This window comes from Roseateles sp. P5_E4 (assembly GCF_054049255.1).
Genome location: NZ_JBFUMS010000001.1, coordinates 339,421 through 395,070 on the forward strand (window position 1 = coordinate 339,421; position 55,650 = coordinate 395,070).

Annotated in this window: 53 protein-coding genes and 1 tRNA gene (2 of these 54 cut by a window edge); 44 read left to right on the forward strand and 10 right to left on the reverse strand. The window is 66.2% G+C overall.

Annotated features, from left to right (window positions below):
• The 7 genes from ACXJLH_RS01440 to tsaD form a co-directional block, all read left to right on the forward strand.
• On the forward strand, positions 1–135 hold the 3' end of the coding sequence (locus tag ACXJLH_RS01440) for an IscS subfamily cysteine desulfurase (protein ID WP_056196895.1). The gene continues 1,086 nt to the left of window position 1, outside the view; only the last 135 of its 1,221 coding nucleotides appear in the window; the start codon falls outside the window, past its left edge; the stop codon is at positions 133–135.
• A gap of 86 nt (positions 136–221) precedes the next feature.
• Positions 222–608 carry a Fe-S cluster assembly scaffold IscU gene (iscU, locus tag ACXJLH_RS01445; protein WP_056196896.1) on the forward strand — a complete coding sequence of 129 codons (387 nt, stop codon included), beginning with the start codon at positions 222–224 and terminating at the stop codon, positions 606–608.
• A 1-nt stretch (position 609) separates the two neighbouring features.
• A complete protein-coding gene (iscA, locus tag ACXJLH_RS01450; RefSeq protein WP_056196898.1) occupies positions 610–933 on the forward strand; it encodes an iron-sulfur cluster assembly protein IscA in 324 nt (107 codons plus the stop codon).
• Positions 934–993: 60 nt separating this feature from the next.
• A complete protein-coding gene (gene hscB, locus ACXJLH_RS01455; protein ID WP_056196900.1) occupies positions 994–1,512 on the forward strand; it encodes a Fe-S protein assembly co-chaperone HscB in 519 nt (172 codons plus the stop codon).
• A 5-nt stretch (positions 1,513–1,517) separates the two neighbouring features.
• Positions 1,518–3,362 (forward strand): Fe-S protein assembly chaperone HscA, encoded by a 1,845-nt coding sequence (gene hscA / locus ACXJLH_RS01460; RefSeq protein WP_457442230.1) that lies wholly within the window; start codon positions 1,518–1,520, stop codon positions 3,360–3,362.
• An 8-nt stretch (positions 3,363–3,370) separates the two neighbouring features.
• A complete protein-coding gene (gene fdx, locus ACXJLH_RS01465; protein ID WP_056196904.1) occupies positions 3,371–3,709 on the forward strand; it encodes an ISC system 2Fe-2S type ferredoxin in 339 nt (112 codons plus the stop codon).
• A gap of 5 nt (positions 3,710–3,714) precedes the next feature.
• Entirely contained in the window at positions 3,715–4,749 is a 1,035-nt protein-coding gene (tsaD, locus tag ACXJLH_RS01470; protein WP_056197257.1) for a tRNA (adenosine(37)-N6)-threonylcarbamoyltransferase complex transferase subunit TsaD, read from the forward strand.
• Here the strand turns inward: tsaD and ACXJLH_RS01475 are convergent.
• Positions 4,746–5,141, reverse strand: a complete 396-nt coding sequence (locus tag ACXJLH_RS01475) for an Hsp20/alpha crystallin family protein (RefSeq protein ID WP_056196906.1) — start codon at positions 5,139–5,141, stop codon at positions 4,746–4,748. The two genes, tsaD and ACXJLH_RS01475, sit on opposite strands and share 4 nt — an antisense overlap.
• Before the next feature lie 391 nt (positions 5,142–5,532).
• Here ACXJLH_RS01475 and rpsO point away from each other — a divergent pair, with 391 nt between their 5' ends.
• The 24 genes from rpsO (at position 5,533) to ACXJLH_RS01595 (ending at position 31,201) form a co-directional block, all read left to right on the forward strand.
• Positions 5,533–5,799 (forward strand): 30S ribosomal protein S15, encoded by a 267-nt coding sequence (rpsO, locus tag ACXJLH_RS01480; RefSeq protein ID WP_057299620.1) that lies wholly within the window; start codon positions 5,533–5,535, stop codon positions 5,797–5,799.
• A 205-nt stretch (positions 5,800–6,004) separates the two neighbouring features.
• Entirely contained in the window at positions 6,005–8,155 is a 2,151-nt protein-coding gene (pnp, locus tag ACXJLH_RS01485; RefSeq protein WP_457442231.1) for a polyribonucleotide nucleotidyltransferase, read from the forward strand.
• A gap of 11 nt (positions 8,156–8,166) precedes the next feature.
• Positions 8,167–9,168, forward strand: coding sequence for an NAD(P)H-quinone oxidoreductase (locus ACXJLH_RS01490; RefSeq protein WP_457442232.1), 1,002 nt, complete (start codon positions 8,167–8,169; stop codon positions 9,166–9,168).
• Complete coding sequence (gene tpiA / locus ACXJLH_RS01495) at positions 9,165–9,908, forward strand: triose-phosphate isomerase (protein WP_457442233.1); 744 nt, start codon at positions 9,165–9,167, stop codon at positions 9,906–9,908. Before ACXJLH_RS01490 ends, tpiA begins: the two co-directional genes overlap by 4 nt.
• Before the next feature lie 215 nt (positions 9,909–10,123).
• Positions 10,124–10,504 (forward strand): preprotein translocase subunit SecG, encoded by a 381-nt coding sequence (gene secG / locus ACXJLH_RS01500; protein ID WP_457442234.1) that lies wholly within the window; start codon positions 10,124–10,126, stop codon positions 10,502–10,504.
• A gap of 112 nt (positions 10,505–10,616) precedes the next feature.
• Positions 10,617–10,701: transfer RNA gene (locus tag ACXJLH_RS01505), tRNA-Leu, on the forward strand.
• A gap of 222 nt (positions 10,702–10,923) precedes the next feature.
• Positions 10,924–11,283 carry an NADH-quinone oxidoreductase subunit A gene (locus ACXJLH_RS01510; RefSeq protein ID WP_056196915.1) on the forward strand — a complete coding sequence of 120 codons (360 nt, stop codon included), beginning with the start codon at positions 10,924–10,926 and terminating at the stop codon, positions 11,281–11,283.
• Between the two features lie 30 nt (positions 11,284–11,313).
• Positions 11,314–11,790 carry a NuoB/complex I 20 kDa subunit family protein gene (locus tag ACXJLH_RS01515; RefSeq protein ID WP_046113908.1) on the forward strand — a complete coding sequence of 159 codons (477 nt, stop codon included), beginning with the start codon at positions 11,314–11,316 and terminating at the stop codon, positions 11,788–11,790.
• 19 nt (positions 11,791–11,809) lie between these two features.
• On the forward strand, positions 11,810–12,406 hold the full coding sequence (locus ACXJLH_RS01520; protein WP_056196918.1) for an NADH-quinone oxidoreductase subunit C: 597 nt from the start codon (positions 11,810–11,812) through the stop codon (positions 12,404–12,406).
• 86 nt (positions 12,407–12,492) lie between these two features.
• Positions 12,493–13,746: an NADH-quinone oxidoreductase subunit D gene (locus ACXJLH_RS01525; RefSeq protein WP_056196920.1), complete on the forward strand. Its 1,254-nt coding sequence runs from the start codon at positions 12,493–12,495 to the stop codon at positions 13,744–13,746.
• Positions 13,743–14,243, forward strand: coding sequence for an NADH-quinone oxidoreductase subunit NuoE family protein (locus ACXJLH_RS01530; protein WP_056196921.1), 501 nt, complete (start codon positions 13,743–13,745; stop codon positions 14,241–14,243). Before ACXJLH_RS01525 ends, ACXJLH_RS01530 begins: the two co-directional genes overlap by 4 nt.
• An 8-nt stretch (positions 14,244–14,251) precedes the next feature.
• Positions 14,252–15,592: an NADH-quinone oxidoreductase subunit NuoF gene (gene nuoF, locus ACXJLH_RS01535; protein ID WP_457442235.1), complete on the forward strand. Its 1,341-nt coding sequence runs from the start codon at positions 14,252–14,254 to the stop codon at positions 15,590–15,592.
• Between the two features lie 20 nt (positions 15,593–15,612).
• Positions 15,613–17,919: an NADH-quinone oxidoreductase subunit NuoG gene (gene nuoG, locus ACXJLH_RS01540; protein ID WP_457442236.1), complete on the forward strand. Its 2,307-nt coding sequence runs from the start codon at positions 15,613–15,615 to the stop codon at positions 17,917–17,919.
• A 14-nt stretch (positions 17,920–17,933) separates the two neighbouring features.
• Entirely contained in the window at positions 17,934–19,031 is a 1,098-nt protein-coding gene (gene nuoH / locus ACXJLH_RS01545) for an NADH-quinone oxidoreductase subunit NuoH (RefSeq protein WP_056196924.1), read from the forward strand.
• A gap of 10 nt (positions 19,032–19,041) precedes the next feature.
• Positions 19,042–19,530 (forward strand): NADH-quinone oxidoreductase subunit NuoI, encoded by a 489-nt coding sequence (gene nuoI, locus ACXJLH_RS01550; RefSeq protein WP_056196926.1) that lies wholly within the window; start codon positions 19,042–19,044, stop codon positions 19,528–19,530.
• 53 nt (positions 19,531–19,583) lie between these two features.
• On the forward strand, positions 19,584–20,228 hold the full coding sequence (locus ACXJLH_RS01555; protein WP_056196928.1) for an NADH-quinone oxidoreductase subunit J: 645 nt from the start codon (positions 19,584–19,586) through the stop codon (positions 20,226–20,228).
• Positions 20,225–20,554: an NADH-quinone oxidoreductase subunit NuoK gene (gene nuoK / locus ACXJLH_RS01560; protein ID WP_457442237.1), complete on the forward strand. Its 330-nt coding sequence runs from the start codon at positions 20,225–20,227 to the stop codon at positions 20,552–20,554. The genes ACXJLH_RS01555 and nuoK overlap by 4 nt, the downstream gene beginning before the upstream one ends.
• 7 nt (positions 20,555–20,561) lie before the next feature.
• The gene (nuoL, locus tag ACXJLH_RS01565; RefSeq protein WP_056196931.1) at positions 20,562–22,610 is read left to right on the forward strand and encodes an NADH-quinone oxidoreductase subunit L; all 2,049 of its coding nucleotides are present in this window, start codon (positions 20,562–20,564) and stop codon (positions 22,608–22,610) included.
• A 20-nt stretch (positions 22,611–22,630) separates the two neighbouring features.
• On the forward strand, positions 22,631–24,109 hold the full coding sequence (locus ACXJLH_RS01570) for an NADH-quinone oxidoreductase subunit M (RefSeq protein WP_056196933.1): 1,479 nt from the start codon (positions 22,631–22,633) through the stop codon (positions 24,107–24,109).
• A gap of 21 nt (positions 24,110–24,130) precedes the next feature.
• Positions 24,131–25,612: an NADH-quinone oxidoreductase subunit NuoN gene (nuoN, locus tag ACXJLH_RS01575; RefSeq protein ID WP_056196935.1), complete on the forward strand. Its 1,482-nt coding sequence runs from the start codon at positions 24,131–24,133 to the stop codon at positions 25,610–25,612.
• A gap of 8 nt (positions 25,613–25,620) precedes the next feature.
• On the forward strand, positions 25,621–25,923 hold the full coding sequence (locus ACXJLH_RS01580) for a DUF2818 family protein (protein WP_457390086.1): 303 nt from the start codon (positions 25,621–25,623) through the stop codon (positions 25,921–25,923).
• On the forward strand, positions 25,910–26,494 hold the full coding sequence (locus tag ACXJLH_RS01585; RefSeq protein ID WP_056196939.1) for an NUDIX domain-containing protein: 585 nt from the start codon (positions 25,910–25,912) through the stop codon (positions 26,492–26,494). Before ACXJLH_RS01580 ends, ACXJLH_RS01585 begins: the two co-directional genes overlap by 14 nt.
• A gap of 296 nt (positions 26,495–26,790) precedes the next feature.
• A complete protein-coding gene (locus tag ACXJLH_RS01590) occupies positions 26,791–27,960 on the forward strand; it encodes an efflux RND transporter periplasmic adaptor subunit (protein WP_457442238.1) in 1,170 nt (389 codons plus the stop codon).
• A gap of 13 nt (positions 27,961–27,973) precedes the next feature.
• Positions 27,974–31,201, forward strand: coding sequence for an efflux RND transporter permease subunit (locus ACXJLH_RS01595; RefSeq protein ID WP_457442239.1), 3,228 nt, complete (start codon positions 27,974–27,976; stop codon positions 31,199–31,201).
• On the opposite strand, the gene ACXJLH_RS01600 is transcribed toward ACXJLH_RS01595, so the two are convergent.
• Both ACXJLH_RS01600 and ACXJLH_RS01605 read right to left on the reverse strand, forming a co-directional pair.
• On the reverse strand, positions 31,179–32,582 hold the full coding sequence (locus ACXJLH_RS01600; RefSeq protein ID WP_457442240.1) for an FAD-binding oxidoreductase: 1,404 nt from the start codon (positions 32,580–32,582) through the stop codon (positions 31,179–31,181). The genes ACXJLH_RS01595 and ACXJLH_RS01600 overlap by 23 nt on opposite strands.
• Complete coding sequence (locus ACXJLH_RS01605; protein ID WP_457442241.1) at positions 32,579–32,959, reverse strand: DUF2069 domain-containing protein; 381 nt, start codon at positions 32,957–32,959, stop codon at positions 32,579–32,581. The genes ACXJLH_RS01600 and ACXJLH_RS01605 overlap by 4 nt, the downstream gene beginning before the upstream one ends.
• A 21-nt stretch (positions 32,960–32,980) precedes the next feature.
• On the opposite strand from ACXJLH_RS01605, the gene ACXJLH_RS01610 reads away from it, so the two are divergent.
• Positions 32,981–34,297, forward strand: coding sequence for a YihY family inner membrane protein (locus tag ACXJLH_RS01610; protein ID WP_457442242.1), 1,317 nt, complete (start codon positions 32,981–32,983; stop codon positions 34,295–34,297).
• Here ACXJLH_RS01610 and ACXJLH_RS01615 read toward each other — a convergent pair.
• Both ACXJLH_RS01615 and ACXJLH_RS01620 read right to left on the reverse strand, forming a co-directional pair.
• A complete protein-coding gene (locus ACXJLH_RS01615) occupies positions 34,269–35,222 on the reverse strand; it encodes a Bug family tripartite tricarboxylate transporter substrate binding protein (protein WP_457442243.1) in 954 nt (317 codons plus the stop codon). The genes ACXJLH_RS01610 and ACXJLH_RS01615 overlap by 29 nt on opposite strands.
• 31 nt (positions 35,223–35,253) lie before the next feature.
• The gene (locus ACXJLH_RS01620) at positions 35,254–35,817 is read right to left on the reverse strand and encodes a helix-turn-helix domain-containing protein (protein ID WP_457326539.1); all 564 of its coding nucleotides are present in this window, start codon (positions 35,815–35,817) and stop codon (positions 35,254–35,256) included.
• A gap of 99 nt (positions 35,818–35,916) precedes the next feature.
• On the opposite strand from ACXJLH_RS01620, the gene kbl reads away from it, so the two are divergent.
• The 3 genes from kbl to ACXJLH_RS01635 are packed head-to-tail and all read left to right on the forward strand — an operon-like array spanning position 35,917 to position 38,897.
• Positions 35,917–37,113 carry a glycine C-acetyltransferase gene (gene kbl, locus ACXJLH_RS01625; RefSeq protein ID WP_457442244.1) on the forward strand — a complete coding sequence of 399 codons (1,197 nt, stop codon included), beginning with the start codon at positions 35,917–35,919 and terminating at the stop codon, positions 37,111–37,113.
• Positions 37,110–38,054 carry an NAD-dependent epimerase/dehydratase family protein gene (locus tag ACXJLH_RS01630; RefSeq protein ID WP_457393105.1) on the forward strand — a complete coding sequence of 315 codons (945 nt, stop codon included), beginning with the start codon at positions 37,110–37,112 and terminating at the stop codon, positions 38,052–38,054. The genes kbl and ACXJLH_RS01630 overlap by 4 nt, the downstream gene beginning before the upstream one ends.
• Positions 38,055–38,102: 48 nt before the next feature.
• Positions 38,103–38,897: a MipA/OmpV family protein gene (locus tag ACXJLH_RS01635; RefSeq protein ID WP_162247778.1), complete on the forward strand. Its 795-nt coding sequence runs from the start codon at positions 38,103–38,105 to the stop codon at positions 38,895–38,897.
• Here the strand turns inward: ACXJLH_RS01635 and ACXJLH_RS01640 are convergent.
• Positions 38,894–39,202, reverse strand: coding sequence for an Mpo1-like protein (locus ACXJLH_RS01640; protein ID WP_057299593.1), 309 nt, complete (start codon positions 39,200–39,202; stop codon positions 38,894–38,896). The genes ACXJLH_RS01635 and ACXJLH_RS01640 overlap by 4 nt on opposite strands.
• A 64-nt stretch (positions 39,203–39,266) precedes the next feature.
• Here ACXJLH_RS01640 and ACXJLH_RS01645 point away from each other — a divergent pair, with 64 nt between their 5' ends.
• Positions 39,267–40,724 carry a flavin-containing monooxygenase gene (locus ACXJLH_RS01645; protein WP_457442245.1) on the forward strand — a complete coding sequence of 486 codons (1,458 nt, stop codon included), beginning with the start codon at positions 39,267–39,269 and terminating at the stop codon, positions 40,722–40,724.
• Here the strand turns inward: ACXJLH_RS01645 and ACXJLH_RS01650 are convergent.
• Positions 40,709–41,506, reverse strand: coding sequence for an alpha/beta fold hydrolase (locus tag ACXJLH_RS01650; protein ID WP_457442246.1), 798 nt, complete (start codon positions 41,504–41,506; stop codon positions 40,709–40,711). The two genes, ACXJLH_RS01645 and ACXJLH_RS01650, sit on opposite strands and share 16 nt — an antisense overlap.
• Positions 41,503–42,795, reverse strand: coding sequence for an O-acetylhomoserine aminocarboxypropyltransferase (locus tag ACXJLH_RS01655; RefSeq protein ID WP_457442247.1), 1,293 nt, complete (start codon positions 42,793–42,795; stop codon positions 41,503–41,505). The genes ACXJLH_RS01650 and ACXJLH_RS01655 overlap by 4 nt, the downstream gene beginning before the upstream one ends.
• Before the next feature lie 72 nt (positions 42,796–42,867).
• On the opposite strand from ACXJLH_RS01655, the gene ACXJLH_RS01660 reads away from it, so the two are divergent.
• A complete protein-coding gene (locus ACXJLH_RS01660; protein ID WP_056196964.1) occupies positions 42,868–43,335 on the forward strand; it encodes a CBS domain-containing protein in 468 nt (155 codons plus the stop codon).
• A gap of 75 nt (positions 43,336–43,410) precedes the next feature.
• Positions 43,411–44,508 (forward strand): chorismate synthase, encoded by a 1,098-nt coding sequence (gene aroC, locus ACXJLH_RS01665; protein ID WP_056196966.1) that lies wholly within the window; start codon positions 43,411–43,413, stop codon positions 44,506–44,508.
• Positions 44,509–44,595: 87 nt separating this feature from the next.
• On the opposite strand, the gene ACXJLH_RS01670 is transcribed toward aroC, so the two are convergent.
• A complete protein-coding gene (locus ACXJLH_RS01670) occupies positions 44,596–45,618 on the reverse strand; it encodes a PEP-CTERM sorting domain-containing protein (protein WP_457323166.1) in 1,023 nt (340 codons plus the stop codon).
• A 486-nt stretch (positions 45,619–46,104) separates the two neighbouring features.
• Between ACXJLH_RS01670 and ACXJLH_RS01675 the strand changes: the two genes are divergently transcribed.
• From ACXJLH_RS01675 to ACXJLH_RS01690, 4 genes are all read left to right on the forward strand, one after another.
• Positions 46,105–47,268, forward strand: coding sequence for an efflux RND transporter periplasmic adaptor subunit (locus tag ACXJLH_RS01675; protein WP_056196968.1), 1,164 nt, complete (start codon positions 46,105–46,107; stop codon positions 47,266–47,268).
• A 16-nt stretch (positions 47,269–47,284) separates the two neighbouring features.
• Entirely contained in the window at positions 47,285–50,521 is a 3,237-nt protein-coding gene (locus ACXJLH_RS01680; RefSeq protein WP_457442248.1) for an efflux RND transporter permease subunit, read from the forward strand.
• 103 nt (positions 50,522–50,624) lie between these two features.
• Positions 50,625–50,846: an AbrB/MazE/SpoVT family DNA-binding domain-containing protein gene (locus tag ACXJLH_RS01685; protein ID WP_056196972.1), complete on the forward strand. Its 222-nt coding sequence runs from the start codon at positions 50,625–50,627 to the stop codon at positions 50,844–50,846.
• 3 nt (positions 50,847–50,849) lie between these two features.
• Positions 50,850–51,254 carry a PIN domain-containing protein gene (locus ACXJLH_RS01690; RefSeq protein ID WP_457442249.1) on the forward strand — a complete coding sequence of 135 codons (405 nt, stop codon included), beginning with the start codon at positions 50,850–50,852 and terminating at the stop codon, positions 51,252–51,254.
• A gap of 59 nt (positions 51,255–51,313) precedes the next feature.
• Here the strand turns inward: ACXJLH_RS01690 and ACXJLH_RS01695 are convergent, their stop codons facing one another.
• Positions 51,314–52,204, reverse strand: a complete 891-nt coding sequence (locus ACXJLH_RS01695; protein WP_457442423.1) for a LysR family transcriptional regulator — start codon at positions 52,202–52,204, stop codon at positions 51,314–51,316.
• 72 nt (positions 52,205–52,276) lie between these two features.
• Here ACXJLH_RS01695 and ACXJLH_RS01700 point away from each other — a divergent pair, with 72 nt between their 5' ends.
• Positions 52,277–53,590, forward strand: coding sequence for an MFS transporter (locus tag ACXJLH_RS01700; protein WP_457442250.1), 1,314 nt, complete (start codon positions 52,277–52,279; stop codon positions 53,588–53,590).
• 482 nt (positions 53,591–54,072) lie between these two features.
• On the forward strand, positions 54,073–55,650 hold the 5' portion of the coding sequence (gene thiC / locus ACXJLH_RS01705; protein ID WP_457442251.1) for a phosphomethylpyrimidine synthase ThiC. The gene runs 306 nt beyond the window's last position; only the first 1,578 of its 1,884 coding nucleotides appear in the window; the start codon lies at positions 54,073–54,075; its stop codon lies beyond the right edge, outside the window.

Genomic DNA, 55,650 nt, shown 5'->3' on the forward strand with positions numbered 1-55,650 from the left:
ACGACCGAAGAAGAAATCGACTACGCGATCAGCGTGCTGACCGACCGCGTGGCCAAGCTGCGCGAACTGTCCCCGCTTTGGGACATGTACAAGGACGGCATCGACATCTCGACCATCCAGTGGGCTGCCCACTGACGGACGACAGTCCACTGCGGACTGTCGTCCGCGGTGGGCAGGCCAAGGGGCTTGCAAGCCCCTTGGCAACCTAGAAGGAGAACACCATGGCATACAGCGAAAAGGTCGTTGACCACTACGAGAACCCCCGCAACGTCGGCAAGTTCGACAACGGCGATGACGACATCGGCACCGGCATGGTCGGCGCGCCCGCCTGCGGCGACGTGATGAAGCTGCAGATCAAGGTCAACCCGGCGACCGGCCTCATCGAGGACGCCAAGTTCAAGACCTATGGCTGCGGCTCGGCCATCGCCTCCAGCTCGCTCGTGACCGAATGGGTCAAGGGCAAGACGCTGGATCAGGCGCTGACGATCAAGAACACGCACATCGCCGAAGAGCTGGCGCTGCCGCCGGTCAAGATCCACTGCTCCATCCTGGCCGAAGACGCCATCAAGGCCGCGGTGGACGACTACCGCGCCAAGCACGCCAACTGACATGTCCGTCACGCTGACCGAAGCCGCAGCCCGCCACGTCAAGCGCTACATCGCCAAGCGCGGCAAGGGCGTGGGCGTGCGGCTGGGCGTGAAAACGACCGGCTGCTCGGGCCTGGCCTACAAGCTGGAATACGCCGATGAGGTGGCGCCCGAGGATGTGATCTTCGAGGGCCATGAGGTCAAGATCCTCATCGACCCCAAGAGCCTGCCTTACCTTGACGGCACCGAGCTGGACTTCGTCCGCGAAGGCCTCAACGAAGGCTTCAAGTTCCGCAACCCGCGCGAGAAAGACAAGTGCGGCTGCGGCGAGTCCTTCCGTGTCTGAAACTCGCTGACTCGACGACAGGCGCGGTGTGAACCGCGCCTTTTGCTTTTCCACTCTGCCATGCGCCTGACCGACAACGATTTCCAGCTCTTCGGCCTGCCTGAGCAGCAGGCCCAGGTGCGCGCCGACATCGATGCACGCTGGAAGTCGCTACAGGCCGAGGTCCACCCGGATCGCTTTGCGTCGGAAGGCGCTGCCGCCCAGCGCCTGGCCATGCAGTGGGCCATGCGTGTCAACGAGGCCCACCAGCGTCTGCGCGACCCGCTCAGGCGCGCCGCCTATCTGTGCGAGCTGCGTGGTGCGCCGGTTCAAGCCGAGAACAACACGCAGATGCCCGCGGCCTTCCTGATGCAGCAGATGGAATGGCGCGAATCGCTTGACGACGCCGACGGCGAAGCCGCCCTCCAGGCACTGGACGACGACGCGGCGCAAGCCGAAACCTCTGCGCTTGCCACCGTGCAGCGTCTGCTCGACGAAGCCGGCGACGCGCCGGCTGCCGCATCCCAGGTCCGCGCGCTGATGTTCATCCAGCGCTTCCGTGCCGATATCGACCAGCGCCTCGCCGCGCTGGATGCCTGAACACCATGGCTCTTCTCCAAATCTCCGAACCCGGCGCGTCGCCCGACCCGCACCAGCGCCGCATCGCCGTGGGCATCGACCTCGGCACGACGCATTCACTCGTCGCCTCCGTTCGCCACGGCGTGGCCGAATGCCTGCCCGACGAGCAGGGCAGGGTCATCCTGCCGTCCGCCGTGCGCTACCTGCCAGAAGGCCGCCGCCAGATCGGCGCCGACGCGCTCGCGGCCCAGGCCGAAGACCCCGAGAACACCATCGTTTCGGTCAAGCGCTTCATGGGCCGCGGCCTGGCCGACGTGGCCAACCGCGAGCAGCTGCCCTACCAGTTCGAGGACCGTCCCGGCATGTTGGCCATCGCCACGCGCGACGGCGTGAAGAGCCCGGTCGAGGTGTCCGCCGAGATTCTGGCTACGCTGCGTTTTCGCGCCGAGGACAGCTTTGTCGACGACCTGTTCGGTGCCGTCATCACGGTGCCGGCCTACTTCGATGACGCCCAGCGCCAGGCTACCAAGGACGCCGCCGAGCTGGCCGGCCTCAAGGTATTGCGCCTCATCAACGAGCCGACCGCTGCTGCCATCGCCTACGGCCTGGACAACGCCAGCGAAGGCTTGTACGCGGTCTACGACCTGGGTGGCGGCACCTTCGACATATCGTTGCTGCGCCTGACGCGCGGCGTGTTCGAGGTCGTCGCGACCGGCGGAGATGCGGCTCTGGGCGGCGATGACTTCGACCGCGTGCTGGCCGACTGGGCGCTGGCCGATCGCGTCGTCGAATCTGCGCATGACAAGCGCGCCGTCCTCGTCGCCGCACGTGCGGCCAAGGAGGCGCTGTCTGACGCTGACTCGACCGAATTGGTCGCCGCGCTGGACGCGGGTGAACTGCGCGTGATCGTTTCGCGCGAGCAGTTCGAGCAATTGGCCCAACCGCTGATCGCCAAGACGCTTTCGTCCGTGAAACGCGTGCTGCGCGACGCCAAGGTGAAAGCGGCTGACGTGGCCGGCACCGTGATGGTCGGTGGCTCCACGCGCATGCCCATCGTGCGCCGCGCGGTGGGCGAGCTGTTCGGCCGCGAAGTGCTGACCAACCTGAATCCCGACGAGGTCGTCGCGCTGGGTGCCGCCATCCAGGCCAACCAGCTCGCCGGGAACGCGGCCGATGGCGAGATCCTGCTGCTGGACGTGATCCCGCTGTCGCTGGGTCTTGAAACCATGGGCGGCCTGACTGAGCGAGTCATCGAGCGCAACTCGACCATCCCCGTCGCCAAGGCCCAGGACTTCACGACCTTCAAGGACGGCCAGACGGCGCTCGCCATTCACGTTGTGCAGGGCGAGCGCGAGTTGGTCAGCGAATGCCGGTCGCTGGCGCGCTTCGAGCTGCGCGGCATCCCGCCCATGGTGGCCGGCGCGGCGCGCATCCGCGTCAGCTTCCAGGTCGATGCCGACGGATTGCTGAACGTATCGGCTGAGGAGCTGACCTCGGGCGTGCAGGCGGCCATCACCGTGAAGCCCAGCTACGGCCTCGGCGACGACGAGATTGCCAACATGCTGAAGGATGGTTTTGCCAGCGCCGAGGGCGACATGGCGGCGCGCAAGCTGCGCGAGGCCAAGGTCGAGGCCGAGCGCATGGTCCTCGCGACGCGCAGCGCGCTGGCCGCCGATGGCGACCTGCTGCCGGCGGCGGAACGCGACGCTCTGGAGGCGCGGTTGAAGGACCTGGCCAAGATGGACGGCGATGCCGACGCCATCGACGCCGCCGTCAAGGCGCTGGCCGAGGCGACCGAAGGCTTTGCCGCCGAGCGCATGAACCGCTCCATCGCCCGCGCGCTGACCGGCCGTGCCGTCAACCAGATTTGAGAACTGACATGCCCGTCATCAAGATCCTTCCCCACGCCGAGTATTGCCCCGACGGCGCCAGCATCACCGCTACGCCCGGCACGTCGATCTGCGAAGCCCTGCTGGCCAACGACATCCACATCGAGCACGCCTGCGATCAAGTCTGCGCCTGCACGACCTGCCACGTCATCGTGCGCGAAGGCGGCCGTTCGTTGAGCGAGATGGAAGAAGACGAAGAGGACATGCTCGACCGCGCCTGGGGGCTGGAGCCCGACTCGCGCCTGTCCTGCCAGGCGCTGCTGCGCCAGCAGGATGTGACGGTCGAGATTCCCAAGTACTCGATCAACCACGCCAAGGAAGGCAAGTGACCTCCGTGCAGCGCATCCTCGGGTTCGAGTCGTCCTGCGACGAGACCGGGGTTGCGCTTGTCGAGATCGATGGCGATGCGCCGCCGCGGCTGATGGCGCAGGCGCTGCACAGCCAGATCACGATGCACCAGGCCTACGGCGGCGTCGTGCCCGAGTTGGCCTCGCGAGATCATGTGCGCCGCGTGCTGCCGCTGACGCGCGAGGTTCTGTCCCAGGCCGGCTTGGCGCTGCAGGACGTCGATCTGATCGCCTACACGCAGGGCCCCGGCCTCGCGGGGGCGTTGCTGGTGGGCGCCGGCGTGGCGGTGTCGCTGGCCGCTGCGCTCGATGTGCCGGCGCTGCCCATCCATCACCTGGAAGGGCATCTGCTGTCGCCCTTCCTGTCGACAGACCCGCCGGAGTTTCCCTTTGTCGCGCTGCTGGTCAGCGGCGGCCACACGCAACTGATGCGCGTGGACGGCGTGGGCAGCTACGAGATCCTCGGCGAGACCATCGACGACGCGGCCGGCGAGGCCTTCGACAAGAGTGCCAAGCTGCTCGGCCTGCCTTACCCCGGCGGCCCGCACCTGGCACGCATGGCCGAATTCGGTAACCCGGAGGCTTTCGCGCTACCGCGTCCGCTGCTGCACAGCGGCAAGCCGGATTTCAGCTTTGCCGGCCTGAAGACGGCGGTGTTGACGCAAGTCAAGAAGATTGGCGATTCGCCATGTGACCAGACACGCGCCGACTTGGCCGCCTCCACACAGGCGGCCATCGTCGAGGTGCTGGTGAAGAAGTCGCTGCTGGCCTTGAAGATGACCGGGCTCAAGCGCCTCGTCGTCGCCGGTGGTGTTGGCGCCAACGCCAAGCTGCGCGAGCAATTGAACGCCGCTTGCGCCAAACGAGGCGTGCGCGTGCACTACCCCGAGTTGTCTCTGTGCACCGACAACGGCGCCATGATCGCGATGGCCGCCGCGCTGCGGGTGCAGCGCGGCATGGCCAATCCCAGCCACGATGGCGGCTTTGCAGTACGCCCGCGCTGGGACCTGACTGCGGCTTAGTTGACCGTCAGCTGGCCGCCGTTTTCGGCAACGCGCTTGACCAGATTCAGCGTCAGCACGCCGTTCTCGAAGCGGGCTTCGGATTGGCCCTGGTCGATCTCGGCCGGCAGCGAGAAGCTGCGGGCATAGCTGGCGGCGCGGCGCTCGCGGTACAGCACGCGGGAACCGTCAGTCGGCGCAGCCGCTTCTTCGGTGGCGGTCTCGATGTTGACGCGGCGGCCTTCGATGCGGACCTTGACGGCATCCTTGGCCACGCCAGGCATGTCGACCGTCACGCGGTAGGCCTTGTCGTCCTCGCTGACGTCGAGGGCCGGGGTGCGAGTGGCATTGGCCTCCGCATCAAACTGGCGCAGGACGCGGGCGACATGGCGGGGGTGGGTCAGATAGAACATGGTGAAACTCCGTGGCGGTTTGACGCTGCTTCGAAGGGTCGGGAGCAGCACCCGATGACCCAGAGATGTGGCGGTGTGAGAGCGCTTCAAGAGCCTTTCATGCGCTGACGAATAGAAGTCACGCATTTGCAGGGCAGGGCGGTTTTGGCTCTTGAAACCAGCATCCACGTCCACATGTCCGCTCGCTTGGCTTGCCGCGGTTTGGGGCTCCCGCCGCTTTCGGCTAGAATCCGCAGGTTTTGCGCGTCCAACGTCCTTGTTGGGCTGCAGAACACCAGCACGGCTCGGGGCGGTTTCCCCCTTGTCCGCAAGTCAACCCCGGAAACCGTCTGCGGCAGCGCCAGTAGTTGCGTCTCGCCCGGCCGGACTTCCGAAACCTTTTGGAAAACAAATGTCCATCGCCGAAAAGAAGGCCGAGATCGTCAAGGCCAACGCTCGCAGCGCCAATGACACCGGCTCGCCGGAAGTCCAGGTCGCCCTGCTGACTGCCCGCATCAACGATCTGACGCCCCACTTCAAGACCCACGCTAAGGACCACCACGGTCGCCGCGGTCTGCTGAAGATGGTCAACACCCGCAAGAGCCTGCTGGCCTACCTGAAGCGCGTTGATTCCAGCCGTTATGTCGCGCTGATCGCCAAGCTGGGCCTGCGCAAGTAATTCGCCCCATCCGACATGGAGCCTGTCTGGTCCTCAAGCCCAGTACAGGCTCTTTGTCCATCTATCTACCGGAACCGAGCTGACGTGGTGTCGGATCATTCCAAGACGGTTTGCTGAACCGCCCTGGAATGGCATCTGGACCAAACCCAGTCTCGTTCCCGGTTTCCCCGGGTGCCCCCGCACCCACCACAACCAGGAGATGAGCATGTCCATTTTCAACAAGGTCACGAAGTCCTTCCAATGGGGTCGCCACAACGTCGTGCTGGAAACGGGTGAAGTCGCCCGCCAGTCCACCGGCGCCGTCCTCGTCAATATCGAAGGCACCGTCGTGCTGGCCACCGTGGTCGCCAAGACCGAAGCCAAGGCCGGCCAGGACTTCTTCCCGCTGACCGTCGACTACCTCGAGAAAACCTATGCCGCCGGCAAGATCCCGGGCAGCTTCTTCAAGCGTGAAGGCCGCCCCAGCGAGCATGAGACGCTGACCAGCCGCCTGATCGACCGCCCGATCCGCCCGCTGTTCCCGGAAGGCTTCTTCAATGAAGTCCAGGTCGTCATCCACGTGGTGAGCCTGAACCCCGAAGTCCAGGCCGACATCGCCGCGCTGATCGGCACGTCCGCTGCGCTGGCCATCTCCGGCATCCCCTTCAATGGCCCGATCGGTGCCGCCCGCGTGGGCTACGTCAACGGCGAATACGTGCTGAACCCCAGCAAGTCCGAACTGGCCAACAGCCAGATGGACCTGGTCGTCGCCGGCACGCAAGCCGCCGTGCTGATGGTCGAGTCTGAAGCCTCGGGCCTGTCTGAAGAAATCATGCTCGGCGCCGTGGTCTACGGCCACGAGCAAGGCAATGTCGCCATCGCCGCCATCAATGACCTGGTGCGTGACGCCGGCAAGCCGACCTGGACCTGGACCGCCCCCGCCAAGGACGAGGCCTTCATTGCCAAGGTCAACGGCCTGGCCGAAGGCCCCCTGCGCGAGGCCTACCAGATCCGCTCCAAGCAAGCCCGCACGCAAGCCTGCCGCAGCGTGACGTCCAGCGTCTTCGCCGCGCTCAAGGGCGAGGGCGTCGAGTTCGACAAAGTCGAGGTCGAAGGCCTGCTGTTCGAGATCGAAGCCCGCATCGTGCGCAGCCAGATCCTGGCCGGCGAGCCGCGCATCGACGGTCGCGACACCCGCACCGTGCGCCCCATCGAAATCCGCAACGGTATCCTGCCGCGCACCCACGGCTCGGCGCTGTTCACGCGTGGTGAAACCCAGGCGCTGGTCATCGCCACGCTGGGCACGGACCGTGACGCCCAGCGCATCGACGCGTTGGACGGCGAGTTCGAAGACCGCTTCATGATGCACTACAACATGCCCCCCTTCGCCACCGGCGAGACGGGTCGTGTGGGTTCGCCGAAGCGCCGCGAAATCGGCCACGGCCGTCTGGCCAAGCGCGCGCTGATCGCCGCACTGCCGAGCAAGGAAGACTTCCCCTACTCGCTGCGCGTCGTCTCGGAAATCACCGAGTCCAACGGCTCCTCGTCGATGGCTTCCGTCTGCGGCGGCTGCCTTGCACTGATGGACGCCGGCGTGCCGATGAAGGCCCACGTGGCTGGCATCGCCATGGGCCTGATCAAGGACGCCAACCGGTTCGCCGTGCTGACCGACATCCTGGGTGATGAAGATCACCTCGGCGACATGGACTTCAAGGTGGCCGGCACGACGACCGGCATCACCGCCCTGCAGATGGACATCAAGATCCAGGGCATCACCAAGGAAATCATGCAGGTCGCCCTGGCGCAAGCCAAGGAAGCCCGCCTGCACATCCTGGGCAAGATGGTCGAGGCCATGGGCACGGCCAACACCGAGGTGTCGCAATTCGCGCCCCGCCTGTACACGATGAAGATCAACCCGGAGAAGATCCGTGACGTCATCGGCAAGGGCGGCTCCACGATCCGCGCGCTGACCGAAGAGACCGGCACGACCATCGACATCGGCGAAGACGGCACCATCACGATCGCTTCCACGGACGCCGACAAGGCCGAACTGGCCAAGAAGCGCATCCAGGAAATCACGGCGGAAGTCGAAGTCGGCAAGATCTACGAAGGCCCGATCACCAAGATCCTGGACTTCGGTGCTCTCGTGAACCTGCTGCCCGGCAAGGATGGCCTGCTGCACATCAGCCAGATCGCCCACCAGCGCGTCGAGAAGGTCACCGACTTCCTGAGCGAAGGCCAGATCGTCAAGGTCAAGGTCCTGGAGACGGACGAGAAGGGCCGCATCAAGCTGTCGATGAAGGCACTGCTGGACCGTCCCGAGCGTGAAGCTGCTCCGATGCCGGCCGCTGACCACACGCCGCCCGCCGCAGAATAATTGCGAGAGCGATGAAAGCCATCGCGATCACCCGCCCCGGCGGGCCCGAGGTGCTGGAGCTGGCCGAACGGCCGGATCCAGTCGCGGGCTCGGGCGAGTGCCTGATCCGCGTCGCAGCTTCGGGCATCAACCGCCCGGATGTGCTGCAACGCAAGGGCGCCTACCCGCCGCCGCCGGGTGCGAGCGATCTGCCGGGGTTGGAAGTTGCGGGCGAGATCGTCGCTGGTGACTCCGAGGCTCTGGTGGCGCATGGCTTCAAGTTGGGCGACAAGGTCTGCGCGCTGGTCAATGGCGGCGGCTATGCCGAGCTGTGCACGGCGCCGATCGGGCAATGCCTGCCGGTGCCCAAGGGTTGGACGCTGGCTCAGGCCGCGACGCTGCCCGAGACCTGCTTTACCGTCTGGGCCAATGTGTTCGACCGCGCTGCATTGCAGCCGGGCGAGACGCTGTTGATCCACGGCGGCAGCAGCGGCATCGGCGTGACCGCCATCCAGATCGCCAAGGCGCTGGGTGCCCGGGTGCTGGTGACGGTCGGCAGCGCCGAGAAGGCCGAGGCTTGCAAGGCGCTGGGTGCTGACGTCGTGATCAACTACCGCGAGCAGGATTTCGTCGTTGAAGCCAAGGCCGCCACCGGTGGCCGCGGTGTCGACGTGATCCTGGACATGGTGGCCGGCGACTACATCGGCCGTGGCGTTCAGGCGCTGGCCGAGGATGGTCGCCTGGCGTTGATCGCTGTGCAGGGCGGCGTGAAGTCGGAGATCGATGCCGGCCTCGTGCTGCGCAAGCGCTTGACGATCACCGGTTCGACACTGCGCCCGCGCTCGGCAGCGTTCAAGGCGGGCCTTGCGCGATCACTGCGCGACAAGGTCTGGCCGCTGATCGAGGCCGGTCGCATCAAGCCCGTCATTGACCGCGAGTTGCCCGCGGCCCAGGCGGCCGAGGCGCACACGCGCATGGAATCCAACCAGCACATCGGCAAGATCGTGCTGACCTGGTCAAGGAGTGAGCCGTGAGAAGAAAACTCGTCGTTGGCAATTGGAAGATGCACGGCAGCCGCGCTGCCAACGCCCAACTGCTGGCCGGCCTCAAGGAGGCAGGCCCCTGGAACGCTGACGTCGCCGTCTGCGTGCCCACCCTCTATATCGCCGAGACGGCGCTCGCGTTGACCGGCACGGCCATCACCTACGGCGCGCAGGACTGCTCCTCGCACGAGCAGGGCGCCTACACCGGTGAGGTCTCGTCGGCCATGCTGGCGGACGTCGGCTGCCGCTACGCCATCGTCGGCCATTCGGAGCGCCGCGCTTATCACGCGGAAAGCGACCAACTGGTCGCCGACAAGGCCAAGGCCGCGCTGGCCCATGGCGTGACACCCATCGTCTGCGTCGGCGAAACGCGTGCTGAGCGCGAAGCCGGCCAGACCGAAGCCGTCGTCAAGCGGCAACTCGCCGCCGTCATCCACACGCTGGGCCATTGCTGCGGCGAAATGGTCGTTGCCTATGAGCCCGTCTGGGCCATCGGCACCGGCCTGACCGCCTCGCCCGCCGAGGCGCAAGCCGTGCATGCGGTGCTGCGCGCGCAGTTGCACGCCGCGACGGACAAGTCCGGTGTCATGCGCATCCTTTACGGCGGCAGCGTCAAGGCTGACAACGCGGCCGAGTTGTTCTCGCAGCCCGATATCGACGGCGGCCTGATTGGCGGCGCGTCGTTGAAGGTGGCGGATTTCGCCGCCATCTGCCTGGCGGCGGCCCACTGAAATGAAGCTGCCCCTCGCCCAGTCTTGCGGCGCTGAACGCGCGCCAACCTGGTCGGTCCCCCGCGGGGACGAGGCCGCCTGCGGCATTGAGCCGCAAGCGGCCTCAGGCGGGCCGGCTCGGGAGCGGCCCAGCGCTCGGCCCGGAAATAGGTGAAGTATCCCGGCGCCTGTCGCATGGAGCGGCGGCGTCATCAAGTTTTGATGGAGTGTTTGGAATGCAGTTCTTTGCGAATCTGGTGTTGATCGTTCAGTTGCTCTCGGCCCTGTTGATCATCGGTCTGGTGCTGGTGCAGCACGGCAAGGGCGCCGACATGGGCGCCTCCTTTGGCAGCGGCGCCTCGGGCAGCCTGTTCGGTGCCACCGGCAGTGCCAACTTCCTGTCGCGCAGCACGGCCGTCGCCGCCACGCTGTTCTTTGGTTGCACGCTGGGCCTGGCCTTCCTGTCCAACGGCCGCACAGCCGCACCGACTGCCGACAGCGTGCTGGACCGCGCCGCCGTCATCGCCCCCGCCGCGTCGGGCGCTGCCGCCATCCCTGGTGCCGTCGTTGCGCCTGCTGCAACGGCCTCGGCTGCTGCGTCTGCCGCACCCAACTGAAGTCCGACTAAAAACCTCGCCTCTTCACCGGGACACCCCTAATTCCCGGTATAGAATTCGAGGCTGTCTGGCACGCAAACCCTCACTAGCTGCCAGGCATGTTTGAGTACCTGCCGTCGTGGTGAAATTGGTAGACACGCTATCTTGAGGGGGTAGTGGCGAAAGCTGTGCGAGTTCGAGTCTCGCCGACGGCACCAGAACATCGGCTAGGATTCCCGCGGCACTGATGCGGGAGTCAGCCATAGCGGCCTGTCGCCAAAGTCGCTCAGCCTCAGGCTGGGTTGATTGAGGCTAGGTTCAAGGCGGGCGCGATCCGCGAGCGAGACTTTGGTTTTGCTGGTGACGCGCCCGTTTGCTTTTGTGGCTCGCGTATGCGGGCCACGTTGACGAAGACGTTTAGTCGACCCGAGAAAGCCCAGATGAATCTCGATCAATACCTGCCCGTCATCCTCTTCATTTTGGTCGGCGCAGTGGTCGGGATTGCACCCCAGGTGCTCGGCGCGCTGCTCGGCCCCAATCGGCCCGACGCGGCCAAGAACTCCCCCTACGAATGCGGCTTTGAGGCCTTTGAAGACGCGCGCATGAAATTCGATGTGCGCTATTACCTCGTCGCGATTCTGTTCATTCTTTTCGACCTGGAAATTGCCTTCCTGTTCCCTTGGGCCGTGGCGCTCAAGGAGATCGGCGCGACGGGCTTCTGGGCCATGATGATCTTCCTCGGCATTCTGGTCGTCGGCTTCGCCTACGAATGGAAAAAAGGCGCCCTCGATTGGGAATAAACGTCCGCCGACACAAGCTGGGAATTCCAAATGGGTATTGAAGGCGTCCTGAAAGAGGGCTTTGTCACCACCTCGGTCGACAAGCTCATCAACTGGTCCAAGACCGGCTCACTCTGGCCGATGACGTTCGGTTTGGCCTGCTGTGCCGTCGAGATGATGCACGCGGGTGCCGCGCGCTACGACATCGACCGCTTCGGCATGCTGTTTCGCCCGAGCCCGCGCCAGTCCGACCTGATGATCGTGGCCGGCACGCTGTGCAACAAGATGGCGCCGGCCCTGCGCAAGGTCTACGACCAGATGGCAGAGCCGCGCTGGGTGCTCTCGATGGGCTCCTGCGCCAATGGCGGCGGCTACTACCACTACAGCTATTCCGTCGTGCGCGGCTGCGACCGCATCGTGCCGGTGGACGTCTACGTGCCCGGCTGCCCGCCGACGGCCGAGGCGCTGCTCTACGGCATCCTGCAACTGCAGGCCAAGATCCGCCGCGAAAACACCATCGCCCGATGACAGCCGCTGAGCACACGGTATGAGCCTGAATCTCGAAACCCTGGCCCAGCAAGTTGGCGCCGTCCTTGGTGAGCGCGTCGTTGCGCTGAAGAACGCCCTGGGCGAACTGACGCTGACCGTGCGTGCGGCCGACTACTTGGAAGTCGCCACTACGCTGCGCGATCACCCCGAGCTGAAGTTTGAGCAGTTGATCGACCTCTGCGGCGTCGACTACAGCAGCTTCGGCGATGGTGCCTACGAAGGCGCCCGCTACGCCGCAGTCAGCCACCTGCTGTCGATCAGCAAGAACTGGCGCCTGCGCCTGAAGGTCTTCGCCACCGACGACGACTTCCCCTGCGTGGCCTCGGTCACCGGCGTGTGGAGCTCGGCCAACTGGTTTGAGCGCGAAGCCTTCGACATGTACGGCGTCATCTTCGACGGCCACGACGATCTGCGCCGCATCCTGACGGACTACGGCTTCATCGGCCACCCGATGCGCAAGGACTTCCCGGTGTCGGGTCATGTCGAGATGCGCTACGACGCCGAGCAGAAGCGAGTCATCTACCAGCCGGTGACCATCGAGCCGCGTGAGATCACGCCTCGGATCATTCGCGAAGACAAGTACGGCGGTTTGTGATGAACGGCCCCCACGCTCACATTCGTTCGCTGCCCCCCGAGGGGGCGCAGGCCTCCCTTGGGACGGCCCGGCGCGAGGCCTGAACCATGGCAGAAATCAAGAACTACACCCTCAACTTCGGTCCGCAGCATCCGGCCGCCCACGGCGTGCTGCGCCTGGTGCTGGAGCTGGACGGCGAAGTCATCCAGCGTGCCGACCCCCACATCGGCCTGCTGCACCGCGCGACCGAGAAGCTTGCCGAGAGCAAGACCTACATCCAGTCGCTGCCCTACATGGACCGCCTCGACTATGTGTCGATGATGGCGAATGAGCAGGCCTACTGCCTGGCCATTGAAAAGATGATGGGCATCGAGGTGCCGATCCGCGCGCAATACATCCGCGTGATGTTCGCGGAGATCACGCGGCTGCTGAATCACCTGATGTGGCTGGGCGCGCACGGCTTGGACTGCGGTGCGATGAATGTGCTCATCTACTGCTTCCGCGAGCGCGAAGACCTGTTCGACATGTACGAGGCGGTCTCGGGCGCACGCATGCACGCGGCCTACTTTCGGCCGGGTGGCGTCTACCGCGACCTGCCGGACACGATGCCGAAGCACCAGGCCAGCAAGATCCGCAATGCCAAGGCCATCGACAGGCTCAACGAGAACCGCCAAGGCTCGCTGCTGGACTTCATCGACGACTTCACCGCGCGCTTCCCGAAGAACGTCGACGACTACGAAACGCTGCTGACCGACAACCGCATCTGGAAACAGCGCACGGTCGGCATCGGCGTCGTGTCGCCCGAGCGCGCGCTGAATCTGGGCTTCACCGGCCCCATGCTGCGCGGCTCCGGCATCGCCTGGGACTTGCGCAAGAAGCAGCCCTACGACGTCTACGACCGTCTGGACTTCGACATCCCCATCGGCACCAACGGCGACACCTACGACCGCTACGTCGTGCGCGTGGAAGAGATGCGCCAGTCCAACCGCATCATCCAGCAGTGCTCGGCCTGGCTGCGCGCCAACCCCGGCCCGGTCATCACCGACAACCACAAGGTGGCGCCGCCTTCGCGCGTGGACATGAAGTCCAACATGGAAGAGCTGATCCACCACTTCAAGCTCTTCACCGAGGGCTTCCACGTGCCCGAGGGCGAGGCCTATGCGGCCGTCGAGCACCCCAAGGGCGAGTTCGGCATCTACATGGTCAGCGACGGCGCCAACAAACCCTACCGCCTGAAGATCCGCCCGCCTGGTTTTGCCCACTTGGCAGCGCTGGACGAGATGGGACGCGGCCACATGATTGCCGACGCCGTCGCCATCATCGGCACCATGGACATCGTGTTCGGCGAGATTGATCGATGAGCTACCAACTCTCTGACGCCACCCGCGCGCGCTTCGACCGCGAGGTCGCCAAGTACCCCTACGAGCTGCGCCAGTCTGCCGTCATGGCCTGCCTGGCCATCGTGCAGCAGGAAGAGGGCTACGTGTCCCGCGCCGCGGAAGACGTGATCGCCGCCCACCTCGGCATGCCGACCATCGCGGTCTACGAGGTGACGACCTTCTACAACATGTTCAACCAGCGTCCGGCGGGCAAGTTCAAGCTGAACGTCTGCGCGAACCTGCCCTGCCAGCTGCGAGACGGCCAGAAGGCGCTGGACCACCTGTGCAGCAAGCTCGACATCGAGCAAGGCGGCACGACGGCCGACGGCCTGTTCACCGTGCAGAAGAGCGAGTGCCTGGGCGCCTGCGCCGACTCGCCGGTGATGCTGGTGAATGACCGCCAGATGTTGAGCTTCATGACGACCGAGCGCCTGGATGAGCTCGTCGACGTGCTGCGGTCTGAAGCAGCGAAGGCCTGAGGACGACGATGCTGGACCTTTCCAAATTCCAAGCCACCGGCGCCGAGACCTGTTTCCACGGCCGCCACATCGCTCCGCAGATCTACGCGGACCTGGACGGCAAGAACTGGTCGATCAAGGACTATGAAGCCCGCGGCGGCTATGCGGCCCTGCGCAAGATCCTCGGCAAGGACGGTGGCGAAGGCCTGACAGCCGATCAAGTCATTGCCGAAGTGAAGACCTCGGCCCTGCGCGGCCGTGGCGGCGCAGGCTTCCCGACCGGCCTGAAGTGGAGCTTCATGCCCCGCCAGTTCCCGGGCCAGAAGTACCTCGTCTGCAATTCCGACGAAGGCGAGCCGGGYACCTGCAAGGACCGCGACCTGCTGATGTTCAACCCGCATCAGGTCATCGAGGGCATGGCCATCGCCGCCTACGCGATGGGCATCAAGGTCGGCTACAACTACATCCACGGCGAGATCTTCGAGGTCTACGAGCGCTTCGAGGCAGCCCTGGAAGAGGCCCGCGCCGCTGGTTACCTCGGCGACAAGATCATGGGCTCGGAGTTCAGCTTCCAGCTGCACGGTCACCATGGTTTCGGCGCCTACATCTGCGGCGAAGAGACTGCGCTGCTGGAATCGCTGGAAGGCAAGAAGGGCCAGCCGCGCTTCAAGCCGCCGTTCCCGGCCAGCTTCGGCCTGTACGGCAAGCCCACCACCATCAACAACACCGAGACCTTCGCGGCGGTGCCCTGGATCATCCGCAACGGCGGCCAGGCCTACCTGGAGATCGGCAAGCCCAACAACGGCGGCACCAAGCTGTTCTCGGTGTCGGGTGACGTCGAGAAGCCCGGCAACTTCGAGGTGCCGCTGGGCACGTCCTTCGAGAAGCTGCTCGAGCTCGCCGGTGGCGTGCGCAAAGGCCGCAAGCTCAAGGCCGTCATTCCCGGCGGCTCGTCCGCGCCGGTGCTGCCGGCCGACGTGATGATGCAGTGCACGATGGACTATGACTCCATCGCCAAGGCCGGCTCCATGCTGGGTTCGGGCGCCGTCATCGTCCTCGACGACTCGCGCTGCATGGTGCAGAGCCTGCTGCGCCTGTCCTACTTCTACGCCCACGAGTCCTGCGGCCAGTGCACTCCCTGCCGCGAAGGCACCGGCTGGATGCACCGCGTGCTGGAGCGCATCTACCACGGCGAGGGCAGGGCAGAGGACATCGACCTGCTGAACTCGGTGGCCGACAACATCCAGGGCCGCACGATCTGCGCGCTGGGCGACGCTGCCGCGATGCCTGTGCGCGCCATGATCAAGCACTTCAAGCACGAGTTCGTGCACCTGATTGAACACAAGAAGCCCCTGGTGGCTCCGACCTGAGCGCCTAGAGAAACACCACCATGGTTGAAATCGAACTCGACGGTCAGAAGGTCTCGGTCCTGGAAGGCAGCATGGTCATGCATGCCGCCGAGAAGGCCGGCACCTACATCCCGCACTTCTGCTATCACAAGAAGCTCAGCATCGCGGCCAACTGCCGCATGTGCCTGGTGGACGTGGAGAAGGCGCCCAAGCCCATGCCGGCCTGCGCGACGCCCGTCACGCAGGGCATGATCGTTCGCACCAAGAGCGACAAGGCGATCAAGGCCCAGCAGGGCGTCATGGAATTCCTGCTGATCAACCATCCGCTGGATTGCCCCATCTGCGACCAGGGCGGCGAGTGCCAGCTGCAGGATCTGGCCGTCGGCTACGGTGCTGGCAAGAGCCGCTACACCGAAGAGAAGCGCGTCGTCTTCCACAAGAACGTCGGCCCGCTGATCTCGATGGAAGAGATGAGCCGCTGCATCCACTGCACCCGCTGCGTGCGCTTCGGCCAGGAGATCGCCGGCCAGATGGAGCTGGGCATGGCCCACCGCGGCGAGCACAGCGAGATCCAGACCTTTGTCGGCCGCACGGTGGACTCCGAGCTGTCGGGCAACATGATCGACATCTGCCCGGTCGGTGCGCTCACGAGCAAGCCGTTCCGCTACAGCGCCCGCACCTGGGAACTGTCGCGCCGCAAGAGCGTCAGCCCACACGATTCGACCGGTGCCAACCTGATCGTCCAGGTCAAGAACCATCAGGTCCTGCGCGTCGTTCCGCTCGAGAACGAAGACGTCAACGAATGCTGGATCGCCGACCGCGACCGCTTCAGCTATGAAGCGCTGAACAGCGACCAGCGCCTGACCGCGCCCATGATCAAGCAGGGCGGTGCCTGGAAGCAGGTCGACTGGACGACGGCGCTGGAATACATCGCCAACGGCCTCAAGACCATCAAGGCCGACCATGGCGCGGCCGCCATCGGCGCGCTGGGCTCGGCCCACAGCACGGTGGAAGAGCTGCACCTGCTCGCACAGCTTGTGCGCGGCCTGGGCAGCGACAACATCGACCACCGCCTGCGCCACAGCGACTTCGGCAATGTCGCGTCAGCCGGCCAGGCGCACTGGCTGGGCACCAGCATCGCCAGCCTGTCCGAGCTCGACCGCGCCCTCGTCGTCGGCTCCAACCTGCGCAAGGACCATCCGCTGTTCGCCGCCCGCCTGCGCCACGCCGCGCGCCGTGGTGCCGCTGTGCATCGCGTCGGCCTGAGCAGCGATGACTGGCTGATGCCGCTCGCCGGCTCGACCTCCGTCGCGCCCTCGGGCTGGGTGCAAGCCCTGGCCGATGTGGCCGCCGCGATTGGTGCTGGTGCCCCGCTGGCCGGCACCGTCACCGACGAAGCCAAGGCCATCGCCGCCAGCCTGCAGTCCGGTAAAGCCAAGGCCATCCTGCTGGGCAACGCTGCCGCCGAGCACTCGCAAGCCGCCAGCCTGCTGGCGCTGGCGCAGTGGATTGGCCAGCAGACCGGCGCGAGCGTCGGCTACCTGACCGCCGCCGCCAACACGGTTGGCGCGCAGCTCGTGAAGGCCCAGCCGCAGATCGACGGCCTGAATGCCGGCCAGATGCTGAACGGCACCTCGCTGAAGGCCGCACTGCTGCTGAACACCGACCCGGTGCTGGACTCCGCCAACGCCGCCGCTGCCGCCAAGGCGCTGGATGCGGCCGAGATGGTCGTCGTGCTGAGCCCGTTCAAGAGCGGTCTGGAATACGCCGATGTGCTGCTGCCCATCGCCCCGTTCACCGAGACCTCCGGCAGCTTCGTCAACGCCGAGGGCCGCCTGCAGAGCTTCGTCGGCGTCGTGCGCCCGCTGGCCGAGACCCGTCCGGCCTGGAAGGTGCTGCGCGTGCTGGGCAATCTGCTGGGCCTGCCGGGCTTCGACCAGGACAGCTCCGAGCAGGTGCGCGAGCAGGCCCTGGGTGGCGACATCGCCGGCCGCCTGTCCAACGCCACCTCGGCTGCCCCGCAAGTAGCGGCCAAGGCTGAGGGCGTCGAGCGCTTCGGCAATCTGCCCATCTACGCGACCGATGCGCTGGTGCGCAACTCGACCTCGCTGCAGCTGACCACCGACGGCCGTGAAGCCGCCACGGTCGGCCTGCCCAGCAGCCTGTGGCAACAGCTTGGCTTGGCTGAGGGCGATCAGGTCCGCGTCGTGCAGGACGGCGGTGCCGCCCAACTGCCCGCACGCCTTGAAGCCGGCCTGCCGCAAGGCGTGGCCCGCGTGCCCGCCGGCCTCGCACAAACCGCCGCGTTGGGTGCTGCCTTCGGCACGCTCAACATCAGCAAGGTCTGAGGGAGCTGACAAGAATGATCGACACCCTCTACCAGAACGGCGCCTCGCTGCTGGGGGCCTTGTGGCCCCTGGTGTGGAGCCTGATGAAGATCATCGCGGTCGTCGCGCCGTTGATGATCTGCGTCGCCTACCTGACGCTGTGGGAGCGCAAGGCCATCGGCTGGTCGCAGATCCGCCCGGGCCCGAACCGCGTCGGCCCCTACGGCCTGCTGACGCCCATCGCCGATGCGGTCAAGCTGATCTTCAAGGAGATCATCAAGCCCGCAGCCGCGAGCAAGGGCCTGTTCTTCCTCGGCCCCGTCATGACCATCATGCCGGCGCTGGCCGCCTGGGCCGTCGTGCCCTTCGGCCCGGATGCCGCCGCCGCCAACGTCAATGCCGGCCTGCTGTACTTGATGGCCATCACCTCGCTCGAGGTCTACGGCGTCATCATTGCCGGTTGGGCTTCGAACTCGAAGTACGCCTTCCTCGGCGCGCTGCGCGCCTCGGCGCAGATGGTCTCCTACGAGATCGCGATGGGCTTTGCGCTGGTCGTCGTGCTGATGGTGACGGGCAGCCTGAACATGACCGAGGTCGTGCAGGTGCAGGAACGCGGTTGGTTTGCATCCCACGGCGTGCCGCTGCTGTCGTGGAACTGGCTGCCGCTGTTCCCGATCTTCATCGTCTACTTCATCTCGGGCCTGGCCGAAACCAACCGCCATCCGTTCGACGTCGTCGAAGGCGAATCGGAAATCGTTGCCGGCCACATGATCGAGTACTCGGGCATGTCGTTCGCGATGTTCTTCCTGGCCGAGTACGCCAACATGATCCTGGTGTCGGCCCTGGCCGTCCTCATGTTCCTGGGCGGCTGGAGCGCGCCGATCTCCTGGAGCCTGTTCGGCATGGAAACGCCGACCTTCATCCAGCACACGATGGCGTTCTGGAATTGGGCCTGGCTGTTCGGCAAGACCTTCTTCGTCGTCACGACGTTCCTGTGGGTGCGCGCCACGTTCCCGCGCTTCCGCTACGACCAGATCATGCGTCTGGGCTGGAAGATCTTCATTCCCATCACGCTGATCTGGCTGGTCGTTGTCGGTGCCTGGATGCAGACACCGTTCAACATCTGGAAGTGAGGCGGCGCCCATGACTGCAATCACGAATTTCGCGAAGACCTTCTTCCTCTGGGAACTGCTCAAGGGGATGAAGCTCACCGGGAGGCATTTCCTCTCGCGCAACATCACCATCCAGTTCCCCGAAGAGAAGACGCCGCTGTCGCCGCGTTTTCGCGGCCTGCACGCGCTGCGCCGCTACGAGAACGGTGAAGAGCGCTGCATCGCCTGCAAGCTCTGCGAGGCCGTCTGCCCGGCGATGGCCATCACCATCGAGAGCGACGTGCGCGCCGACGGCAGCCGCCGCACGACGCGCTACGACATCGACCTGACCAAGTGCATCTTCTGCGGCTTCTGCGAGGAAAGCTGCCCGGTGGACTCCATCGTCGAGACCAGCATCTTCGAATACCACGGCGAAAAGCGCGGCGACCTGTACTTCACCAAGGACATGCTGCTGGCCGTCGGTGACAAGTACGAAGCCGAAATCGCGGCCCAAAAGGAGGCTGATGCCAAGTACCGCTGATCGCTGACCGGCCTTGCGGCCGCAGCGGTCCAGCTCAGCTGGCCTGGATACGTATGGACATCACGACCATCCTCTTCTACGTCTTCTCCGGCATCCTGCTGGTGAGTTCGTTCCGCGTCATCACGGCGCGCAGCACCGTGCATGCGGCGCTGTTCCTGATCCTGTCCTTCTTCACGGCGTCCTGCATCTGGATGCTGCTGAAGGCCGAGTTCCTGGCGATTGCGCTGGTGCTCGTCTACATCGGTGCCGTCATGGTGCTGTTCCTGTTCGTCGTCATGATGCTGGACCTGAACACCGACAGCCTGCGTGAGGGCTTCTGGAAGCATCTGCCGCTGGCGGCCGTTGTCGGCGCGCTGATCGCCTTCGAGATGGGCATCGTGCTGATGGGCGGCTTCCAACTGTCTGACGTGCCGGTGGCCACCGCCGAGCAGCTGAAGATGGGTAATACCAAGCTGCTCGGCATCGAGATCTACACCGCTTACCTGTACCCGCTGCAGATCGCCGCCGTGCTGCTGCTCGTGGCCATCGTCGCGGCCATCGCCCTGACGCTGCGCCGCCGCAAGGACTCGCGTGCCATGGACGCATCCGAACAGGTCAAGGTCACCAAGGCCCAGCGCCTGAAGATCGTCAAGATGGCGCCCACCGTCGCCACGCCGCCGGCCCCGCCCGCCGCACCCACCGAAGGAGGCCAGGCATGACCGCCATTACCGGGCTGAGCGGCCTGACCCTGGGCCACTTTCTGACGCTGGGCGCGATGCTGTTCGCGCTGTCGGTGATCGGCATCTTCCTGAATCGCAAGAACCTGATCTTGCTGCTGATGGCCATCGAGCTGATGCTGCTGGCGGTCAACATGAACTTCGTCGCCTTCTCGCACTACCTGGGCGACATGGGCGGCCAGGTCTTCGTGTTCTTCATCCTGACCGTCGCGGCGGCCGAGTCGGCCATCGGCCTGGCCATCCTGGTCGTGCTGTTCCGCAACCGAGCCAGCATCAACGTCGAAGAACTCGACGCGCTGAAGGGTTGAGAAAAAGATGTCTGCACAACTCTCCCAGAACCTGCTGCTGACGGTGCCGCTGGCACCGCTCGCGGGCGCCATCGTCGCCGGCTTCTTCGGCAAGACGGTGGGCCGCCGCGGCTCGCACATGGTCACCATCCTCGGCGTGCTGATCGCCTTCATCCTGTCGGCGATGACGCTGTACAGCGTGGCCGTCGACGGCGCGCGCTTCAACGCCACCATCTACGAATGGATGAACCTCGGCGCGCTGAAGATGGAAGTCGGCTTCCTCATCGACGGCCTGACGGCCATGATGATGGTGGTCGTGACCTTCGTGTCGCTGATGGTGCACATCTACACCATCGGCTACATGGAAGAGGACGACGGCTACCAGCGCTTCTTCTCCTACATCTCGCTGTTCACCTTCAGCATGCTGATGCTCGTCATGAGCAACAACATGCTGCAGCTGTTCTTCGGCTGGGAAGCGGTGGGCCTGGTGTCGTATCTGCTGATCGGCTTCTGGTACAAGAAACCGACGGCCATCTTCGCCAACATGAAGGCTTTCCTGGTGAACCGGGTCGGCGACTTCGGCTTCATCCTGGGCATCGGCCTGCTGGTGGCCTTCGGGGGTTCGCTGAACTACGCCGAGACCTTCGCCAAGTCCGAGATCCTGTCGCAGATGATCTTCCCCGGCACCGATTGGTCGCTGATGACGGTCACCTGCATCTGCCTCTTCATCGGTGCGATGGGCAAGTCGGCGCAGTTCCCGCTGCACGTCTGGCTGCCGGACTCGATGGAAGGTCCGACGCCCATCTCCGCGCTGATCCATGCGGCCACGATGGTGACGGCCGGCATCTTCATGGTGGCGCGCATGTCGCCGCTGTTCGAGCTGAGCGACACGGCGCTGAACTTCGTCATGGTGATCGGCGCGATCACGGCGCTGTTCATGGGGTTCCTCGGCATCATCCAGAACGACATCAAGCGCGTCGTGGCGTACTCGACGCTGTCCCAGCTGGGTTACATGACCGTCGCCCTGGGCGCCTCGGCCTACTCGGTCGCCGTCTTCCACCTGATGACGCATGCCTTCTTCAAGGCGCTGCTGTTCCTGGGCGCGGGCTCCGTCATCATCGGCATGCACCATGACCAGGACATCCGCAACATGGGCGGCCTGCGCAAGTACATGCCCATCACCTGGATCACGTCGCTGCTGGGTTCGCTCGCGCTGATCGGCACGCCGCTGTTCTCGGGCTTCTACTCCAAGGACTCGATCATTGAGGCCGTGCACGCCAGCCATCTGCCGGGCGCGCACTTCGCCTACTTCGCCGTCATCGTCGGCGTGTTCGTGACGGCCTTCTATTCGTTCCGGATGTATTTCCTCGTCTTCCATGGCAAGGAGAACTTCCATCACAAGCCCTTCCCGCCGGAAGATGACGAGCAGCACGGTCATGACGACCACGGCGACCACCACGCCCACGTGCCGCACGAGTCGCCCTGGGTTGTCACCGCGCCGCTGGTGCTGCTGGCCATCCCGTCGGTCGTCATCGGCTTCATGACCATCCAGCCGATGCTGTTCGGCGACTTCTTCAAGGACGCCATCTTCGTCAACCTGCACGCCCACCCGGCGATGGAGGAACTGGCCGAGGAGTTCCATGGCGCCGCCGCAATGGCCCTGCACGGCTTGACCTCGCTGCCGTTCTGGCTCGCGCTGGCCGGTGTCGTGACGGCCTACGTGTTCTACATGGTCGCCCCGAGCATTCCGGCCACGCTGGCCAAGGTGCTGCGCCCGCTGATCATCGTCCTGGAGAACAAGTACTTCATGGACTGGATCAACGAGAACATCCTCGCCCGCGCCGCACGCCTCATCGGCATGGGCCTGTGGAAGGGTGGCGATGCCGGGCTGATCGACGGACTCATCATCAATGGCTCGGCGCGTGGCGTCGGTGGCATCGCGGGCCTGGTGCGCCGACTGCAGAGCGGCTACCTGTACTGGTACGCCCTCGTCATGATCCTTGGCGTCACCGGCCTGATGACCTGGCAGCTCTGGCCCTATATCAAGCCCCAGTTCAGCGCCCTGTTCGGGTTCTGAGCGAGAGGCGGAGAACAAGAATGTTGCTGAGTCTTGCGATTTTTCTGCCCATCGTCTGCGGCGCCTTGCTGCTGGCGCTCGGGCGCGACGAGCAGGCGCACGCCGTGCGCTGGCTGGCCCTGGTCGCTGCCGTGGCGAGCTTTCTCGCCACCATCCCGCTGATCACCGGCTTTGACACATCGACGGCTGCCATGCAGTTCGTCGAGAACCAACCCTGGATCGACCGCTTCAACATCAGCTACCACCTGGGCGTGGACGGCATCTCGATGTGGTTCGTGCCGCTGACGGCCTTCATCACCATCATCGTGGTGATCTCGGCCTGGGAGGTCATCGAGACCCGCGTCAACCAGTACATGGGCGCCTTCCTGATCCTGTCGGGCCTGATGGTGGGCGTGTTCAGCGCGCTGGACGGCATGCTGTTCTACGTCTTCTTCGAGGCCACACTGATCCCGATGTACATCATCATCGGCGTCTGGGGCGGCCCGAACCGCGTCTATGCGGCTTTCAAGTTCTTCCTCTACACGCTGGCCGGCTCGCTCTTGATGCTGATCGCGCTGCTCTACCTGTACTCCCAGGTTCCCGGCGGCAGCTTCGACATCCAGACCTGGCACAAGTTGCCGCTGACCGGTGGCGCCCAGACCTGGCTGTTCTTCGCCTTCCTGGCCGCCTTCTCGGTCAAGGTGCCGATGTGGCCGGTGCACACCTGGCTGCCCGACGCCCACGTCGAGGCACCCACGGGCGGCTCCGTCGTGCTGGCCGCCATCATGCTGAAGCTGGGCTGCTACGGCTTCCTGCGCTTCTCGCTGCCGATCGCGCCGGACGCGGCTCGCCACTGGTCCTGGCTGATCATCGCGCTGTCGCTGATCGCCGTCGTCTACATCGGCCTGGTGGCCCTGGTGCAGAAGGACATGAAGAAGTTGGTGGCCTACTCGTCCATTGCCCACATGGGCTTCGTGACGCTGGGCTTCTTCATCTTCAACGAACTGGGCGTCTCCGGCGGCCTGGTACAGATGATCTCGCACGGCTTCGTGTCGGGCGCCATGTTCCTGTGCATCGGCGTGCTCTACGACCGCGTGCATTCGCGTGAGATCGCTTCCTATGGTGGTGTCGTCAACACCATGCCCAAGTTCGCTGCCTTTGCCGTCTTCTTCGGCATGGCCAACTGCGGCCTGCCCGCCACGGCCGGCTTCGTCGGCGAGTGGATGGTCATCCTCGGCACCGTCAAGGCCAACTTCTGGCTGGGCGGCATCGCCGCGACGGCCCTGGTCTTTGGCGCGGCCTACACGCTGTGGATGATCAAGCGCGTCTACTTTGGCGATATTGCCAACGACGACGTGCGCGCGCTGACCGACATCAATACCCGCGAATTCCTCATGCTCGCTCTGCTGGCCGTGGCGACGCTGTACATGGGCCTCTATCCCAAGCCCTTCACCGACGTGATGCACAACTCGGTCACCGAGCTGCTCAGGCATGTCGCGCTCAGCAAGATCCCGGCCTGATTTCGAGCAGAGGCAAGAACAATGAACGACATGAACTGGCTCGCGATCTACCCCGAAATCCTGCTGCTGGCGATGGGCTGCGTGGTTGCCCTGGTGGACCTGTGGGTCACCGACGAGCAGCGCCGCCCGACCTACTGGCTGACCCAGCTGACCCTCATCGTCGTGGGTGGCCTGCACTTCAGCTACTTCAACGCCGGCCTGACCACCTATGCCATGCAGGACATGGTGGTCGCCGACCCCATGGGCCACCTGCTGGCCGGCTTCGCCTGCGTCGCGACGCTGATCACGCTGGTCTATGCGCGCCCCTATGCCGCTTTCCGCGAGATGCTCAAGGGCGAGCTCTTCATCCTCAGCCTGTTCGCGCTGCTGGGCATCAACGTGATGCTGTCGGCAAACAACTTCCTGGTCGTCTACCTCGGCCTGGAGCTGATGAGCCTGTCGCTGTACGCGCTGGTCGCGCTGCGCCGTGACCATGCGGTGTCCACCGAGGCAGCGATGAAGTACTTCGTCCTCGGCGCCCTCGCCAGCGGCTTCCTGCTGTACGGCCTGTCGATGATGTACGGCGCCACCGGTTCGCTGACCATCCCCGAAGTCTTTGGCGTCATCTCCCAGGGCATCCCGAACAAGAGCGTGCTGATCTTCGGCACTGTCTTCGTCGTGGCCGGCCTGGCCTTCAAGCTCGGCGCCGCGCCCTTCCATATGTGGGTGCCTGACGTCTACCAGGGCGCCCCGACGGCTGTCACGCTGCTGATCGGTGGCGCGCCCAAGCTGGCCGCATTCGCGATCACCGTGCGCCTGCTCGTCGAAGGCATGAGCGGCCTGGCGGTGGACTGGCAGCAGATGCTGGTCGTGCTGTCCGTCATGTCGCTGCTGATCGGCAACCTGGCGGCCATCGCCCAGAGCAATCTGAAGCGCATGCTGGCCTACTCGACCATCGCCAACATGGGCTTCATGCTCTTGGGCATGACTGCCGGCGTCGTCAACGACAGCACGACCTGGGGCACCAACGCCTACAGCTCGGCCATGTTCTACGTCGTCACCTATGTGCTGACGACCCTGGGCACCTTCGGCATGGTCATCCTGCTGTCGCGCCAGGGCCATGAGGCTGAGGAGATCAAGGACCTGGCGGGCCTGGGCAAGCGCAGCCCCTGGTTTGCGCTGGTCATGACCCTGTTCATGTTCTCGCTGGCCGGCGTGCCGCCGACCGTGGGTTTCTATGCCAAGCTGGCCGTGTTGCAGGCTCTGGTGGCCACGCAGATGCCGTTCTACCTGTGGCTGGCCGGCTTCGCCGTCGTCGTGTCGCTGGTTGGCGCCTTCTATTACCTGCGCATCGTCAAGGTCATGTTCTTCGACGCCCCGACCGATACGGCCCCGCTGGCTGCGCCGGCCGACGTGCGCTTCGTCATGACGCTCAACGGCGCCGCCGTGCTGGTCTTCGGCCTGCTGCCGGGTGGCCTGTTGGAGCTGTGCAAGGTCGCCATCCGCCAGGCCCTCGCCACCTGAACGCATCCATGGACCAGTCCGCCGCTGTCTGGCTGGTTCTCGTCGCGGCCGTCATCGCGGCGAACCTGCCTTATTTCAACGAGAGGCTGCTGCTCGTCGGCCCACGCCAAGCGCCTAAATCGGCGTGGTGGCGGTTGCTGGAGTTGCTGCTGATGGCCATGTTGACCTTCGGCCTCGGCTCGCTGCTGGAGGCCCGCATCGGCCAGCGCCATGCGCAAGGCTGGGAGTTCTATGCCGCGGCGACCTGTCTCTTCATCACGCTGGGGTTTCCCGGCTTTGTCTGGAGATATCTGCGCCGTGGCCACCTCTGACAGCGAAGACCCCCATCTCGTCGAGCGCCTGCTCGAAAGCACACAGGTCTTCGCGGGCCACTTCCTCGACGTGCGCCGCGATCGTGTCGCGCTGCCGGACGGCACCGCCGCGCACCGCGAATACATCCGCCACCCCGGCGCCGTCATGGTCGTACCGCTGCTGGACGATGGCCGGTTGTTGATGGAGCGCCAATACCGCTACCCCATGGGCCGCGTGATGCTGGAGTTCCCGGCCGGCAAGCTCGACGCCGGCGAAGACCCGCTGGTCTGCGGTCGCCGTGAGCTGCTGGAGGAGACCGGCTACAGCGCCACCGAATGGGCCTATGCCGGTGTACTACACAACGCCATCGCCTACTCGGATGAAGGCATCCACATCTACTTCGCGCGTGGCCTGAACAAGGGCGAGCAGAAGTTGGACGAGGGCGAGTTTCTCGAGCTTGTCACACACACGGTCGACGATCTCGACCGCCTCGCCGCCCAAGGCGAGCTGACCGATGCCAAGACCCTGATCGGCCTGCTGTGGCTGCAGCGCTGGCAGCAGGGTGCCTGGGCGCTGGACTGGCTAAAGTAGCGCCCCTCGTCCAAGGCATACCTTGGCCGGTTCCAGGGAGACGGCGACGCATGCAGCGTCGAGCCGCATGCACATCGCTAGGCGGGCCGGCTAGGTGAACTGGAGTCGGACACAAGAAGTCCCTGCGGACTGCTTGTGCCTACGGAAGGCCATGGGCCTCTGGCCCATGGCAGGCCCGGCGCTCGGCTCGAAAGTTCTTCCGTTTCGTACATGACCTCTGGCGCCGTGTTGCCAGACCGTTAAGCTCCGGCGTTTGAGCCGTCCGACCTTTGCCCTTTCGAAGAAAGCTTGTCTCCATGACGCGTGCATCGCTGACCCTGACCGCATTGACATTGGCCCTGGCCCTTACCGCTTGCGGCAAGGGTGGCAAGCCCGATGAGGCCAAGGGCGCCGCGGCCAAGACGTCTGCGCCGCTGCTGCTCGCGCCCGAGGATCTGCGTCAGGTTGGCCAGAGCGGCCTGATCGGCGCGCCCGTCATCACGGGCGCCATCCAGCCGGCCCGCCGTGCCGACCTGCGTGCCGAAGTGGCCGCCGTCGTGCTGCAGGTGGCCAAGGACAACGGCGAACGTGTGCGCGCGGGTGATCTCATCATTCGACTGGACCCCACCTCCATCCGCGACGGCCTGACCTCGGCCGATGAGGCGCTGCGCGCCGCCCAACAGAGCTTCGAGCAGACCGAGCGCGTGCTGGCCCGCCAGCGCACGCTGAACCAGCAGGGCATGATTTCCATGCAAGGCCTGGAAGACGCCGAGGTGCGCCGCAACGCCGCCCAGAGCGAGTTGGCCGCAGCCAAGGCGCGCGCCGTCACGGCCCGCCAGCAGGTTTCGCGCACCGAGATCCGCGCGCCGTTCGATGGCGTCGTCAGCGAGCGAAAGATCTCCGTCGGCGACACCGTGCAGATCGGCCGCGAACTCATCAAGGTCATCGACCCGGCGTCGATGCGCTTCGAAGGTCAGGTCTCGGCCGATCGCCTGGGCGAGCTCAAGCTGGGCCAGCCGGTGTCCTTCCGCATCAACGGCTTTGGCGACGCGGAGTTCCGCGGCAAGCTGGCCCGCATCGATGCCGCTGCCAATGCGACGACGCGTCAGGTCGAGCTCATCGCTGAATTCAACGATCGCAGCAAGGCCCCTCAGGTCTCCGGCCTCTATGCCGAAGGCCGCGTCGAGAGCGCCGAGCGCAAGGCACTGGTGCTGGCCGAGGGCTCGGTGCAGCGCCAGGGCGATAGCGCCTATGTCTGGAAGGTCGATGGCAATCAGCTCAAGAAGGTCAACGTGATCTTGGGCGAGCGTGACGACCGCCGCGGCGAGGTCGTCATCGCTTCAGGCCTGGCTTTGGGAGACCAGGTGCTGCGCGCACCCACCGGCAACCTGACCGATGGTGCGCCGCTGCAGCGCGTCACGGCCGGGGCCGGCGCGGCTTCAGCCGTCGCGAGCACGGCGTCACCCGTGCCCGCCGCCAGCAAGTAAGCAGGAGACCTCGATGTTTCTCTCCAACTTCAGCATCAGCAAGCCCGTCGCGACCGTCGTCATGGTCATCGGGCTGATGCTGGTGGGCCTGCTGGCGCTGTCCAAGCTCAAGGTCAACCAGTTCCCCGAGGTCGAGCCGCCGGTGCTCGTCATCAACATTCCCTATCCGGGCGCGTCGCCCGAGACGGTGGAGCGCGAAGTCGTCAACCGTATCGAGAAAGCGCTGCAGAGCATCTCCGGCGTGGACCGCTCCAACTCCACGTCGCGCGAGGGCAGCGCCACCCTCGTGCTGGTCTTCGACTTCTCGAAGAACATGATCGAGGCCGCCGATGAGGTGCGCAACGCCATCGCCTCGGTGCGCTACAAGCTGCCCACTGAAATCCGCGAACCCATCATCACGCGGGCCGACCCTGGCGCTCAGCCCATCCTGCAGCTGTCGCTGTCCAGCACGACGCTGACGCACGCCCAGCTCAGCCGCCTGGCCGAGGACAAGCTCGCCGAGCGCTTTCGCGGCATCTCGGGCGTGTCGACGGTGGGTGTCAACGGTTCGCTCAAGCGCGAGTTGTCCATCCTGCTGCACGCCGAGAAGCTGCGCGAGTTCGGCGTCTCCGTCACCGAGGTGCTGAATGCCGTGCGCGCGCAGAACACCACCGCCCCAGTCGGCAAGGTGCGTGGCGCGCTGGAAGACCAGAGCATCCGCCTGCTCGGTCGCCTCGAGTCGCCGGCCGAGTTCGAGCAGATGATCATCAAGCGCACAGGTGGCACCGGCGGCGGCACCGTCGTGCGCCTGGGCCAGGTGGCCGAGGTGCAGGACGGCTTCGCCGAGATGACCGGCTACTCGCTGCGCAACGGCCGACCCAACGTCGGCATCTCCATCACGCGCTCACGCGATGCCTCCACCGTCAGCGTGGCCAACGGCGCGCGCACGCTGCTGAAGGAAATCGAGAAGGAACTGCCCAAGGGCACGACGCTCGAGATCACCCAGGACGGCGGCAAGGATGCCGAGAACAGCCTGCACAACGTCACCGATGCGCTGGTGTTTGGCGCCGCACTGACCATCTTCGTCGTCTACGCCTTCCTGAACAGCTGGCGCTCGACGCTGATCACCGCGCTGTCCCTGCCCACGTCCGTGCTGGCCGCCTTCATCGCCGTCTGGCTGATGGGCTTCTCGCTGAACTTCATGAGCCTGCTGGGCCTGTCACTGGCCATCGGCGTGCTCATCGACGACGCCATCGTCGTGCGGGAGAACATCGTCCGCCACATGGAGCGCGGCAGCGACCGCGTCACCGCGGCGCGCGAGGGCACCGCCGAGATCGGCCTGGCCGTGGCCGCCACCACCTTCGCCATCGTCGCGGTCTTCGTGCCGGTCGCCTTCATGGGCAACGGCCCCGGCCAGTGGTTCAAGCCCTTCGCGCTGACCGTCGTGGCCTCGGTCGTCGTGTCGCTGATCATCAGCTTCACGCTCGACCCCATGCTGTCGGCCTATTGGGGCGACCCCGTGGGCTACCACGAGCAGCCCAAGAAGGGCTTCGGCAGGCTGCTTGAGCGCTTCAATCACTGGTTCGACGGCGTGGCCAACGGTTATGGCCATGTCATCGCCTGGGCGCTGCACCACCGCCGCTGGATGACGGCCTTCGCGGTCCTCAGCCTCGTCGGCGCCATCTTCCTGCAGATGACGTTCGGCGGCTCCAGCTTCCTGCCGCAGGCCGATGCGGGCTTCCTTGCCATCGAGGTGCGCAGCCCCGCCTCCAGCAGCCTCGACTATTCCAAGCTCAAGCTCGACGCAGCCGCTGCCCTGGCCTCGACGATGAAGGAGACCAAGGCGACGACCTCCTATCCCAACGCCAGCGGCGGGCGCATCTACGTCGACATTGGCAAGAGCACCGAGCGCCAGCGCTCGGCCGCCGACGTCGCCAAGGAGCTGCGCGAGAAGGTCGCCCGCCTGGTCGGTGCCGAGTACGTCGTGCTCGACGACCTGAACAACGGCGCCCAGAAGCCCGTGCAGATCCGCTTCTACGGCACCGACACGCGCCGACTGCAGCAGATCACGCAGGACTTCCAGAAGACCATGGCGGGCATCAAGGGTGCGGTCGACATCGGCTACTCCGAGCAGGACCCGCAGAACGAGCTGCAGATCGAGCTCGACCGCAGCCTGGCCAACCAGATGGGCATCTCGGTCAACGACGCCGCCCAGGCGCTGCGCGTGGCCTTCGCCGGTGTCGAGGCCGGCGATTGGATCGACCCGACCGGCGAGGCCCGCGACGTGTCCATCCGCCTGCACCCGAGCGACCGCGTCGACGCCGCCAACATCGAGCGCCTGCCGATCGCGGTGACCGGCACCAACCGCATGGTGCCGCTGGACCAGATCGCCACCGTCACCATGGGCAAGGGCCCGGGCCAGATCCAGCACGGCGACGGCAAGCGCACCATCACGGTCAGCGCCAATGCCCAGGGCCGCTCGTCCGGCGAGATCACCGCCGAAGCCAAGAAGCTGGCCGAGAAGATTGACTTCCCGCCCGGCTTCGGCATCGAGCTGGCCGGTGCGGCACGTGACCAGCAGGTTGTTTTCACGGCCATGATCACGGCGCTGCTGTCCGGTATCGCGCTGATGTATTTCGTGCTCGTCATCCAGTTCAACAGCTTCACGGCGCCGTTCGCCGTGATGCTGTCGCTGCCGCTGAGCCTGATCGGCGTCGTGCTGGCGCTGATCCTGACGCGCGGCACGCTGAACCTGATGAGCCTGATCGGCGTCATCATGCTGATGGGCCTGGTGGCCAAGAACGCCATCCTGCTGCTGGACGCGACGCGCCAGGAGGAGAAGGCTGGCATCGATCGCGAAGAGGCGCTGATGCACGCAGGCCGCAAGCGCTTCCGTCCCATCCTGATGACGACGCTGGCGCTGATCGCCGGCATGATGCCGGTCGCCATCGGCATCGGCGAAGGCGGCGAGTTCTACCGCCCGATGGCCGTGGCCATCATCGGTGGCACCATCACGTCGACGCTGCTGACGCTGCTCATCGTGCCGACCTTCTACGACAGCATCGAGCTGGCCCGTGACCATGCGCTGGCCAAGTTCCATCGCCGCGTGCCGCGGTTCACGCTGGTCGGCGCCTTCGTGCTGACGCTGATCGAAGCGGTGCTGGCGCTGGTGATGGTGCGCTTCGTGTTCCGCCTGATCGTCAAGGCCGGCCGTTTCGTGACCGGCCGCCGCGTCGCCGTTACACCAGCCGCCCAGGGTTGAGGAGGTCGAGCGGGTCGAGAGCCCGCTTGATCGCCCGCATCAGCGCCAGGGCCGTCGGGTCCTTGCGCTGAGCCAGCTCGTCGCGCTTGAGCCGGCCAATGCCATGCTCGGCCGAGATCGAGCCGCCGCGCTGCTGAACGGCGTCATAGACCAACTCGTTGATGGCCGCCTCATGCGCGGCCAGGAACTCCACCGGCGACACGCCGGTCGGCGCCTGCACGTTGTAGTGCAGATTGCCATCGCCCAGATGGCCGAAGTCGATGACCTCGATGCCGGGCAGATAAGCCGCCAGCACCGCATCCATCTCGGCGACGAAGCCGGGAATGGCGGACACCGGCAACGAGATGTCATGCTTGATGTTCAGCCCCGCCTGAGCCTGGGCCAGCGGAATGGATTCGCGTAGATGCCAGAAGGCCTTGGCCTGCTGGATGTTCTGGGCAATGGCCGCGTCCTGCACGCAGCCGCCTTCGAGCGCGGTTTCAAGCAGACCTTCGAAGACGCTGCGTGCATGCTCGGCGCTTTCGGCGTCGGACAACTCCAGCAGCACGGTCCATGCCGCGGCCGGCAAGGGCTGGGGCAATTGCGGCAGCTCGCGCGCAACAAGGGCGAGCGAGGCGCGGTTCATCACTTCGAAGCCGGTCAGCGCATCGCCGGCGCGCTCGCGCGCCAGGCCGAGCAAGGAGACGGCATCGTCCAGCGAGGCACAGGCCGCCAGCGCGGTCAGGCGCTCCTTCGGCTGCGGATACAGCTTCATCGTCGCCGCGGTGATGACGCCCAGCGTGCCCTCGCTGCCGATGAAAAGGTCGCGCAGGTCGTAGCCGGTGTTGTCCTTGCGCAGCCCCGACAGCCCATGCCAGATCTCGCCGGCCACGGTGACAACCTCGAGGCCGAGGCAGAGTTCGCGCGCATTGCCATAACGCAGCACCTGCGTGCCTCCGGCATTCGTCGCCAGGTTGCCGCCGAGCGTGCACGAACCCTCGGCCGCGAGGCTGAGCGGAAAGAGCATTCCGGCTCCAGCCGCGGCGGTTTGGATCTCGGCCAGCACGCGGCCGGCCTCCACCGTCAGGCTGGCGTTGGCGAGGTCGATGCCGCGAACGCGCTTCATGCGCGTCAGGCTCAGCAGGAGTTGTTGGCCGCTGTCGTCCGGCGTCGAGCCGCCCACCAGACCGGTATTGCCGCCCTGCGGCACGACCGGCACGCGGTGCTCGTGGCATAGGCGCATCACTGCCGCGACTTCCTCGGTCGATGCCGGCCGCGCGACGGCCAGGGCCTTGCCGGCATAGCGCTTGCGCCAGTCGTTCTCATAGGCCGCCAGGTCGCCACCCACCAGCAGGCCCGCCTCGCCAAGCTGTTCACGCAGCGCAGCGAGAAAGGCGTTCATGTGGCTTTGGCCGCCGCCAGTCGCTGGCGGATCTGGGCCGTGCAGGCCGTGAAGATGACGACGCCGAGCAGCACTTCACCCAGCGCCAGCCATTGCCCGAGGCCGCCTTCGCTGGTCGAGCGCACCAGGCCCTCCATCACATAGAGCCAGATGGCCAGGGCCAGCCAGCGGTAGGTGTACATGCGGTAGCGCCACAGGCCGACGGGTGCCGCCAGCAGCGGCAGCGCCTTCACGGCCAGCGTGCCGCGGCCGGTCGGTGCGAGCCACAGTTCCCAGGCCAGGCACAGCAGGATCAGCGCGACGGTGGCGGCCAGCGCCAGATTGCGCGTCAGCCGTTCGACGGCCGTGGGTTGGGTTCTTTCAAGGGCAGGGGACATAGCTGCGGCATCATAGAAGCCATGTCCCTGACGCCGATTCCGCCGATCCCGCCTGTATCGCCCGCCGCGCCCGCCAATGCCGACAACCCGGACGCACCGCTGGCCCACAACCCCATCGCCTTCGCCAGCGACTTCATCACCGAGCTGTTGGCCTGGCCCTGGTTGCAGACCCTGCACACCTTCCGCCAGCGTTTCCGCGAGGAGAAGCTCGGCCTGACTGCCGGCAGCCTGACCTTCACGACGCTGATCTCGCTGGTGCCGCTGCTGACCGTGATGCTGGCCATCTTCACGGCCTTCCCGATGTTCTCCAGCTTCCAGTCCGCGCTGGAGCAGTACTTCCTGAAGAGCTTGATCCCGCCCAACATCGCCAAGCCGGTGCTGGCCTCGCTGACGCAGTTCGCCGCCAAGGCCAACAAGCTGGGTGTCGTGGGCCTGATCTTTCTGGGCATCACGGCGCTGGCGTTGATGCTGACCATCGACCGCACGCTGAATGCGATCTGGCGCGTGAAGCGCCCGCGGCCCATGGCCCAGCGCGTGCTGGTCTACTGGGCCGCGTTGACGCTGGGCCCGCTGCTGCTCGGCGGCAGCCTGACGCTGACCAGCTATGCCATCAGCGTCGGCCAGGGTTATCTCACGGCCATGCCGGCGAGCATGTCCACGGTCCTGGGCAGCGCCGACGTGGTGCTGTTCGGCCTGGCGATGGCCGGGCTCTTCCATTACGTGCCCAACACCCATGTGCGCTGGCGCCATGCCCTCATCGGCGGCGCCTTCGTGTCGCTGGGCTTCTCGCTGGCCAAGGGTCTGCTGGCCTGGTATGTGAAGCAGGTGCCGACCTATTCGACGCTGTACGGCGCCTTCGCGACCGTGCCCATCTTCCTGATCTGGATCTACCTGGGCTGGGTGATCGTGCTGCTGGGCGCCATCCTGGCGGCCAACACGCCCAGCCTGACGGGCCGGCTGCATCTGCGCCCCGACTCGCCCGGCCAGCCCATGGCGCTGGCGCTGGAGGTGCTGCGCGAACTCTGGCGCGTGCGCCAGGCCGGCCAGCAGGGCCTGTCCTATCTGGCCCTGGCCAGCGCGCTGCGCGTCGACCCGTTGCAGCTCAGCCCCGTCATCGACAAGCTGCTGGCCCTGGACTGGATCGGTCGGCTGGAAGAAGAGGGCGCCCAGCGGCTGGTGCTGCTGTGCACGCCCGAGAAGGCGCTGGCCGAACCTCTGCTGAGCGCCTTCCTGGCCGAGCGCCAGGGGCTGCTGGCCAATCTGTGGGCGCAGGGCGAATGGTCGAAGCTGACTCTCGACCGCCTGCTGCTCACTGAGGCTGGAAGCCCCCGGCCTTGATGATCTTGGCCCAGGCCGCCGAGTAGGCGCGCTCGCGGGTGGCGAGCTGGGCCGAGCTCATCATGGCCACCGACAGGCCGAGCTCGGTCAATCGCGCCTTCACGACCGGCTGATTGATGACGCCGGCCAGCGCATTCGAGAAGCGCTCGACGACGGCCGGCGCGGTGCCCGCCGGTGCGAACAGGCCGTAATAGGGCAGATCCTCGAAGCCCGCGACGCCCAGTTCCGCAAAGGTCGGCACCTCCGGCAACACGCCCTGGCGCTGCTGGCCCATGACGGCGACGATGCGCAGCTTCTTCTGCTGGTGGTTGGTGATGAGGTCGGGTACCGAGCCGACGCCGGCGCTGATCTGGTTGCCCAGCATGTCGGCAATCATCGGCGCGCTGCCGCGGTAGGGCACGGCCAGCAGGTTCAGGCCATTCTTCTCGCCGAGCAGCTTGACGAGGAACTCCGGCACCGAGGCCGGCGCCGGCACGCCCACGCTGCCCTGGCCGCCTTGCTTCTTCACCCAGGCGAGGTACTCAGGCAGGCTTGAAGCCGGCGTGCCGCCCGACAGCGCCAGCGCGTTGGCGAAGGTCGCGAAGCCCGCCACCGGCACGAAGTCCTTGGCCGGGTCGAAGCCGGGGTTCTTCAGCACCAGCGGCAGGATGGAGATGGTGTGGTCGTGGCTGACGAAGAAGGTCGTGCCGTCGGGCGGTGCGGCCTTCAGTGCCTGCGCCGCGATCTGGCCGCCGGCGCCGGGCTTGTTCTCAACCAACACCGTCGTACCGAGCGAGGCCTGCAAGGCTTCGCCCAGCAACCGCGCGATCGCGTCGGTGCCGCCTCCGGCGGGAAAGCCGACGAGGAGGCGAATGGGCTTGTCATCGGCGCGGGCGGCAAAGGGCAGGGCGGCCAGCGCGGCCAGGGCGGAACGACGTTGCAGCATCGGCGGGCTCCTTGGTTGAACCCGCCGGAGTCTACGGGTGGAGCACCACCAAAAGTGCGGTCGCCGCCGACTTGCCCACGTTGCGGATGGCATGCGGGCCGTCCACCGCATAACGCGCCGTCTCGCCGGCCTTGAGCCTGTTCGTCATGCCCTGGGCGCTGACCTCCAGGCTGCCCGTCAGCACGCTCAGGTGCTCGCGCGAACCCGGCTCATGGGCCTGGCTGTCCAGCACGCCGCCGGGTTGGATGTTCAGCTCGTACCACTCGAACTGCCCGGCCAGCTCGATGGGGCCGAGGATGCGCAGCTTGCAAAGCCCGTCCGGGCTGGTCAGCCCCGGCGTCGCGTGGGCCGGCACGGTCTCGATGGCAGGCGTCGCTGCGCGCTCGCCGCCCAGCAACTCACCCATGTCCACGCCCAGCGCATTTGCCAGCCGCCACACCACGGCCACCGTGGGATTGGCCTGGTTGCGCTCGATCTGCGACAACATCGACTTACTCACGCCGGCCCGCTTGGAGAGATCATCCAACGACAGGCCACGGCTGCTGCGCAGCGCCTGCAGGGCGGCGCCGACGCGGGGCGGTTCGGTGTTGTCCATGTTCATGCTTGACCTGGATAGATGATTTTCAGATACTGCACAAAAGTTCGATATATCGAACAAGTTCACTAAACCGGATTGTGCATCAGGAGCAGCGCCATGAGCCAGGCCTTCTATCAACACCTGCAGACCGAGTTGGACAGCATCCGCGCCGCCGGGCTGTTCAAGTCCGAGCGCATCATCACGACGCCCCAGGGCGCCGTCGTGAAGACGGCCGACGGCCGCGAAGTCATCAACTTGTGCGCCAACAACTACCTGGGCTTGTCGTCCCATCCCAAGGTCATCGAGGCCGCGCATGAGGCGTTGCGCACGCACGGCTTCGGCCTGTCGTCGGTGCGTTTCATCTGCGGCACTCAAGATGTGCACAAGGAGCTGGAGCAGCGCATCGCCCGCTTCGTCGGCTGCGAGGACGCCATCCTCTACGCCGCCGCCTTCGACGCCAACGGCGGCCTGTTCGAGCCGCTGCTGGGTGAGCAGGACGCCATCATCAGCGACGCGCTGAACCACGCTTCCATCATCGACGGCATCCGCCTGTGCAAGGCGCAGCGCTACCGCTACGAGCACAACAACCTCAACGACCTGGAGCGCTGCCTGAAGGAAGCGAAAGAGAAGGGCGCCCGTTTCACGCTGGTGTTCACCGACGGTGTGTTCTCCATGGACGGCACCATCGCCCAGCTCGACAAGATCCGCGCCCTGTGCGACCGCTACGACGCGCTGCTGGGCATCGACGAATGCCATGCGTCAGGCTTCATGGGCAAGACCGGCCGCGGCACCGCCGAGCACCGCGGCGTGTTCGGCAAGATCGACATCATCACGGGCACCTTCGGCAAGGCCCTGGGCGGCGCCAGCGGTGGCTTCACGGCCGCGCGCAAGGAAGTCGTCGAGCTGCTGCGCCAGCGCTCACGCCCCTATCTGTTCAGCAACACGCTGGCCCCCAGCATCGCCGGCGCTTCGCTGGCCGTGCTGGACCTGCTGGAGGGCTCCACGGCCCTGCGCGACAAGCTCGAAGCCAACACCGCCTGGTTCCGCGAGGCGATCCAGGCCGCCGGCTTCGAGATCAAGCCCGGCACCCACCCCATCGTGCCCATCATGGTCTACGACGCGGTGAAGGCGCAGGAGCTCAGCAAGCGCATCCTGGAGCTGGGCATCTATGCCGTCGGCTTCTTCTTCCCCGTCGTGCCCAAGGGCCAGGCGCGCATCCGCGTGCAGGTCTCGGCCGTGCATGAGCGCGAGCACCTGGAGAAGGCCGTTGCCGCCTTCACGCAGGCGGGCCGTGAGCTGGGCCTCGTCAAATGAAGATCCTCATCATTGGAGCGAACGGCCAGATCGGCACCGAGCTGGCGACCGAGCTGGCGAGGCTGCATGGCAACGAAGCCGTCGTCACCAGCGACCTCAGCCCCAAGGGCCGCGTGCCCAGCCTCCAGCACGAGGCGCTGGATGTGACCGACGCGGGGGGCCTGGCCACCGTCGTCAAGCGCCACCACATCACGCAGATCTACCACCTGGCCGCGGCGCTGTCGGCCAACGGCGAGAAGCACCCGATGTGGGCCTGGGACCTGAACATGAAGGGCCTGCTCAATGTGCTGGAGCTGGCCCGGCACGAGAAGCTGGACAAGATCTTCTGGCCCAGTTCGATCGCGGCCTTCGGCCCCAACACGCCAGCCGTCGACACGCCGCAGACGACCGTCATGGACCCGACGACGGTCTATGGCATCAGCAAGCTCGCCGGCGAACGCTGGTGCGACTGGTACCACGCCAAGCACGGCGTGGACGTGCGCAGCCTGCGCTACCCCGGCCTCATCAGCTGGAAGACGCCGCCCGGCGGCGGCACGACGGACTACGCCGTGGAGATCTTCCACTCGGCGATCAAGGACGGCCGCTACACCTGCTTCCTGAAGGAAGACCAGGCCCTGCCGATGATGTACATGCCCGATGCGCTGCGCGCCACCATCGAGCTGATGAACGCGCCGGCCGACCAGGTCAGGCAGCGCGGCAGCTACAACCTCGCCGGCGTCAGCTTCACGCCGGCAGGCATCGCCGCCTCCATCCGCCGCCGCCTGCCCGAGTTCACGATGGACTGCGTGCCCGACTTCCGCCAGGCCATTGCAGCCAGTTGGCCACAACGCATTGACGACGCAGCCGCCCAGGCCGATTGGGGCTGGAAGCTGCAGTACGACCTGGATGCCATGGTTGACGACATGCTGACTGAGCTGACACGCGAACTACACGTTGGCTGACAGGCGGTGCCAGGTCTGGCTGGTACGCTAGCCTCTATGAGAGTCGCGTTGACTACCCTCCTGGCTCTGTCCGTGGCGACGTTGGCGCAGGCCGAGCAGCCCGAGGTGGAAAGTCCGTCAGCTCGCTATCTGCTGGGGGCCGCGGTGGCCTCGCAGCCGGAGTACGACGGCGCGAGCAGCCGTGACATCAAGATCAAGCCCTTGTGGGCATTCAAGCTCGGCCGAGTGCGCATCAGCACTTCCGGCGCGGGCAGCCTGATGGGCTTCGGGCGTGAGGAGGCGGCCGGCGGTGCCAGTACCCAGTTCATTGACACAGACAAGCTGCGCGTGGGTGTGTCACTGCGCATGGACAGCGGCCGCAGCAGCGGCGACGCCAGCACCACGCGGGGCCTGCCCGACGTCCGGCGCACGCTGAGGGCGCGCTTCTATACCAACTACAGCCTCACCAAGGACCTGACCATCGGCGCAACGCTTTCGCAGGACCTGCTCGGCCGGCAAGGCGGCACGACGCTGGGCGCGGACCTGGGCTGGCGGTTCTACCGCAGCCCGACGCTGGAGTGGACCAGCGGCTTCGGCATCTCGGCCGCCAGCGCTCGAAACCTGCGCAGCTATTTCGGCGTGCCCGAGTCGGCCGTCGCGGCCAGTGGCAAACCCGCCTACGAACCCGGTGCCGGCCTGCGCGATGTGCACGTGGGTGTCGGCTTCATCCGGCCGCTGACCAAGCATTGGCTCGTCTACGGCAATGCCGGCGCGAGCCGCCTCCTCGGTCCCGTCGCCGACAGCCCGCTGGTCGAGAAACGCACCGGCTCGTCGGTGGGCATCGGCCTGGCCTGGCGCAACTAGAGCTTCACGCGACCGCGCCAGATGTCGGCGTACATGACCCAGTCGCCGATGAAGCTGTAAAGCGGATATTTGAAGGTCGCCGGCCGGTTCTTCTCGAAGAAGAAATGCCCGACCCAGGCGAAGCCATAGCCGCACAGCAGGCCGTAAAGCAGCCACACCAGCGCGCCCGTCCTGAACAGCTGCCACAGGCAGACCAGCACCAGGGTCGAACCGACGAAGTGCAGCCGGCGGCAGATGGTGTTGCCGTGCTCGCTGAGGTAGAAGGGGTAGAAGTCGGCGAAGCGAGAAAAGCGTTCGGTGCTCATGCGCTGATTCAAGCGCGGGTTGCGCCCGAGCGGCAAGCGGGGATGCCCTCGCAATAATGCGCCGATGCGCGCCATGCCCACCGAGTTGGAGGTTGTCATCCTCGGTGCGGGCATGTCCGGGCTGTGCATGGCCATCCAGCTGCAGCGCGCGGGCGTCGATGACTACCTCATCGTCGAGAAGTCCCATGGGCTGGGCGGCACCTGGTGGGACAACCGCTACCCCGGCGCCCAGGTCGATGTGCCGGCACCGGCCTACAGCTTCAGCTTTGCGCCCAACCCTCATTGGACGCACCGCTTCGCCGACGCGCCCGAGATTCACCGCTACCAGCAGCGCCTGGCCGAGCAGCACGGCCTGGCGGCACGCATGCGTCTGGGCGTGGCCATCACCGAGGCGCGCTTCGACGCACAGGCCGGCCGCTGGCAGCTGAGCCTGGACGATGGCAGCGCCTTGAGCGCGCGCTTCTTCGTCTGCAGCACCGGCCCGCTGAGCCGGCCGCGCTGGCCCGACATCCCCGATCTGGCGTCCTTCAAGGGGCAGTTGCTGCACTCGGCTCGCTGGCCGGCCGACGCGGACTTGGGCGGCAAGCGCATCGGCGTCATCGGCACGGGCTCCACGGCGTCTCAGCTTGTGCCGGCGCTGGCACCCACGGCGGCACGGCTCACGCTGTTCCAGCGCACGCCCAACTGGGTGATGCCGCGGCTGGACCGGCGCTATGGCGCACTCGACCGCTGGCTGGCCCGCTTCCCGCCCTATGCCGCGCTGGCCCGCCATGCCTGGGTGCAGTTTCTGGAGCTGGGGCGGCGCGGCTTCGACGAGGGCACGCTGGCCCGGCGCGCCATGGTGGCCACGGCCCGCGGCCATCTGCGGCGCCATGTGCCCGATGCTGTGCTGCGCGAACGACTGACACCCCGCTATCCGCTGGGATGCAAGCGCATCATCTACTCCAACGACTACTTCCATGCGCTGGCGCTGCCGCAGTCGGAGCTGGTCACGGAGGCCATCACCGGCGTGACGGAAAAAGGCGTGCTGACCCTGGACGGCCGGGAGCACCAGTTGGACGCACTGGTCTGCGCCACCGGCTTCGACACGACGCAACTCCTGGCGGAGCTGCCCATCACAGGTCTCGACGGGCGCACGCTGGAAGAGACCTGGCGCGTCAATCCCAGCGCCTACTTCGGCCTGACGGTCCCGGGCTTTCCCAACCTCTTCCTGACGCTCGGCCCCAACACCGGCACAGGCCATACCTCGACGCTGCTTTTCATCGAGCCCCAGGTCCAGCACGCGCTGGCCTGCATGCGCAGAGTCAAGCAATCAGGCAAGCGATGGATAGACGTGCGCCCTGAAGCGTTTGCAGCCCAGGACGCCAACGTCCAGCAAAGGCTCGCCGGCTCGGTCTGGAGCCGGTGCAGTTCCTGGTACCGCAACGACAGCGGCCGCATCATCGCGATCTGGCCGGGCTTCACCGGCGAATACGCCCGGGCCGTGCGGCGGCCCGACGAAGCAGCCTACGAGCTCGGCTGAAGCGCCGCCTTCAGCGCGGCCAGCACGGCGTCCGGTGCTTCGGCCATCAGCGCGTGGCCGGCGGGCACGGTATGGATGCGCGGCTTGAGCAGGCCGCCGAGTACGGCGTTCTGCTTGGGCGACGTCATCTGGTCCAGCGCGCCGAGGATGAAATGCACCGGGCAGGCCACGCGAGCGGCCGCGGCCTCGCCGCCGGCATAGCGGTCGCAGACTTGGAAGTCGTTCTCGAACAGATTGACTTCCGTCTGGCGCTCCTGCAGCCGGCGCATCAGCGCCATCGAGCCGCCGCGCAGCCAAGCGCCCGGGCCTGGGTAGCCCGGCTTGGCGCTGGCCAGCGAATGCGAAAAGGCCGTGACCATGGCCATCGCGGCCTCGGGCTTGTCGCGCGCCGTCGTCAAAAGAGCCTCCGAGACCTTCATCGGGTAGGCCGTGCCGACCATGACGAGAGTGGACGCTCGTTCGGCCGCTTCGAGTGCGATCAGCGAGCCCATGCTGTGGCCGACGAGGGTGGCCTTTTGCACGCCGGCCGCGTCGAGCAGACGGTGCAGCCAGGAGGCGATGTCCTCGACGCTCTTCAAAGGCGTGCCAGCGCTGCGGCCATGGCCCGGCAGGTCGACGGCGAGCACGCCGTAGCCGTGGTGGGCACACCAGCGCGCCAGCAGGGTCCAGACGCTGTGGTCGTTCTGTGCGCCGTGGATGAAGACGACGCAGGGCAGGGCGGAGTCAAACGCCTTGCCGCCCGTGTACGCATAAGCCTCTTGGTTGTCGACGATGAACTTCATGCCTTGCCTGCCACCTTGAGCGCCCGCTTCAGGTCGTCGATGAGGTCGGCCGGGTCTTCCAGCCCGACGGACAGGCGGATGGTGCCCGGGCCGATGCCGGCACTCCTGAGCGCCGCGTCATCCATGCGGAAGTGGGTTGTGCTGGCGGGGTGGATGACCAGAGACTTGGCGTCGCCAACGTTGGCCAGGTGGGAGAAGAGCTTGAGGGCCTCGATGAAGGCGCGGCCCTGTTCCCGCGTTCCCTTCAAGTCGAAGGAGAACACCGCGCCAGCGCCGCGTGGCATGAGCTTTTGCGCCAAGTCGTGGTCGCGGTGGGAGGCCAGGCCGGGGTAGGCCACCTTCTCGACCAGGTCGTGTGCCTGCAGGAACTCGGCCACCGCCTGCGCATTGGCCACATGCCGGGCCATGCGCAGCGGCAACGTCTCCAGTCCTTGCAGCATCAGCCAGGCCGTGTGCGGGCTCATGCAGGCGCCAAAGTCGCGCAGCCCCTCCCGGCGGGCGCGCAGCAGGAAGGCGCCGACGGTGCTTTCCTCAGCGAACACCATGCCGTGGAAGCCGTCATACGGTTCACACAAGGTCTCGAATCGGCCATGGCGGTCGTGCGCGGCCTGCCAGTCGAAGGAGCCCGCGTCCACCAGCACGCCGCCAACCACCGTGCCGTGGCCGCAGAGGAATTTGGTGGCCGAGTGGTAGACGAGATCGGCGCCCAGCTCGGCCGGGCGCTGCAGATAGGGCGTCGTGAAGGTGGCGTCCACCAGCAGAGGCAGGCCGGCCTCGTGCGCCAGTGCCGACACGGCCGGGATGTCCAGCACGTCCAGCCCCGGATTGCCCAGGCTCTCGCCAAACAGCAGCCGCGTCTCGGGCCGGATGGCTGCGCGCCAGGCGTCCAGGTCGCGTGGGTTGACGAAGGTCGTCTCGATGCCGAAACGGCGCAGCGTGTAGTGCAGCAGGTTGTGGCTGCCGCCATACAGCGCCGTGCTGGCGACGACGTGACCACCGGTGCCCATCAGCGTGCAGATGGCCAGGTGCAGGGCCGCCTGACCACTGGCCGTCGCGATCGCGCCGATGCCGCCGTCCAGCGCCGCCATGCGCTCCTCGAAAACCGCCGTCGTCGGGTTGGAGAGCCGGCTGTAGACGTGCCCCGAACGCTCCATGTTGAACAGCGACGCCGCGTGCTCGCTGTTCTCGAAGACGAAGGAGGTGCTGAGGTGCAGCGGCGTCGCCCGCGCGCCGGTGCCCGGATCGGGCGTGGCGCCGGCATGCAAAGCTAGGGTGTCGAAGCCCGGCATGGTGTTTTCTATGGGGTGGAGTCGCGGGCATTGTGTGCTATGTTGACTGGCAGTTTTCGCATGGAGGCCCCTATGAAAGTCGTCGATATCCTGCGTGTCAAAGGTGGCACCTTGTTCACTGTCACGCCTGACGAGCCGCTGAAGGATTCGCTGGCCGTCATGGCAGAGCGCGACATCGGTTCGCTGGTTGTCATGGAGCATGGCGACCTGGTCGGCATGCTGACCTTCCGCGAGGTCATCCAGGCCATCGTGAAGAACCAGGGCACGGTGGGCACGACCATCGTCCGCACGGTGATGGACGACGCGCCGCTGACCTGCACGCCCGAGACAGAGATCGACGAGGTGCGCCGCATGATGCTGGGCCGCCACGCGCGCTATATGCCGGTGATGAACGGCAAGACGCTGATGGGCGTCATCTCTTTCTACGACGTGGCCAAGGCGGTGGTGGACAGCCAGGACTTCGAGAACCGCATGCTCAAGGCCTATATCCGCGACTGGCCGGTCGAGGAGCCCATCGAGGACCCTGCCAAGGCCGGCTGAGCCGACTTGGTTCGTTGTCCATGAAGGCGGCCTTTGCAGGCCGCTTTTCATTTGGACGGCTCCTAGAATGGCGGCATGTCCGGTAGCACCCTCGGCGAACTCTTTCGCGTCACCAATTTCGGCGAAAGCCACGGTCCGGCCATCGGCTGCGTCATCGACGGCTGCCCGCCGGGCATGACGCTCAGCGAGGCCGACATCCAGCCCGAGCTGGACCGCCGCCGCCCCGGCACCAGCCGCCACGTGACCCAGCGCAACGAGCCCGACGCGGTCAAGATCCTGTCCGGCGTCTATGAGGGCGTGACGACCGGCACGCCAATCTGCCTGCTGATCGAGAACACCGACCAGCGCAGCAAGGATTACGGCAACATCCTCGACACCTTCCGCCCCGGCCACGCTGACTACACCTATTGGCGCAAATACGGTGTGCGCGACCCGCGCGGCGGCGGCCGCGCGTCGGCGCGGTTGACGGCGCCCATGGTCGGCGCCGGCGCGGTGGCCCGCAAATGGCTGCGGGAGGCTTATGGCACCGAATTCCGCGGCTGCATGACCCAGCTCGGCGAGATCGAGATTCCTTTCGAAGGCTGGCAGCACGTCGGCCAGAACCCCTTCTTTGCCGCCAACGCCAGCAAGATCGCCGCGCTGGAGGACTATATGGACGCCTTGCGCAAGGCTGGTGACTCGGTCGGCGCACGCATCCGCGTCGAGGCCACCGGCGTGCCGGTCGGCCTGGGCGAGCCGCTGTTCGACAAGCTCGACGCCGACATCGCCTACGCGCTGATGGGCATCAACGCCGTCAAGGGCGTCGAGATCGGCGCTGGCTTCGGCGTTGTCGCGCAGAAGGGCACTGAGCATGGCGACGAGCTGACACCGCTGGGCTTCGCCAGCAACAACTCGGGCGGCATGCTGGGCGGCATCTCCACCGGCCAGGACATCGTCGCCAGTATCGCGATCAAGCCGACCAGTTCGATTCGCAGCCCCAAAGCGAGCATCGACCGCGCGGGCAATCCTTCCGTGGTGGAAACCTTTGGCCGCCACGACCCTTGCGTGGGCATCCGCGCCACGCCCATCGCCGAGGCCATGCTGGCCCTGGTGCTGATGGACCATGCCCTTCGTCACAGGGCGCAGTGTGGAGATGTCGTGCTGCCGGTCGATGCCATCCCGGCACAACGATAGGTTGAGGCGAGCGCGTCGGGCTGACGACGGGCAAAGCCCGCAACGGGCGAGCAATGCCGTGGACTACAGCTGAACTGAGTTGCTAAATCAGGTCAGCGATTCAAGCCCGACAGCGTTCGGGTTTGGGCTGTGCGGCTGGACAACCTTCTTGCGGAAAGCAAGAAACACCGCGAGCGTCCCCAGACCGAAACACAGCAGCCATCCGCTGCTGGGCTCAGGGACTGGAACTGCTGACACCTTCCAGTCGTGAGCAGTATTTCCCAGCGCCGAAAACGCCGTCGTTGTCGATCCATTCGCCAAAGTAATGGACGTAATGCCGGCCCAATAGATTGAATTTCCGAAATTGGCGAACGAATCGACCGAGGAGTTTGATCCCGCCAGCGTATAAGCCGTCGTGTCGATGCCGGCGTCCAGGGCGAACGCCTGACCAAACGTAACGGGAATGCTCAGCTCCCAGAATCCGCGTAGATCCCCGGTGTAGTCGAGGCCATTGACGCGGGTGAATGTATATGTTGGATCGGTGCCCAGATGAGTCAATGCCGCCTGAACATTGAAGCTGAATACAGTGGCGCCACCCGCGCTGAAAACGAAGTCAGCCGCAGCCGTTCCAGCAAAGCTTCCCCCCAAACCAGCCGTGCCGCTGTTGAGAAGGCTGCCTGAGGCGGGATCGACGAAGAAACGAATATTGGCCCAGCCGGTGCCGGACAAGCCTGCGCCAGCCACTGTGACGGAGTCACTCCAGTGTGCGGCGGCATATGCCTTTCCCACCGACGCGAATCCATTGAAAATGTTGCCACGGCTCGCGCTGGCAATGGCTGAAGATTTGAGTACACCGTAGTCTGCGGTAGCGCCGCTCGAGCCGCCCGAGCCTGACCATACGCTGCTGATCTTTTCAGACACCGAGCCATTCACTGAAGAATGAGTGATGGGGCCGACGCCGCCATTGCTGCCATCTTCGGCCGTGTAGTTTGCAAAAACAGTGACCTTGACTTCCGAAGCACTTGCGGAAATCGCCGGCCCCATCGCAGCCAGGCAAATCACGGCATTGAAAATCCACGTGGCGCCCGGGCTTAACGTAGACCTTGTGCGGAACATCTGAAGTTGGGACATCGTTCTCACCCCTATTGATTTGAACCCGAATACATCCAACACCCACTGTGTCGGCTGTTCAAACTCGGGGCACTCACCGAGGTGAAGCTCAAAGTGAAATCGACCGAGCCAAGATGCGAGCGAACTGCACTGTAGGCTTCGTGATGTCGGGGCCTGCTGCGCTGATCCCCAGAACGCGGGGAACGTTTTCATTCGAATTGATGTCGAGAGGTGGCAGCGCATTGGACTGGTCGGCGCTGGCAGCAGCAGCGGCGATGGCCGCTCGCCGGCAATTGGTGTCGCTATGACCTCGTCATGACGCTGCGCAGCGGATTTGATGCAGGCCGCCTCTCGTGATCCGCAACTCGTCCGCCGGGATTCCAGCCTGATCGCCGGCCGGTGCAGCTCAGCCCTCGCAAACCGCGTTTCGTCACAAGCCCGCTGCGCGGCTTGCCGCCGGTTTCTAGACTGTAAAGGTCGTGAAATCAGAGAGTGATTGGGGGAGCCATGCGCAAGTCTTGGAAGATCGGTAGCGTCGTCGCAGCCGTGTTGTTGGTGGGCGGTGCCGGGGTGGCCGTCATGGCGAGCAAGGGGGATGGCCCCAACAAGCCGGGTGACGAGAAGGCCAAGGCCGTGCTGGAGTTCGTGCCCAGCGAAGTCGTCAAGCCGACGCTGACCGCCATGCCGGCCCAGATCGAATTCAGCGGCCCGCTGGTGGCGCCGGGCACGGCCATGGTTCGCGCCAAGTCCAACGGCACGCTGCTCAACCTCGCTGTCGGCGAAGGCAGCCGCGTGAAGGCGGGCCAGGCTCTCGGCCAGGTCGACCTGGAAGAACTTCGCTATCGCATCGCCGAGCGCGGCGCCAGCGTCGAAGCCATGCGGGCCCAGATGGAGCAGGCCGAGCGCAGCTTCAAGGCCAACGAAGGCCTGGCTGCCAAGAACTTCATTGCCCAGACCGCGCTGGACAACTCTCGCGCCGCCTACGAATCCGCCCGCGCCAACTGGAACGCCGCCAAGGCCCAGCTCGACACCAGCCAGGTGACGATGCGCCAGGCCGCGCTGGTCGCACCCATCAACGGCGTCGTCTCCAAGCGCCATGTGGTGCCCGGCGAGAAAGTGGCGGCCGAACAGCAGATCCTGACCATCGTCGACCTGTCCAAGCTCGAACTGGCCGGCCTGGTCGGCACGCATGAAGTCAGCCGCCTGAAGCCGGGCATGACGGTGCAGGTGAAGGTCGAGGGCGTGGAAGAGCCGGTCGAGGCCAAGATCGACCGCATCGCGCCGAGCGCCGAGCCGGGCACGCGTTCCATCGGCGTGACGCTGGTGCTGGCCAACCCCAAGGAGGCCTACCGTGCCGGCCAGTACGCCGTTGCCAAGGTGGTGCTGCAGGATGACACCCAGCGACTGACCGTGCCCATCGCCGCCATCAGCCGCAATGCCGGCCAGGAACAGATCTGGATGATCGAGAGCGGCGCCTTGGTGCGCCGGATCGTGACGACCGGCCGCAGCGACGCCCGCGAAGGCCGCGTGGAGGTGTTGAACGGCCTCAAGCCCGAAGCCCAGGTGCTGGCGGCGCGCTTCGACAACCTGCGCGAAGGTGACAAGGCGAACATCGTCGCCGCCAAGGCCAAGGTGGCCAGCTCGGCCGCGTCGGCCGCCACGGTTCAGTAAGGGGCGTGCCATGTGGATGACCCGCGTTTCCATCCAGAACCCGGTCTTTGCGACCATGGTGATGGTGGCCCTGTGCGTGCTGGGCCTGTTTTCCTACTCCAAGCTGGGCGTCGAGCAGATGCCCGACATTTCCTTCCCCGGCGCACAGGTGGACGTGCGCTACCCCGGCGCCTCGCCCGAGGCCGTCGAGCGCGAGATCGCCAAACCCCTGGAAGAGGCGCTGAACACGATTGCCGGCGTGGAACGCATCCAGTCGCGCAGCTTCGAGGGCCGTGTGCAGGCCAGCGTCGAGTTCTCGCTGAACGCCGACATGGGCCGCGCGATGCAGGACCTGCGCGACCGCGTCGCCGCCGCGCAGGCCCGATTCCCGCGTGACGCCAAGCCGCCGACGGTGCAGCGCTTCGAGAACGACAACTCGCAGCCCGTCGTCGTCATGGCGCTGCTGAGCCCCACACGCGGCTCGCGCGAGCTGTCCATGATGGCCGACCTGATCGTCTCCAAGCGCCTGGGTCGTGTGGAAGGCGTGGCCAAGGTGGACGTGGGCGGCCTGACCACCCGTGAGGTGCGTATCGACCTCGACCCGATGCGGCTGCGCGCCTACAGCGTGACGCCGGCCGAGATTGCCAAGGCGCTGGCTGAGGCCAACGCCGATCAGCCGGTGGGCCTGCTGTCCGACTCCACCTCCGACGCCATCCTGCGCGTGGAAGGTCGCGTGAAAGACCCCAAGGCTTTCGGCAACATGATCGTCGCCCGCCGCGGCAACCTGGCGCTGACGCTGAACGACCTCGGCACCCTGGTCGAGCGCGAGCGCGAGCAGGACAGCATCGCCCGCATCAACGGCCAGCCGGCCGTCAGCTTCAACATCTTCAAGCAGCAGGACGCCAACATCGTCAAGACCGGCGAGTCCGTGAAGGAAGCAATGGCCGAGCTGCGCAAGACGCTGCCCAAGGACGTCGAGCTGCGCCTCATCTACGCCGCTAGCGACTTCGTCAAGGGCTCGCTGACCGGCCTGCAGCACACGCTGATTGAAGGCGCGCTGCTGACGGTGGCCATCGTCTTCCTGTTCCTGCACAGCTGGCGCTCGACCATCATCACCGGCCTCACGCTGCCCATCGCCGTCATCTCCAGCTTCATCGCCGTGCAGGCCTTCGGCTTCACGCTGAACTTCATGACGATGATGGCCTTGAGCCTGTGCATCGGCCTGCTGATCGACGACGCCATCGTCGTGCGCGAGAACATCGTGCGCCATGTGGCCATGGGCAAGGACCACCGCCAGGCGTCGTTCGACGGCACCAACGAGATCGGCCTGGCCGTCATGGCCACCACCTTCGCCATCTGCGCGGTGTTTGTGCCCGTCGCCTTCATGGGCGGCATCATCGGCAAGTTCTTCTACCCCTTCGGCATCACCGTCGCGGTGGCGGTGCTGGTCAGCCTGTTCGTCAGTTTCACGCTCGACCCGATGCTGTCGTCGGTCTGGCCAGACCCGCCGGGCACGCGCATCAAGCACTGGCCTGTCATCGGTCATCTCATCCGCGCGACCGACTGGAGCATGGACCGCCTGCACGACCTCTATGCCAGGACGATCGACTGGGCCTTCTCCGGCCGTCGCTACCGCGTCTTCGTGCCGCCGATTCCCGCCTATGGCCATCCGTTCAGCGCGGACGGCAAGCGCGACAAGGCCGCGAAGCGCGTGTTCCGCTTCGCGACGCTGACGCCGCGTGGCCTCGTCATGTGGGGTGCCTTCGCCAGCTTCGTCGCCGCACTGGCCCTGGCGCCCATGGTCGGCAGCGAATTCGTGCCCGAGACAGACAACGGCTTCACGCAGGTCAACCTGCGCATGCCGGTGGCCAGCAGCATCGAGCGCGGCAGCGCCAAGGTCGCCCAGATCGAGGAGATCCTCAAGAACTACCCCGAGATCAAGACCGTCTCGACCGTGGTCGGCAGCACCGGCGAAGGCCTGTCCACCGGCCGCAACCAGGCGGCGCTGAATATCACGCTGACCGACCGCAGCGAACGCAAGCGCACGCAAAAGGAGATCGAGGACGCCATCCGCGCCGACATTGCCAAGATCCCCGGCATCGAGGTCAGTGTTGGCTTCAACCGCCCGATCTGGATCACCATCCTGGGCAGCGACCCCGAAGTGCTGACCCAGGCCGCCACCGACCTGGTCGAGAAGATCAAGAAGATCCCCGGCGCCGTCGACGTGGACACGACCGTCAAGCCCGGCCTGCCGGCCTTTGCCGTGCGCCTGAAGGATTCGGCCATCCGCGAACTGGGCCTGACCGCCCCGCAGATCGCCTCCAGCCTGCGTGCCTACGTCAACGGCGAGATCGCCACCTACTGGACGACGCCGGATGGCAACCAGGTCGAGGTGCTGCTGCGCCTGCCGCGCGAACAGCGCGAGCGCATCGAGCAGATGAGCAAGCTGCCGGTGGCCTTCTCCAAGGACGGCGCGCCCATCGCGCTGGACCAGGTCGCGACCATCGAGCCGGTGTTCAACCCCGAGGTGATCCGCCGCGAGAACCTGCAGCGCCGCGAGGCCGTGTTCGCCGGCGTCCAGGGCCGCCCGGGCGGCGACGTGAATGCCGATGTGCAGAAGCTGATCAAGGCCACCCAGCTGCCTCCGGGCACCAGCTTCAAGGTGGACGGCGCCGGCAAGCAGCAGGCCGAGGCCTTCAACGGCCTGCTGGCGGCAATGGCGCTGGCCGGCATCTTCATCTACATCGTGCTGGCCAGCCAGTTCGGCAGCTTCCTGCAGCCCATCGCCATCATGGCTTCACTGCCGCTCGCCCTCATCGGCGTGATGCTGGCCCTGCTGCTGTGGCGCTCGACGCTGAATGTGTTCTCGATGATCGGCCTCGTCATGCTGATGGGCCTGGTCACCAAGAACGCCATCCTGCTGGTGGACTTCGCCAACCATGCCCGCAAGGCGGGTGCGACCGTCGCCGAAGCGTTGCGCGAGGCCGGCCTGATCCGCATGCGCCCCATCATCATGACGACGGCGGCCATGATTTTCGGCATGCTGCCGATGGCCATCGCGCTGAACGACGGCGGCGAAATCCAGGCGCCCATGGGCCGCGCCATCATCGGCGGCGTCATCACCTCGACGCTGCTGACGCTGGTGGTGGTGCCGGTGCTCTACAGCTATCTGGTGCGGGAGAAGAAGCCCGCCAAGAAGACGGCAGAGCAGGGCGGCGCCTCGTCGATGCCGCTGCATGGCATGCCGGGCGCGATGCCGGCGGACAAGGAATAAGCAAGAGATCCCTCGAGCGCTTCTGCGCTTGGGCCGGTCACGTCAAGTGGTCGGCCCTTTTTGCTTCTGCGAATTACAATCGCGCCGATAGTAAGGAGTTGCCATGTCCGAATCCACCGTCACTGCCAAGGGCCAGACCACCATGCCCGCAGAAATCCGGGCGCTCGTGGATGCCAAGCCTGGTACGCGCCTGGTGTGGTCGGCCATGCCCGATGGCACCCTGATCGTGCGGGTCAAGAGCAAGTCCATCCTCGACATGGCCGGCATGCTCAAGGCCCCCAAGGGCAAGCGCATCGGCATCGATGAAATGAACCCCTGGCGCTGAGGCATGCCCGCGCTCGATACCAACGTCCTGGTGCGCTACCTCGTGCAGGACGACGCCGCGCAGGCTGCGGCGGTGCGCCAGCTGATGGCGCGGCTGACGGGTGAAGGCGCCACGCTCTTCGTGCCCGTCACCGTCGTGCTGGAGCTCGAATGGGTGCTGCGCAAGAGCTATGGCTTCGACAAGGACAGCGTGCTGCACGCCCTGTCATCGCTGTTCTCGGCGGCCGAGCTGAACATCGAATCGGAGCGTGCGCTGGAGGTGGCGCTGCAGCTGTACCGCCAAGGCCCGGCGGACTTCGCCGACTGCCTGCACATCGCGCTGGCCGCCCAGGCCGGCGAGCCGCCGCTGTGGACTTTCGACAAAGGCGCCGCCCGGGTGGATGGCGCGCAACTGCTGGCCAAGGGCTGACGCCGGCTCAGCCGGTCGTGGGCGCAGAGGCTATGCACTCGAGGGCGACGTGCCGTCAATCAGGCCGCGCAGACCTCTCGCACACAGCCCCGTAACCACCGATGCGCCGCATCCCCATCCATCCGAGGATGCCACAGCAGCGAGACGGTGAACGGCGCCATCGCCAGCGGTAGATCGACAGTCAGCAGGCCATCGCGCAGATGCCCGGTGTGCCGCTCGGGCACCGTTGCAATCAGATCCGTGCCGCGCGCCAGGGCCAATGCCTCCGAAAACCCCGCCACTGTGACGACGATGTCGCGGCCAAGGTTCAGCGCGGACAACGCTTCGTCGACAGGCCCTGCCGCCGTGCCGCGCCGGGAGATGGCGACATGCCGGCCCGCTGCGTAGCGTTTCGCCGTCAGCTTGCCGCTCGCCAGTCCATGGCCTTGGCGCGCGACGGCCACAAAGCGATCGCGAAACAGCGCCTGCGCGCGCAGCTCCGGCCCGCTGGACGCAGTGACGATGCCCGTCTCCAGGTCGACGCTGCCATCACGCAGCGGCGTGCTGTCACGGTCGGGCTTGGGGACGAAGCGCAGCCGCACGCTCGGCGCTTCCGAACTCACGCGCGCTAGCAGGGCTGCGCCGAAGTTCTCAACAAACCCTTCGCGCGTTCGCAGCGTGAACTCTCGCTCCAGTTTGTCCAGCCGCAACGCCGCCGCCGGCCTCAATGTGGCCTGCGCCTCCTGCAGCAGCGGTCCAATGCGCTCGCGCAATTCCAGCGCCCTAGGTGACGCCACCAGCCCACGCCCGGCGCGCACGAGCAGCGGGTCGCCGGTGGCCTCGCGCAGCCGCGCCAGCGACCGGCTCATCGCCGACGGGCTCAACCTCAGTCTTCGCGCGGCACCAGCGACGCTGCCCTCGGCAAGCAGGGCGTCCAGCGTCAGCAGCAGGTTCAGATCAGGGTCTGACATGGCGTCTCGTGCATTGATGAAGTGCAGATGATGCGTCTTCCGCCATGCCCAGCAAATGCCTAAGGTCGGCGCATGAACACCTCGACCGTCGCTCAACCCGCCGCAACGCCTGTCACCGGCGTGCTTGCCGGCCTGGCCCTTTGCACCCTGCTGCCTTCGCTGGCCGTCAGCAGCGCCAATGTCGCGCTGCCCACGCTGGCTAGTGCCTTCGGTGCCGGCTTCGCCGAGGCGCAATGGGTCGTGCTGGCCTATCTGCTGGCGATCACGACCCTCATCGTCAGTGCCGGCCGGCTGGGTGACCTGATCGGCCGACGCCGCCTGCTGCTGGCCGGCATCGCGCTGTTCACGGCCGCGTCGACGCTCTGCGCGCTGGCACCCACGCTGCCGCTGCTGATCGCCGCCCGGGCACTGCAAGGCGTGGGCGCTGCCGCCATGATGGCCTTGACGATGGCCATGGTGGGCGCGGCGCTGCCCAAGGCGCGCACGGGCAGCGCGATGGGGCTGCTGGGCACGATGTCGGCAGTCGGCACGGCTCTCGGTCCGTCGCTGGGTGGCGCGCTGATCGGTGCTTTGGGCTGGCAGGCCGTATTCGCCGTCAACCTGCCGCTGGGCTTGCTGGCCATTGCGCTGGCCTGGCGGTATTTGCCGGCTGACCGAGGACAGGGCGCTGCCGGCTTCGACCTGCCCGGCACTTGGTGGCTGGCGCTGACGCTGGCGGCCTATGCCCTTGCGATGACGTGGCATCTTGGCCTGCTGGCGGTCGCCGCGGTGGGCCTGCTGCTGTTCCTGCGCACCGAGGCGCGCGCTGCGGCGCCTCTCGTGCGGCTGGACCGGCTGCGCGACCCCGCCCTGAGCACAGCCCTGGCGATGAACGCCCTGGTGTCTGCCGTCATGATGGCCACCCTGGTCGTTGGCCCCTTCCACCTCAGCGGCGCGCTCGGCCTTGGCGCCGCCACGGTGGGTGTACTGATGTCCGTCGGCCCCCTCCTTTCGGCCGGCAGCGGCATTCCGGCCGGCCGGCTGGTGGACCGCTTCGGCACACGGCGAACGAGCCAACTGGGCCTCGCCGCCATGGCGGTCGGCTGCGCGCTCATCGCGCTGCTGCCGGCGTCGCTTGGCGCCATCGCCTACGTGGGCCCGCTCGCCATCGTCACGCCCGGCTATGCACTCTTCCAGGCTGCCAACAACACAGGGGTCATGGCCGAGGTGCCGGCCGAACAGCGCGGCGTCATCAGCGGCCTGCTGACGCTGTCGCGCAATCTCGGCCTCATCACCGGCGCCTCGGCGATGGGCGCCGTTTTCGCCGCCGGCGGGCTGCGCTTGAGCTTCGTCATCGCGACAGCTTTGGTTGCCGTCGCCCTCGGGCTTGCCAGACGCGCGAATTGACAAGCACAATCGCCCCCGCTCCGGGGTGCCCGGGCCTGGCGAAAGCCGAGCCCAGACGCTGAGATGGTCATCCTGGGCTTGTTAACACGACGGCAATGGGCCGCGAAGGCCATCTGCCAGGGGCCAATCAAGGCGTAGCGCGCCGCCCGCATTGATATGCGGGCAAGCGGTGCAACGCGGAGTGACCCCTGGCAGATGGCCTTCCCTTCGGGTTGTGGCCAGAAAGGCCGCGCGCGGCGTTGCAAATGCTCGCCGGGTGCCCAACCCGGCTCCGCTTTGCGCCTTGCTCGCGGCCTTTCTGGCCACAACGCGGCCCGTTGCCGTCGTGTTAACAAGCCCTGACCAAACCCGTGAACTTGAACCGGCTAATACCGGCGTAAGGAGAGCGCATGCCTCGCGGCGTGCAGGTGTGGCCTTCGGGCCGGACCTCACCCACAGGCGGCCTTGGAGCACCGAACCCACTGCTCCAGGAGACCGCCGCCATGAACGCCCCCGAAAAGAACCTCTCGCTCGATGAGCGCCTGTCGCTGACGCGCGAGCCCTTCCCGGCATCAAGCAAGGTCTACGTGACCGGCAGCCGGCCCGACGTGGCCGTGCCCATGCGAGAAATCGCGCTGACGAATGGCGAGCGGGTCGTCGTGCACGACACCTCCGGCCCCTACACCGACCCCAAGGCGCAGATTGACGTGCGCCGCGGCCTGCCGCCCATCCGCTCCAGCTGGGTCGGTGACCGCGCCGACACCGAGGCCTATACCGGCCGCACCCGCGTCGCGCTGGACGATGGCGGCAAGGAGGACAACGAGCGCATCGCCCAACTGCGCGCCGAAGCCGCCGCGCTGCAGCGCCAGCCGCGCCGCGCCCAGGCCGGCGCCAACGTCAGCCAGATGCACTACGCCCGCCGTGGCATCGTCACGCCGGAGATGGAGTTCGTCGCGCTGCGCGAGAACGGCAAGCGCGAGTGGATGCGCGAGTACCTGGGCGACGCCGAGCGCGAGCAGCGCCTGCGTGGCGACTCACTCGGTGCGGCCGTCCCCGAGATCATCACCCCCGAGTTCGTCCGCCAGGAGGTGGCCCGGGGCCGCGCCGTCATCCCGGCCAACATCAATCACACCGAGCTCGAGCCGACCATCATCGGCCGCAACTTCCTGGTCAAGGTCAACGCCAACATCGGCAACTCGGCCGTCACGTCCAGCATCGAGGAAGAGGTCGAGAAGCTGGTCTGGTCCATCCGCTGGGGTGCGGACACGGTGATGGACCTCTCCACCGGCCGCAACATCCACACGACACGCGACTGGATCGTCCGCAACTCGCCCGTGCCCATCGGCACCGTGCCCATCTACCAGGCGCTGGAGAAGGTGGGCGGCATCGCCGAGGATCTCTCCTGGGCCATCTTCCGCGACACGCTGATCGAGCAGGCCGAGCAGGGTATCGACTACTTCACCATCCATGCCGGCCTGCGCCTGCCGTTCATCCACCTGACGACCAAGCGCCGCACGGGCATCGTGTCGCGCGGCGGCTCCATCCTGGCCAAGTGGTGCATCACGCATCACCGCGAGAACTTCCTGTACACGCACTTCGAAGAGATCTGCGAAATCATGAAGGCCTACGACGTGACCTTCTCGCTGGGCGACGGCCTGCGCCCCGGCAGCGGCGCGGACGCCAACGACGAGGCGCAGTTCGCCGAGCTGAAGACGCTGGGCGAACTGACCAAGGTGGCCTGGAAGCACGACGTGCAGACCATGATCGAGGGCCCCGGCCACGTGCCCATGCACCTCATCCAGGCCAACATGACGGAGCAGCTCAAGCACTGCGACGAGGCGCCGTTCTACACGCTGGGCCCGCTGACCATCGACATTGCGCCCGGCTATGACCACATCGCCAGCGCCATCGGCGCGGCCATGATCGGCTGGATGGGCACGGCCATGCTCTGCTACGTGACACCCAAGGAGCACCTGGGCCTGCCCGACCGCGACGACGTGAAGCAGGGGCTGATCGCCTACAAGATCGCCGCCCATGCAGCCGACATCGCCAAGGGCCACCCCGGCGCCCGCGCGCGGGAC

Bases quoted from the DNA above. Each gene is read 5' to 3' on its own strand.
- pnp (WP_457442231.1), top strand. From the start codon at position 6,005: ATGTCCATTTTCAACAAGGTCACGAAGTCCTTCCAATGGGGTCGCCAC.
- ACXJLH_RS01645 (WP_457442245.1), top strand. From the start codon at position 39,267: ATGCGCGCCATGCCCACCGAGTTGGAGGTTGTCATCCTCGGTGCGGGC.
- ACXJLH_RS01620 (WP_457326539.1), bottom strand. From the start codon at position 35,817: ATGGACAACACCGAACCGCCCCGCGTCGGCGCCGCCCTGCAGGCGCTG.
- ACXJLH_RS01605 (WP_457442241.1), bottom strand. From the start codon at position 32,959: ATGTCCCCTGCCCTTGAAAGAACCCAACCCACGGCCGTCGAACGGCTG.
- ACXJLH_RS01690 (WP_457442249.1), top strand. From the start codon at position 50,850: ATGCCCGCGCTCGATACCAACGTCCTGGTGCGCTACCTCGTGCAGGAC.
- nuoI (WP_056196926.1), top strand. From the start codon at position 19,042: ATGACTGCAATCACGAATTTCGCGAAGACCTTCTTCCTCTGGGAACTG.
- ACXJLH_RS01510 (WP_056196915.1), top strand. From the start codon at position 10,924: ATGAATCTCGATCAATACCTGCCCGTCATCCTCTTCATTTTGGTCGGC.
- ACXJLH_RS01525 (WP_056196920.1), top strand. From the start codon at position 12,493: ATGGCAGAAATCAAGAACTACACCCTCAACTTCGGTCCGCAGCATCCG.
- ACXJLH_RS01660 (WP_056196964.1), top strand. From the start codon at position 42,868: ATGAAAGTCGTCGATATCCTGCGTGTCAAAGGTGGCACCTTGTTCACT.
- nuoL (WP_056196931.1), top strand. From the start codon at position 20,562: ATGTCTGCACAACTCTCCCAGAACCTGCTGCTGACGGTGCCGCTGGCA.
- ACXJLH_RS01530 (WP_056196921.1), top strand. From the start codon at position 13,743: ATGAGCTACCAACTCTCTGACGCCACCCGCGCGCGCTTCGACCGCGAG.
- ACXJLH_RS01555 (WP_056196928.1), top strand. From the start codon at position 19,584: ATGGACATCACGACCATCCTCTTCTACGTCTTCTCCGGCATCCTGCTG.
- ACXJLH_RS01475 (WP_056196906.1), bottom strand. From the start codon at position 5,141: ATGTTCTATCTGACCCACCCCCGCCATGTCGCCCGCGTCCTGCGCCAG.
- aroC (WP_056196966.1), top strand. From the start codon at position 43,411: ATGTCCGGTAGCACCCTCGGCGAACTCTTTCGCGTCACCAATTTCGGC.
- rpsO (WP_057299620.1), top strand. From the start codon at position 5,533: ATGTCCATCGCCGAAAAGAAGGCCGAGATCGTCAAGGCCAACGCTCGC.
- nuoK (WP_457442237.1), top strand. From the start codon at position 20,225: ATGACCGCCATTACCGGGCTGAGCGGCCTGACCCTGGGCCACTTTCTG.
- nuoN (WP_056196935.1), top strand. From the start codon at position 24,131: ATGAACGACATGAACTGGCTCGCGATCTACCCCGAAATCCTGCTGCTG.
- fdx (WP_056196904.1), top strand. From the start codon at position 3,371: ATGCCCGTCATCAAGATCCTTCCCCACGCCGAGTATTGCCCCGACGGC.
- kbl (WP_457442244.1), top strand. From the start codon at position 35,917: ATGAGCCAGGCCTTCTATCAACACCTGCAGACCGAGTTGGACAGCATC.
- ACXJLH_RS01590 (WP_457442238.1), top strand. From the start codon at position 26,791: ATGACGCGTGCATCGCTGACCCTGACCGCATTGACATTGGCCCTGGCC.
- iscA (WP_056196898.1), top strand. From the start codon at position 610: ATGTCCGTCACGCTGACCGAAGCCGCAGCCCGCCACGTCAAGCGCTAC.
- ACXJLH_RS01515 (WP_046113908.1), top strand. From the start codon at position 11,314: ATGGGTATTGAAGGCGTCCTGAAAGAGGGCTTTGTCACCACCTCGGTC.
- secG (WP_457442234.1), top strand. From the start codon at position 10,124: ATGCAGTTCTTTGCGAATCTGGTGTTGATCGTTCAGTTGCTCTCGGCC.
- ACXJLH_RS01595 (WP_457442239.1), top strand. From the start codon at position 27,974: ATGTTTCTCTCCAACTTCAGCATCAGCAAGCCCGTCGCGACCGTCGTC.
- ACXJLH_RS01655 (WP_457442247.1), bottom strand. From the start codon at position 42,795: ATGCCGGGCTTCGACACCCTAGCTTTGCATGCCGGCGCCACGCCCGAT.
- nuoH (WP_056196924.1), top strand. From the start codon at position 17,934: ATGATCGACACCCTCTACCAGAACGGCGCCTCGCTGCTGGGGGCCTTG.
- ACXJLH_RS01630 (WP_457393105.1), top strand. From the start codon at position 37,110: ATGAAGATCCTCATCATTGGAGCGAACGGCCAGATCGGCACCGAGCTG.
- ACXJLH_RS01580 (WP_457390086.1), top strand. From the start codon at position 25,621: ATGGACCAGTCCGCCGCTGTCTGGCTGGTTCTCGTCGCGGCCGTCATC.
- hscB (WP_056196900.1), top strand. From the start codon at position 994: ATGCGCCTGACCGACAACGATTTCCAGCTCTTCGGCCTGCCTGAGCAG.
- ACXJLH_RS01685 (WP_056196972.1), top strand. From the start codon at position 50,625: ATGTCCGAATCCACCGTCACTGCCAAGGGCCAGACCACCATGCCCGCA.
- ACXJLH_RS01520 (WP_056196918.1), top strand. From the start codon at position 11,810: ATGAGCCTGAATCTCGAAACCCTGGCCCAGCAAGTTGGCGCCGTCCTT.
- hscA (WP_457442230.1), top strand. From the start codon at position 1,518: ATGGCTCTTCTCCAAATCTCCGAACCCGGCGCGTCGCCCGACCCGCAC.
- ACXJLH_RS01680 (WP_457442248.1), top strand. From the start codon at position 47,285: ATGACCCGCGTTTCCATCCAGAACCCGGTCTTTGCGACCATGGTGATG.
- ACXJLH_RS01695 (WP_457442423.1), bottom strand. From the start codon at position 52,204: ATGTCAGACCCTGATCTGAACCTGCTGCTGACGCTGGACGCCCTGCTT.
- ACXJLH_RS01615 (WP_457442243.1), bottom strand. From the start codon at position 35,222: ATGCTGCAACGTCGTTCCGCCCTGGCCGCGCTGGCCGCCCTGCCCTTT.
- ACXJLH_RS01610 (WP_457442242.1), top strand. From the start codon at position 32,981: ATGTCCCTGACGCCGATTCCGCCGATCCCGCCTGTATCGCCCGCCGCG.
- ACXJLH_RS01570 (WP_056196933.1), top strand. From the start codon at position 22,631: ATGTTGCTGAGTCTTGCGATTTTTCTGCCCATCGTCTGCGGCGCCTTG.
- nuoG (WP_457442236.1), top strand. From the start codon at position 15,613: ATGGTTGAAATCGAACTCGACGGTCAGAAGGTCTCGGTCCTGGAAGGC.
- ACXJLH_RS01670 (WP_457323166.1), bottom strand. From the start codon at position 45,618: ATGTCCCAACTTCAGATGTTCCGCACAAGGTCTACGTTAAGCCCGGGC.
- ACXJLH_RS01675 (WP_056196968.1), top strand. From the start codon at position 46,105: ATGCGCAAGTCTTGGAAGATCGGTAGCGTCGTCGCAGCCGTGTTGTTG.
- ACXJLH_RS01640 (WP_057299593.1), bottom strand. From the start codon at position 39,202: ATGAGCACCGAACGCTTTTCTCGCTTCGCCGACTTCTACCCCTTCTAC.
- ACXJLH_RS01650 (WP_457442246.1), bottom strand. From the start codon at position 41,506: ATGAAGTTCATCGTCGACAACCAAGAGGCTTATGCGTACACGGGCGGC.
- iscU (WP_056196896.1), top strand. From the start codon at position 222: ATGGCATACAGCGAAAAGGTCGTTGACCACTACGAGAACCCCCGCAAC.
- ACXJLH_RS01600 (WP_457442240.1), bottom strand. From the start codon at position 32,582: ATGAACGCCTTTCTCGCTGCGCTGCGTGAACAGCTTGGCGAGGCGGGC.
- ACXJLH_RS01700 (WP_457442250.1), top strand. From the start codon at position 52,277: ATGAACACCTCGACCGTCGCTCAACCCGCCGCAACGCCTGTCACCGGC.
- ACXJLH_RS01490 (WP_457442232.1), top strand. From the start codon at position 8,167: ATGAAAGCCATCGCGATCACCCGCCCCGGCGGGCCCGAGGTGCTGGAG.